General features: G+C 39.9%; 43 protein-coding genes, 4 tRNA genes and 1 other RNA gene (2 of these 48 cut by a window edge). 30 read left to right on the top strand and 18 right to left on the bottom strand.

All coding sequences use genetic code 11. The annotated features are described in order from the left end of the window. From Q4534_RS13365 to Q4534_RS13350, 4 genes are all read left to right on the top strand, one after another. Positions 1-240, top strand: the 3' end of a protein-coding gene (locus tag Q4534_RS13365; protein WP_303613646.1) for an ABC transporter ATP-binding protein. It extends 438 nt beyond the left edge of the window; only the last 240 of its 678 coding nucleotides appear in the window; the start codon falls outside the window, past its left edge; it ends in the stop codon at positions 238-240. After that, complete coding sequence (locus tag Q4534_RS13360; RefSeq protein WP_303613645.1) at positions 233-2,752, top strand: ABC transporter permease; 2,520 nt, start codon at positions 233-235, stop codon at positions 2,750-2,752. The genes Q4534_RS13365 and Q4534_RS13360 overlap by 8 nt, the downstream gene beginning before the upstream one ends. A gap of 83 nt (positions 2,753-2,835) precedes the next feature. Further along, positions 2,836-3,285 carry a MarR family winged helix-turn-helix transcriptional regulator gene (locus Q4534_RS13355; RefSeq protein ID WP_303613644.1) on the top strand — a complete coding sequence of 150 codons (450 nt, stop codon included), beginning with the start codon at positions 2,836-2,838 and terminating at the stop codon, positions 3,283-3,285. A 230-nt stretch (positions 3,286-3,515) separates the two neighbouring features. Further along, positions 3,516-4,226, top strand: a complete 711-nt coding sequence (locus Q4534_RS13350) for an SIMPL domain-containing protein (RefSeq protein WP_303613643.1) — start codon at positions 3,516-3,518, stop codon at positions 4,224-4,226. A gap of 3 nt (positions 4,227-4,229) precedes the next feature. Here Q4534_RS13350 and Q4534_RS13345 read toward each other — a convergent pair whose 3' ends face one another. Further along, on the bottom strand, positions 4,230-4,601 hold the full coding sequence (locus tag Q4534_RS13345; protein WP_303613642.1) for a DUF7009 family protein: 372 nt from the start codon (positions 4,599-4,601) through the stop codon (positions 4,230-4,232). 398 nt (positions 4,602-4,999) lie between these two features. On the opposite strand from Q4534_RS13345, the gene Q4534_RS13340 reads away from it, so the two are divergent. Next, positions 5,000-5,683: a DUF2461 domain-containing protein gene (locus Q4534_RS13340; protein ID WP_303613641.1), complete on the top strand. Its 684-nt coding sequence runs from the start codon at positions 5,000-5,002 to the stop codon at positions 5,681-5,683. Here Q4534_RS13340 and Q4534_RS13335 read toward each other — a convergent pair. The 3 genes from Q4534_RS13335 to ald all read right to left on the bottom strand — a co-directional run bounded on the left by Q4534_RS13335 (position 5,680) and on the right by ald (position 9,108). Then, entirely contained in the window at positions 5,680-6,495 is an 816-nt protein-coding gene (locus Q4534_RS13335; RefSeq protein ID WP_303613640.1) for a Cof-type HAD-IIB family hydrolase, read from the bottom strand. The genes Q4534_RS13340 and Q4534_RS13335 overlap by 4 nt on opposite strands. A gap of 30 nt (positions 6,496-6,525) precedes the next feature. Then, complete coding sequence (hemN, locus tag Q4534_RS13330; protein WP_303613639.1) at positions 6,526-7,863, bottom strand: oxygen-independent coproporphyrinogen III oxidase; 1,338 nt, start codon at positions 7,861-7,863, stop codon at positions 6,526-6,528. Positions 7,864-7,986: 123 nt separating this feature from the next. Continuing rightward, positions 7,987-9,108 (bottom strand): alanine dehydrogenase, encoded by a 1,122-nt coding sequence (ald, locus tag Q4534_RS13325; protein ID WP_303613638.1) that lies wholly within the window; start codon positions 9,106-9,108, stop codon positions 7,987-7,989. 351 nt (positions 9,109-9,459) lie between these two features. On the opposite strand from ald, the gene Q4534_RS13320 reads away from it, so the two are divergent. Beyond that, positions 9,460-11,880, top strand: a complete 2,421-nt coding sequence (locus Q4534_RS13320) for a thiamine pyrophosphate-dependent enzyme (RefSeq protein ID WP_303613637.1) — start codon at positions 9,460-9,462, stop codon at positions 11,878-11,880. Positions 11,881-11,994: 114 nt separating this feature from the next. Here Q4534_RS13320 and Q4534_RS13315 read toward each other — a convergent pair whose 3' ends face one another. Beyond that, a complete protein-coding gene (locus Q4534_RS13315; RefSeq protein ID WP_303613636.1) occupies positions 11,995-12,666 on the bottom strand; it encodes a hypothetical protein in 672 nt (223 codons plus the stop codon). 77 nt (positions 12,667-12,743) lie between these two features. Here Q4534_RS13315 and Q4534_RS13310 point away from each other — a divergent pair, with 77 nt between their 5' ends. Continuing rightward, on the top strand, positions 12,744-13,739 hold the full coding sequence (locus Q4534_RS13310) for an acyl transferase (protein ID WP_303613635.1): 996 nt from the start codon (positions 12,744-12,746) through the stop codon (positions 13,737-13,739). A gap of 187 nt (positions 13,740-13,926) precedes the next feature. Here the strand turns inward: Q4534_RS13310 and Q4534_RS13305 are convergent, their stop codons facing one another. Both Q4534_RS13305 and rnpB read right to left on the bottom strand, forming a co-directional pair. Continuing rightward, positions 13,927-15,084, bottom strand: a complete 1,158-nt coding sequence (locus Q4534_RS13305; protein WP_303613634.1) for a sigma-54 dependent transcriptional regulator — start codon at positions 15,082-15,084, stop codon at positions 13,927-13,929. A 30-nt stretch (positions 15,085-15,114) separates the two neighbouring features. Next, positions 15,115-15,516, bottom strand: an RNA gene (gene rnpB, locus Q4534_RS13300) — RNase P RNA component class A. Positions 15,517-15,894: 378 nt separating this feature from the next. Here rnpB and Q4534_RS13295 point away from each other — a divergent pair. After that, a complete protein-coding gene (locus Q4534_RS13295; RefSeq protein ID WP_303613633.1) occupies positions 15,895-16,464 on the top strand; it encodes a DUF3109 family protein in 570 nt (189 codons plus the stop codon). Between the two features lie 175 nt (positions 16,465-16,639). Here the strand turns inward: Q4534_RS13295 and murA are convergent, their stop codons facing one another. The 4 genes from murA to Q4534_RS13275 form a co-directional block, all read right to left on the bottom strand. Next, positions 16,640-17,947: a UDP-N-acetylglucosamine 1-carboxyvinyltransferase gene (gene murA, locus Q4534_RS13290; RefSeq protein ID WP_303613632.1), complete on the bottom strand. Its 1,308-nt coding sequence runs from the start codon at positions 17,945-17,947 to the stop codon at positions 16,640-16,642. Continuing rightward, the gene (locus Q4534_RS13285; protein ID WP_303613631.1) at positions 17,947-18,624 is read right to left on the bottom strand and encodes a DUF4290 domain-containing protein; all 678 of its coding nucleotides are present in this window, start codon (positions 18,622-18,624) and stop codon (positions 17,947-17,949) included. The genes murA and Q4534_RS13285 overlap by 1 nt, the downstream gene beginning before the upstream one ends. A gap of 95 nt (positions 18,625-18,719) precedes the next feature. Continuing rightward, complete coding sequence (locus tag Q4534_RS13280) at positions 18,720-20,966, bottom strand: ATP-dependent helicase (protein ID WP_303613630.1); 2,247 nt, start codon at positions 20,964-20,966, stop codon at positions 18,720-18,722. Between the two features lie 263 nt (positions 20,967-21,229). Next, positions 21,230-22,075: a lysophospholipid acyltransferase family protein gene (locus Q4534_RS13275; protein ID WP_303613629.1), complete on the bottom strand. Its 846-nt coding sequence runs from the start codon at positions 22,073-22,075 to the stop codon at positions 21,230-21,232. 114 nt (positions 22,076-22,189) lie between these two features. Here Q4534_RS13275 and Q4534_RS13270 point away from each other — a divergent pair, with 114 nt between their 5' ends. From Q4534_RS13270 to nadD, 4 genes are read left to right on the top strand one after another with little or no spacing between them, the layout of a single operon-like run. Next, positions 22,190-22,780: a sigma-70 family RNA polymerase sigma factor gene (locus tag Q4534_RS13270; RefSeq protein ID WP_014020595.1), complete on the top strand. Its 591-nt coding sequence runs from the start codon at positions 22,190-22,192 to the stop codon at positions 22,778-22,780. A 23-nt stretch (positions 22,781-22,803) separates the two neighbouring features. Continuing rightward, positions 22,804-23,076: an anti-sigma factor gene (locus Q4534_RS13265; protein WP_014020596.1), complete on the top strand. Its 273-nt coding sequence runs from the start codon at positions 22,804-22,806 to the stop codon at positions 23,074-23,076. A 5-nt stretch (positions 23,077-23,081) separates the two neighbouring features. After that, the gene (gene gmk / locus Q4534_RS13260; protein ID WP_014020597.1) at positions 23,082-23,654 is read left to right on the top strand and encodes a guanylate kinase; all 573 of its coding nucleotides are present in this window, start codon (positions 23,082-23,084) and stop codon (positions 23,652-23,654) included. A 5-nt stretch (positions 23,655-23,659) separates the two neighbouring features. After that, positions 23,660-24,226: a nicotinate (nicotinamide) nucleotide adenylyltransferase gene (gene nadD / locus Q4534_RS13255; protein WP_303613628.1), complete on the top strand. Its 567-nt coding sequence runs from the start codon at positions 23,660-23,662 to the stop codon at positions 24,224-24,226. A 394-nt stretch (positions 24,227-24,620) separates the two neighbouring features. On the opposite strand, the gene Q4534_RS13250 is transcribed toward nadD, so the two are convergent. From Q4534_RS13250 to pyrH, 7 genes are all read right to left on the bottom strand, one after another. Beyond that, entirely contained in the window at positions 24,621-25,976 is a 1,356-nt protein-coding gene (locus tag Q4534_RS13250) for a vanadium-dependent haloperoxidase (RefSeq protein ID WP_303613627.1), read from the bottom strand. Between the two features lie 35 nt (positions 25,977-26,011). Then, a complete protein-coding gene (locus Q4534_RS13245) occupies positions 26,012-27,370 on the bottom strand; it encodes a vanadium-dependent haloperoxidase (protein ID WP_303613626.1) in 1,359 nt (452 codons plus the stop codon). Between the two features lie 4 nt (positions 27,371-27,374). Continuing rightward, a complete protein-coding gene (locus Q4534_RS13240) occupies positions 27,375-30,707 on the bottom strand; it encodes a VCBS repeat-containing protein (RefSeq protein ID WP_303613625.1) in 3,333 nt (1,110 codons plus the stop codon). Between the two features lie 248 nt (positions 30,708-30,955). Beyond that, positions 30,956-32,815, bottom strand: coding sequence for a RagB/SusD family nutrient uptake outer membrane protein (locus tag Q4534_RS13235; protein WP_303613706.1), 1,860 nt, complete (start codon positions 32,813-32,815; stop codon positions 30,956-30,958). Positions 32,816-32,835: 20 nt separating this feature from the next. Continuing rightward, a complete protein-coding gene (locus tag Q4534_RS13230) occupies positions 32,836-36,012 on the bottom strand; it encodes a TonB-dependent receptor (RefSeq protein ID WP_303613624.1) in 3,177 nt (1,058 codons plus the stop codon). An 857-nt stretch (positions 36,013-36,869) separates the two neighbouring features. Beyond that, complete coding sequence (gene frr, locus Q4534_RS13225) at positions 36,870-37,430, bottom strand: ribosome recycling factor (RefSeq protein ID WP_303613623.1); 561 nt, start codon at positions 37,428-37,430, stop codon at positions 36,870-36,872. A gap of 8 nt (positions 37,431-37,438) precedes the next feature. Beyond that, a complete protein-coding gene (gene pyrH, locus Q4534_RS13220) occupies positions 37,439-38,149 on the bottom strand; it encodes a UMP kinase (RefSeq protein WP_014020605.1) in 711 nt (236 codons plus the stop codon). A 614-nt stretch (positions 38,150-38,763) separates the two neighbouring features. On the opposite strand from pyrH, the gene Q4534_RS13215 reads away from it, so the two are divergent. From Q4534_RS13215 to fusA, 18 genes are all read left to right on the top strand, one after another. Continuing rightward, positions 38,764-41,397, top strand: a complete 2,634-nt coding sequence (locus tag Q4534_RS13215; RefSeq protein ID WP_303613622.1) for a M1 family metallopeptidase — start codon at positions 38,764-38,766, stop codon at positions 41,395-41,397. 158 nt (positions 41,398-41,555) lie between these two features. Continuing rightward, a tRNA-Tyr gene (locus Q4534_RS13210) sits at positions 41,556-41,638 on the top strand. A 150-nt stretch (positions 41,639-41,788) separates the two neighbouring features. Next, positions 41,789-41,861 (top strand) — tRNA-Gly (locus tag Q4534_RS13205). A gap of 33 nt (positions 41,862-41,894) precedes the next feature. Continuing rightward, positions 41,895-41,966, top strand: a tRNA-Thr gene (locus tag Q4534_RS13200). Between the two features lie 59 nt (positions 41,967-42,025). Further along, complete coding sequence (tuf, locus tag Q4534_RS13195) at positions 42,026-43,213, top strand: elongation factor Tu (RefSeq protein ID WP_303613621.1); 1,188 nt, start codon at positions 42,026-42,028, stop codon at positions 43,211-43,213. 116 nt (positions 43,214-43,329) lie between these two features. Then, positions 43,330-43,400, top strand: a tRNA-Trp gene (locus tag Q4534_RS13190). 124 nt (positions 43,401-43,524) lie between these two features. Next, positions 43,525-43,713 carry a preprotein translocase subunit SecE gene (gene secE, locus Q4534_RS13185; protein WP_014020608.1) on the top strand — a complete coding sequence of 63 codons (189 nt, stop codon included), beginning with the start codon at positions 43,525-43,527 and terminating at the stop codon, positions 43,711-43,713. 17 nt (positions 43,714-43,730) lie between these two features. Then, a complete protein-coding gene (gene nusG, locus Q4534_RS13180; RefSeq protein ID WP_014020609.1) occupies positions 43,731-44,288 on the top strand; it encodes a transcription termination/antitermination protein NusG in 558 nt (185 codons plus the stop codon). Between the two features lie 3 nt (positions 44,289-44,291). Then, entirely contained in the window at positions 44,292-44,735 is a 444-nt protein-coding gene (rplK, locus tag Q4534_RS13175; RefSeq protein WP_014020610.1) for a 50S ribosomal protein L11, read from the top strand. A gap of 10 nt (positions 44,736-44,745) precedes the next feature. Next, entirely contained in the window at positions 44,746-45,444 is a 699-nt protein-coding gene (rplA, locus tag Q4534_RS13170; protein WP_303613620.1) for a 50S ribosomal protein L1, read from the top strand. Positions 45,445-45,447: 3 nt separating this feature from the next. After that, positions 45,448-45,990: a 50S ribosomal protein L10 gene (gene rplJ, locus Q4534_RS13165; protein ID WP_303613619.1), complete on the top strand. Its 543-nt coding sequence runs from the start codon at positions 45,448-45,450 to the stop codon at positions 45,988-45,990. Between the two features lie 49 nt (positions 45,991-46,039). Beyond that, positions 46,040-46,420, top strand: a complete 381-nt coding sequence (gene rplL, locus Q4534_RS13160) for a 50S ribosomal protein L7/L12 (protein ID WP_014020613.1) — start codon at positions 46,040-46,042, stop codon at positions 46,418-46,420. Between the two features lie 157 nt (positions 46,421-46,577). Beyond that, a complete protein-coding gene (gene rpoB / locus Q4534_RS13155) occupies positions 46,578-50,453 on the top strand; it encodes a DNA-directed RNA polymerase subunit beta (RefSeq protein WP_303613618.1) in 3,876 nt (1,291 codons plus the stop codon). 48 nt (positions 50,454-50,501) lie between these two features. Next, a complete protein-coding gene (gene rpoC / locus Q4534_RS13150) occupies positions 50,502-54,812 on the top strand; it encodes a DNA-directed RNA polymerase subunit beta' (protein ID WP_303613617.1) in 4,311 nt (1,436 codons plus the stop codon). A 70-nt stretch (positions 54,813-54,882) separates the two neighbouring features. After that, positions 54,883-55,212 carry a DUF3467 domain-containing protein gene (locus tag Q4534_RS13145; RefSeq protein ID WP_303613616.1) on the top strand — a complete coding sequence of 110 codons (330 nt, stop codon included), beginning with the start codon at positions 54,883-54,885 and terminating at the stop codon, positions 55,210-55,212. A gap of 150 nt (positions 55,213-55,362) precedes the next feature. After that, on the top strand, positions 55,363-55,746 hold the full coding sequence (gene rpsL, locus Q4534_RS13140) for a 30S ribosomal protein S12 (RefSeq protein ID WP_014020617.1): 384 nt from the start codon (positions 55,363-55,365) through the stop codon (positions 55,744-55,746). Positions 55,747-55,768: 22 nt separating this feature from the next. Continuing rightward, positions 55,769-56,236, top strand: a complete 468-nt coding sequence (rpsG, locus tag Q4534_RS13135) for a 30S ribosomal protein S7 (RefSeq protein ID WP_014020618.1) — start codon at positions 55,769-55,771, stop codon at positions 56,234-56,236. A 6-nt stretch (positions 56,237-56,242) separates the two neighbouring features. Beyond that, positions 56,243-57,671, top strand: the 5' portion of a protein-coding gene (gene fusA / locus Q4534_RS13130; RefSeq protein WP_014020619.1) for an elongation factor G. Its footprint extends 719 nt past the window's final position; the window shows 1,429 of its 2,148 coding nt (coding positions 1-1,429); its start codon is at positions 56,243-56,245; its stop codon lies beyond the right edge, outside the window.

Genomic DNA, 57,671 nt, shown 5'->3' with positions numbered 1-57,671 from the left:
CAACAAAGGGTTTCAATTGCCAGGGCTTTTGCAAATGAACCCAAAATACTGTTTGCAGATGAACCTACGGGCAACTTAGATACCGAAACCGGAGAAATGGTGGAAAACCTTATTTTTAAGCTAAACGAAGAGCAAGGGACCACTTTGATTTTAGTTACCCACGACCTGGAATTGGCAGCAAAAACACATCAATCTTTACATATCAAAGGGGGAAAAATACAGGAGGCTATACATGGTTGATTGGGCTTGGTCTATTAAAATGGCCAGAAGAGAATTTAGAAAAACAGGGGTCAAATTAATTCTGTTTGTTTCAGCAATTGTAACAGGTATTGCAGCCTTGGTTGCAGTCACTTCTTTTGGAGATAATTTAAGCAAGGACATAGATGAACAAGCCAAGGAATTGTTGGGGGCAGATTTGCTGCTGAAGAAAAATCAACCGATAGAATTTCCGGAAATAGAGGGAATTGCTAGCGAGCATGCCTTGGAAATAAACTTTGCCTCCATGGTCTATTTTCCAAAGGCCGGAGACAGCAGATTGACTCAAGTTAGGGCTTTGGAAGGAGATTATCCTTTTTATGGTACACTAGAAACCATCCCGGTAAACGCTGAAAGCGATTTTAGATCCGGTGGTAAAAAGGCACTTGTTGAAAAAACCTTGATGGCTCAGTTTGATGCCGTGGTTGGAGATTTTATTAAGGTGGGTAATGTTAGTCTTGAAATTATCGGTGCCTTACAAAAGGTTCCGGGGCAAACCGGCATCACTGCAACAGTTGCTCCAGCTGTCTATATTCCCATGGATCAGCTTGAGGCCTCAGGGTTGGTGCAATATGGAAGCCGGGTTAATTACAATCATTATTTCTTGTTTCCCGAACCCTTTGAATTACAGGCTTTAATTGATGAGAATAAAGAGCTATGGGGAGAGGATCGGGTAAATTTTGATACCGTTCAATCACAAAAAGAGTCAACCGGAAGATCTTTTGAAAACCTTTCCAACTTTCTTACTTTGGTTGCATTTATTGCTGTATTGTTGGGTTGCGTGGGCGTAGGGAGTGCAGTCAATGTCTTTGTAAAAGAAAAGCTGCCTTCAGTGGCCGTGCTAAGGTGCTTGGGGGTAAAAGCACTGGATATTATAGTTGTGTATTTGGTCCAAATTTTCTTTATGGGTTTGCTAGGTTCCATTATTGGCGCAACAGCCGGAGCCTTGCTTCAATTCCTTTTACCCATTGTTTTCAGTGATTTCCTTCCGGTAGAAGTGACGGTTCAATTGGCTTGGGGAGCCATCGGTATGGGAATAGTAACCGGGGTGATGATATCCATCCTGTTTGCCTTAATTCCATTGCTTAAGATTCGTAAAGTTTCTCCGATGATGACTTTAAGACCAGATGACCAATCAACCAATATAGGAAAGGATCCTTTAAGGTTATTTGTGTTGGCAGGCATTGTGGTGTTTATACTTTTGTTCAGCTTCTTTTTGTTGGGTAAATGGGATCAAACCTTATGGTTTACCGGTTTTGTGGTATTGTCTTTTGGTGCGCTTTGGCTTTTGGCCATGGGCGTAATGAAAGCCATCCGGACCTTTTTGCCTATTTCCTTAAACTATCCTGTAAGACAGGCTCTGTCAAATTTATACCGACCCAACAACCAAACGGTTTCTCTTTTGGCGACCATTGGCTTAGGGACAGCCATGATTGGTACCTTGTTTTTTATTCAGGATCAACTGCTGGATGAGGTAAGGTTTGCCGATAAGGAAGACCAGCCCAATATGTTGTTTTTTGATATTCAGTCCAATCAGGTAGACAGCATGAAAACTGTGCTAGAAGCCGAAAGCTTACCCATCTTGCAACATGTACCCATCATCACGATGGGAGTATCGGAGGTCAACGGGCTCAACAAAAAGGAAAATGAAGACCTAGAGGAGGAAGAAAGAAGGTCAAGATCCTTTTATAACAGAGAGTTTAGGGTTACTTATAGAGACAGCCTTATAAACACTGAAGAACTGGTGGAAGGAGAACTTATACCCTACACTTCTGCATCAGATAGTATCTTTGTATCCATGGAAGAAGGCTACGCAGAGCGGAATCACATGAAGTTAGGGGATGAGATAGTCTTTAATGTGCAGGGAAGACCTTTGACTACTTATGTCGGAAGCATACGAAAGGTCAACTTTAGAAGAGTGTCCACAAACTTTCTGGTTGTTTTTCCGGATAAGGTGCTGGACAATGCGCCGAAATTCCATGTCTTGATCACAAAAACAAAAGACGATAAAGCTTCCGCTGCCATCCAAAATACCATTGTGAGACAATTTCCCAACGTGTCGGTGGTGAATTTAAGTATGATTGTGGAAACCTTGGAAGACCTTTTGGGGAAAATTGGGTTTGTTATTCAGTTTATGGCTTTCTTCAGTATTTTAACTGGAATTTTAGTGCTGATCAGCTCTTTGCTCATTAGTAAATTTCAGCGGGTTAGAGAAAATATTTTATTAAGAACCATAGGTGCTGATAGGAAAGTATTGATAAAAATCAATATTTTGGAATACCTATTCCTAGGCAGTTTGGCCGCAGGAGGTGGATTAGTATTGTCCATTCTTGCTTCCTTTTTGTTAAGTTTTTTCGTCTTTGAAATTGCTTTCACCTTGGCTTGGCAGCCCTTGTTTTTAGTGTTTGGATTGATAACCGCCCTTACCGTGTTTTTAGGTTATGTGAACAGTTTGAATATTTTGAAAGCTAAGACAATGGATATTTTAAGGACTTAATACGTAGTGTTTTGACTAAGGGAAACGAAAAAGGAACCTTTTGATTAAATTCTGTGTCAGTACATTAGATACGGGTAAAGCAAATGAAAATTGAAGAGGAAATAAAGCAAAGTCCATTCAAAGACGGATATACCAAAGCAGTTGTAAATTTACTATTTACACAGAGTTATTTGGTTAGCCGTCAAAGTAGGATTTTTAAGCCTCACGATATCTCAGCAGAGCAGTACAATGTTCTTAGAATTTTGAGAGGTAGGTCTCCTAAACCAATAACTGTATCATCTATTCAGGAGAGAATGCTCAATAAAATGAGCAATGCATCAAGACTGGTGGAAAAACTCAAGCAGAAAGAAATGGTGATACGTACCGAATGTCCCAAAGACCGGAGGCAGGTAGATATTGTAATCACGAAAAAGGGACTTGAACTTTTAAGGCTGCTTGACAAAGAGGTGAAACAATTTAATATGGATACAATTCATCTTGATGAAAGCGAGGTGGAGCAATTGAATCACCTTTTGGATAAATTAAGAGGCTGATCTAAATGGCTTTTTTATTAAGCTTTGTCCCTGTTTTGATACTTAGTTGAGCAGCTATCTTTGCCTACTTACCACTTTAGAAACCGATCCATTCTCAATTTTATTCTTAGGGTGACTTCACAGCTTATTTATTGAATGATTTAGAGTTGGCTTTTGAATTTTTGGCCTGTGTTTTGTTTAGAGAAGTGAACAGGTAGAGGTTTAAATTATTAACAATAGTACTTAAGGTTATGAAAAATATATTGGTGATTGTGTGCTTAATGATAGGCATCCAAATGATTTCTTTTGCACAGGAAGCTACTAAAATTAGCGTAGAAGGTAACAGCGAGATTAAAATTTTGCCGGACGAAGCCTTGATCAATGTGTCACTTAAAGAGAAGGCTTTAAAAACGGCTTTGGCTACGGAAGGGCTGAACCAAAAAGCTGCTGAAGTGACCAAAGCGTTGAAAAAAAGTGGTGTTAAAAATTACGAGCTAAAAGCAGACAATTATTTTGTCAATGTTAACAGGATTTATACAAAAGGAACTTCTAAAGACAGTGGTTATGTAGCCAGCCAAAACTTGAAAATCTTGGTCAAAGACACAGAACAGGACTTGGTCAAAATCATGGAAGCTTTGCATGACAATATAGATATGGGCTTTCAATTGAGCTTTCAACTTTCAGATAGCAAAAGGAAAGAATACCAGGAAGAATTATTGCGTAGGGCTTTGCTGGATGCCAAAAGTAAAGCCATGTCGATAGCCAATACGCTTGAATTAGGAAATATAGCTGTTCATCAAGTGATCTACGGCCAAGGAGAGAATACTTTTCAACCAAAGGTTTATAGAAATGAGGCCATGATGGTAAGTGCTGACAACCAAAGGACAGCACCAACAATCCAGCCTGACGAACAAACTTTAAGTGATCAGGTGAAAGTGATATTTACGTTTACAAAAGAATAAGCCTTATGCTTGGGGGTTAGGGTAGTTGTCTGTTTCGTTTTCCCCCGGCCTTTTGTGTAAACATTGAAAATCTTTTTCAATCAACAATTGAAGGTGGGTACCGTCCGGCAGTACTTGTGTTTTGGCTATTCCAACCTGCTCCGTATTTGCCCATTCTTTTATTTCCGATGATGGTAAGCTTATACTGATCTGTTCATTCTCAAAAGTAATACTTAGTGGATTTTCATCTGTTGAGGCTTTTAAAATATAAATGAATGAAGAGTAAGGGCTAGGGAATTTCAATTCCTCCTTGATTTCATTTGTCTCAGACAATTGCTCAACTTCAGACACCGAAAGCCGAAGACGAATGGCATTGTTATGGATGCGGATTTTCATAATTCAGTGATTAAAGTATATGCGGAAAATAACAAATAGGTGGTAATTTGGTTTAACTAGCATCAAGAATATTTGGTTTTTCGGTGCTTGAAGATTTCTCTTGTTTGATCTCTTTAGTAACTTCAAACCAGAAATGATTGGATCCTATCTTATACCGGTTTTAATTAGAGGTGAAAGGATAAAAAACCATCTTAAAATTAGCTAATTATTCCTTTGCAAACTAAAAATCGGAGTTAGATCTGATTTGCAGTTTTGAAAACACAGTTCATTAAAGAACGAAACTCTTGAATGCTTAAATTTTGAAATTAATAAATATATTATTTGCTGACTTTTGATTTTGATAAAAGTATAGGCAATTTACAAAAACGAAATCATCTATCAATTTACCTTTAAATTTCATGTCAAATAAAGATCTCCTGACATTTCTTACTGAGTTGTCTGTCAATAATAGCAAAGAGTGGATGGACGAAAACCGAAAATGGTATGAGCAGGAGAGGGCATCTTTTCTTGAAATAGTTGCTGAAATCTTGGCTGAATTAAGCAAGGTTGAATCCGGGTTTTCAGAGTTACGGCCAAAGGATTGTATGTTTAGACAGAATAGAGACATACGATTTAGCGCCAATAAAGCACCTTATAAAACCAATATGGCTGCTTATTTTTCAATCGGAGGTAAAAAAGCAGAAGGTCCCGGATATTATCTGCACATACAGCCCGGAGCTTCTATGGTTGGAGGAGGGGTTTGGATGCCGCAGGCTCCCGTACTTAAGAAAATTAGACAAGAAATAGACTATTCAGGTCAAGAGCTAAAGCAAATACTTTCTGCCCCAGAGATAAAAGGTACATTTGGAGCAATGCAAGGGGAAAAGCTCAAGACCTCTCCCAAAGGTTTTGAAAAAGATCATCCTTATATAGAATATTTGAGGTACAAGAGCTTTGTGCTTTCCCGGTCTATTTCAGATAAGGAGATACACTCAGGTGCTTATGTAGCGTTGGCATTAGAGGCCTATGAAAAGATGAGGCCTCTTCAGGCTTTTCTCGCACGAGCAATTTATACTGCAGATGAGGAGGATTTATTGCTTTAAAGTAGAAGCTTCTCAATGCTTTTGGCCACACCGTCCGTGATATTTGAGCTGGTGATTTCGTTTGCTACTGCTTTTACTTCCTCACGGGCATTGGCAACAGCTACTCCATATCCCACTTCATCCAATAGTGGGATGTCATTGTAATTGTCTCCAAAGGCCAAGACTTCATTCATTGGGATATTGTAATCAGCCAAAATCCGTCGCAGGCCTGAAGCCTTAGAGATAGTCTTGGGTGCAATTTCAATATAAGTGTCTTTGGACCGGTAAAGGTGTAGAGAGGAGCCATGGCTATTGAGCAATTGATCGTATAGCCATTGAATTTCATCTGCCTGTCCCATGCACATTACCTTGTGTGCCCCCATTTTAGCGCTTTCCCAATTTTCTATAACCCCATGATGTTTACCTAAAGTGGCTTTTACTTTGGTAACCATCTCTTCCTTTTCAGTCCATTTATCCATGGCAGGCGCATACCAATCGTCTGCGGCATAAAGGCTGATATGTACCTGTGTTTGCGCTGCCACTTCCATTATCTTGCGGCATGTGTCCGGGTTGATATAAGTAGAATCCACCATCTCTGAGCCCTTGTGCGGGGAGCGTATGACATAGCCTCCATTATAGCAAATCAAAGGGTTGTCCAATCTTTTAAACTCTTGCAGCAAATGAGTCATTGCACCGGGCATTCTAGAGGAGGCCAAGATTACGGGGAAATCTGCAGGCAAAGCTGCAAAAGCCTTTAAAGTTCTCTCTGAAAGTTGTCGGCCCTTATCCAAAAGTGTGCCGTCAATATCGGTGCAAATAGCGCTTATTTTCATTGATTGAATGTTTGATGCGAAGATAAACAATCAAATGGCTTTACTGAAAACAGGGCTGGTTTTTTCTGTATTTTGACTGTAAGGATCCAATGCCATGCAGATATTTCTAACAAATGGTTTTCCTTCTTCGGTGATGTTAATGTTTCCTTTGTCAAAAGAAATTAAGCCTTCATTAAGAAAGGATAGTAAATGATCAGGGATCTTGCTCCCTTGTTTCCAAGATGCGGTATGGTTGCAAATCAAGCTCATAATAAAGGATTTAGAACATAGATCACTTTCTTTTTGCGTATGTCCTTTTATTATTGGGAATTCATTTTCCCATATTTTTTTGGAGTAAGCCTCAATCTTTTTGTCATTTTGACCATAGGCATAATAGACATCAGAGATGGCACTACAGCCCAAGCCTAAAAGTATTTTTGAAGGTGAGGTGGTGTAGCCCATAAAATTCCTGTGCAAGGTTCGGTTTGACTTGGCTTCAAGAAGTGGATCTCCTTTTAAGGCAAAATGGTCCATGCCAATTTCTTCATAGCCCATATCTTTGAGCCACATTTTTCCTTGCTCATATAGCTTTCTTTTTTCTTCTTCATTTGGGAGGTGCTTTTCAAATGATTTTTGGGCAGGAAAAACTGAAGGCAAATGGGCGTAGCTATAAAAAGCAATTCGCTCCGGCATGAGGGCTTTCGTTTTTTGGAAGGTGTCTTTTAAGGTTTCCAAAGTCTGATGCGGTAGGCCATAAATAAGGTCAAAATTTATGGAGTTATAGCCTAATGCTCTGCTTTCCTCGGTTACTTTTTTCACCTTTTTATAGGGTTGAAGCCTGTGAATGGCCATTTGAACTTTACTATCAAAGTCCTGGATGCCATAACTTACCCTGTTGAACCCAAAGCCTGCTAAGGTTTCTAAATGTTCTTTGCTTGTATTGTTGGGATGTCCTTCAAAGCTGAATTCATAGGTATCGGTTTGATTAGAATTTTGGATAATGTGGTTGATTAATACCCAGAGAGAAGAAGGAGAAAAGAATGTAGGTGTTCCGCCTCCCAAATGAATGCCTGCGAGTTTTGGTTTTTCATCCAGTAGGTCAACATACATGTCCCACTCTTTCATCACTGCGGTTATATAAGAGAGTTCGACATTGTGGTTTTTTGTAATTCTTTTGTTGCAGCCACAATAGGTACATAGGCTTTCACAATAGGGGAGGTGGATGTATAAGCTTATACCTTCTTTGGGTCCGAAATCCTTATAGGCCTTGAGAAATAATGCAGCCCAATTTGAAGGTTTAACATCATTTCCCCAATGTGGGACAGTTGGGTAGGAAGTATATCTGGGAGCAGGTACATTGTATTTTTTAATAAGGGAGGGATTTGTCATTGCCACATTAAGTTGATTTGTGGTGCAAAATTCCCTATACTTCAACCAAGATAATATGATGACAAAAAGCAGGGGTACTGATTAAAGTCATGTTTTTCCTAAAAAACTTTTTTCATGAAAATGTTAATGGTGGTTTAGGTAATAACTAACCGGAACATAGGGAAGGTTAAAAGTTTCTGCTACAGCCTCATAGACAATATCGCCTTTTATTATGTTAAAGCCATGGTGGAGTTCGGGGTATTTATCACAGGCTTCTTGCCAACCTTTCTGTGCTAACTCCATGGCATAAGGTAAAGTGGCATTGGTCAGAGCCAAGGTGGAGGTGTAGGGGACAGCTCCCGGCATATTTGCCACGCAGTAATGCAGTACGCCATCAATGGTATAGGTTGGGTCTTCATGGGTGGTGGGTTTACAGGTTTCAATACAGCCGCCTTGGTCCACAGCTACGTCCACGAGAACCGTCCCGGGAAGCATTTCTTTGAGCATGTCTCTTGTGATCAGGTGAGGTGCTTTAGCCCCGGGGATCAACACTGCGCCAATAATTAGGTCAGCATTTTTGATTAGATGTCTAATGTTAAACTCATTGGACATCATTGTTTTTACGTTTTTGGGCATGACCGTAGACAGGTGACGCATTCTGGAAAGGGATACGTCTAAGATAATAACATCTGCTCCAAGCCCTGAAGCCATCCAAGCGGCTTGAGTGCCTACAATCCCACCTCCTAAAATCAGTACTTTGGCAGGTAAGGTTCCAGGAACACCACCCAATAAAATCCCTCTACCTCCCAGCGGTTTTTCCAAATAATTGGCCCCTTTTTGAACCGACATCCTTCCTGCGACCTCTGACATTGGAATAAGTAAGGGGAGTGTTTTATCTTCCTTTTCTACCGTTTCGTAAGCCAGGCAGATGGCTTTACTTTTGATCATTGCTTCTGTGAGTGGTTTATTTGAAGCAAAATGAAAGTAGGTAAAAAGCAACTGATTTTCCTGGATAAGGGAGTATTCGGGTTCAATGGGTTCTTTGACTTTCATGATCATTTCCCCTTTGCTATAAGTTTCTTCAATTGTAGGGATAATCGTTGCACCGGCATTTTTGTAGGCTTGGTCAGGAAACCCACTGCCTAGCCCTGCTGATTCCTGAATAAATACTTGATGCCCATTTTTGGTGAATTCTTGAGCACCTGCGGGGGTTAGTGCCACTCTGTTTTCATTGTTTTTTATCTCTTTTGGAACAGCGATGCGCATAGTAGTAGCTTTAAAGTGAACGAATTAATCAAATATAATCAGGGATTACTTCCAAGGAAAATGATTGATGGAATAAATTAAATATTGTTTTCTTCCTATTTTAATAATTGAAATAGACTTTATTGTCTATGATTGAGGGTTAGGTAATTAAAATTTAGTCGATGAGCTATTAAATGAAGGTATTTTTATTATAAAATCAAAATAATATTCTTTTTTAAGGGTGAATTGTAGTAAAATTCAAAATATTATTGTTTTTAATTCATTTTAGCTCCTCTTATAAATTGGGATAACACCAAAAAATGTGTATTTTTGAAATCCTAGGATTTTCATATGAAGAAAATGGCGTAATTGATGAACACTGAATATCTACCAACTCTTACAAAAGAAATTGCATCTACTTTGGATGTGGAAAGTGTCTTGAATGACTATAGAATGGTCATGATCAGTAGGCATGCCTCATTGACGGTAAGAAAAGAGGTGTTTATGGGTAAAGCCAAATTTGGCGTTTATGGGGATGGGAAGGAGTTGGCTCAGGTAGCTATGGCTAAATTTTTTAAGATGGGAGATTTTAGGTCAGGTTATTACAGAGACCAAACCCTGCTATTTGCCATGGGAGAGCTGAGCATTCAAGAGTATTTTGCTCAATTATACGCCCATACAGATATAAAAGCTGAGCCTGCGAGTGGAGGTCGTTTAATGAATGCTCATTTTGCCACCAGGTCGTTGAATGAAGATGGGTCGTGGAAGAACCTGATGAAAATGAAAAATTCCACAGCTGATATTTCACCTACAGCAGCCCAAATGCCTAAGTTGTTAGGGCTTGCCTATGCTTCTAAGCTATATAGAGAAAATGCAGCTCTTCATGACATGAGCACTTTTTCTGATAAGGGAAATGAAGTGGCCTGGGGTACTATAGGGAATGCGTCTACTGCAGAAGGAATGTTTTTTGAAACCTTTAATGCAGGGGGAGTACTACAAGTGCCCATGGTGATTTCTGTTTGGGACGATGAGTACGGTATTTCTGTAACCAATGATCTGCAGGTGACAAAGGCGAGCATTTCAGCAGTCTTAGCGGGATTTAAAAGAGATAACGAAGAAAAAGGCTATGAGATTCTGGTCGTGAATGGCTGGGATTATATTGGTCTGGTAAATGCTTACGGTAGGGCCAATAAATTGGCTAGAGAAAAACATATTCCTGTACTGGTGCATGTCAAAGGTATGACACAGCCTCAAGGACACTCAACTTCCGGTTCACATGAACGGTACAAAAGCAAAGAGAGGCTTGCTTGGGAAGCAGAACATGACTGCATTGTTAAGTTCAAGGAATATATTTTAGAAAATAAAATTGCTTCCGAAGAGGAGCTGGAACAAATAGAAGGTGAGACGAAACAACTTGTCAAAGAAAGCAAAGACAAGGCATGGAAAGCCTTTACTGCTACCATTCGCACAGAATTAGAGGAAGCTGTTGGTCTGCTAAATGATTTGGCAAAAAAAATAAAAGATAGCAGTGAGCTTATCCAAATGGCAGGGGAACTCAAACGTACTTTAAATCCGGTAAGGATGGATGTTATTAGTACAGTTCGAAAAGCCTTGTTATTGGTGAGGAATGAACCTTTGGAGGTAAAACTTAGGCTTCAGAGTTGGTATAAGACCCAGCACGAATTGAATGAAGACAGGTATTCAAGCCATCAATATAGTGAATCAGCATTCAGGGTGGAGGCGATTGCTCCCGTCGAGGTAAGCTATCCGGACAAACCGGAACTTTTGGATGGTCGTGAGGTATTAAAAGCATGTTTTGATGCAATCCTTAGCAGAGATCCCAGGGTTTTTGTTATTGGGGAGGATGTTGGAAAGATTGGAGATGTGAACCAAGCATTTGCCGGATTGCAAGCCAAACATGGACCGCTTCGGGTGACGGATACCGGTATTCGGGAAGTGACCATTATAGGTCAGGGAATCGGTGCTGCCTTAAGGGGGTTAAGGCCAATCACGGAGGTTCAGTATTTGGATTATCTTGTCTATGCCCTGATGACTTTGTCTGATGATTTGGCATGTTTACATTATAGAACCAAAGGAGGGCAAAAAGCCCCTCTAATAATACGAACCAGAGGACATAGACTTGAAGGAGTATGGCATTCCGGGTCTCCTATAAGCATGATTTTAGGGAGTCTTAGGGGGATATTATTGTGCGTGCCCAGAAACATGACCCAAGCAGCCGGGATGTACAACACCTTGCTAGAGGCAGACCAGCCTGCCATAGTTATTGAATCCCTGAATGGGTACCGGTTAAAAGAAAAGATGCCTTCTAATATTGGGACATTTAAAGTGGCCTTGGGTAAGGCAGAAATACTTCAGGAAGGGAAGGACATTACAGTCGTTACGTATGGTTCGATGTGTAGGATTGTGATGGATGCTGCCAAACAACTTTTTAATATTGGGATATATGTAGAGGTGATCGATGTTCAGACCTTGGTTCCATTTGATTTGGACGAGGTGATTTTGAATTCAATCAAGAAAACCAATCGGGTTATCTTTGCAGATGAAGATGTTCCCGGAGGAGCTTCTGCGTACATGATGCAACAGGTTTTGGAAAAGCAAAATGCGTATTATTATCTTGATTCTCAACCCATCACCCTTTCAGCTAAAGAGCATCGCCCTGCCTACTCATCCGATGGAGATTATTTTTCTAAACCAAGTATTGATGATGTGGTGGAAAAGGTCTATTCGGTCATGAGTGAAGCAGATCCAAAAAGATTCCCGGATATTTACTGATCGATTTTATCAACTTTATGATTAACCCTAAATGAAATGGGGTTTTATCCATAGAAAATAATGTTGCTAAATTAACAACAGCAACCATTCATTACACTATGAGGGGGATGGTAATTAGCGTTCTATCTGTGAAAGGGTAAAGTCAGGTGTGGAGACAACATTACTTTCATTCAATGCCCGGTCTTTTACTTTTATTTCCAGTTTTAAGGTGTCATTTCTAAAAACACTGTTCCAGCCTAAAGATAACATTGAATACCTGATTTCTCCTTCTATGGCACGTTGTTGCTCTTCTTCAAGCATCCTAGGAAACCGCCCGTTGAAAGTGGTGAAATAAGGAGGGTCTGACCAATTGAACTCCGTATAATTGCCTCCTCTTTTTATAAAAAATTTAACTAAAATATTATAATAATCCTCGTTTTCTGCGACCCATAAGGTGTCTTTGATTTCTTGGTTGTTGATTAGAGGAAATATCACCCAATCTCTATTGTTGAAATCCGGTGCATCTTCCGGGCGTTCACTATAAGTAATGAATTGCCCGGCATCATCGGTAATGTAGGTGAGCTCGTTAAATGGAGGATATATATCTGTGGCGTTTAGCCCCAAATCTCCTTCAGCATCTCGGAAATCTAGTGTGATAATTAAAGAATCGGATCCTGAAGTTTGGACAAACTCCAAATTATTGAAATCAATCTGTGGCACCGTAGGGAAATCTTCCGGTGGGGAAATGCATCCAACCCAAACTGAAAGTAGGAGTAGGGTAATGATGGTGTGATTTTTTAACTTCATAGGTAATCCGTAATTTTACACTTCCGCCTCTTTGAATGTAAAAATGATCAAAATTTGGGTTTTACCATAAAATAACGATGAATTCTTTTAAAAGTTTTAGTGAAAAAATTAAAACAGGGAAAATTGATGATTTTGATGCCCTGGCGATGGATTCATTTTTGTTTCAGTCGACCCATAATAAAATTTACCAAAAGTACCTAGAAGCAAGGGGGATTAGGCCTCAAGCCATCACTGAAGTCAATGCCATACCCTTTCTTCCCATAGGAATGTTCAAGACAGCTAAGGTAATCTCAGGGTCTGAAGCCTTGTTTAACGGATGGTATTCGAGCAGTGGAACGACAGGACAGGAAAACAGCCGCCATTATATATATTCTAAAGATTTTTATTTGGAACACTGCGTCAATAATTTTGAATCAGTCTATGGTTCATTAGAAAACTTTCATGTATTGGCCTTGCTTCCTTCTTATCTGGAAAGGGAAGGCAGTTCTTTGGTGGACATGGCGGCGCATTTTATACAAAAAAGCAAATCTGTTCATTCGGGTTTTTACTTGTATGAACATGAGGCTTTATTGGACAAAATGGGTGAGTTACAAAAAGATGGAAGAAAAACCTTATTGCTTGGTGTGACTTTTGCTCTCTTGGATTTGGCTGAAAAGATAAATGGTCATGCGGATTTCGGCGATTTGATCGTTATGGAAACGGGAGGGATGAAAGGCAGGAGAAAGGAAATGATCAGAGAGGAAGTGCACAAGGTTCTTAGTAGTGCATTTAATGTAAAGCATATCCATTCGGAATATGGAATGACTGAGCTTATGTCTCAGGCTTATTCCCCCGGGGGAGGTAAATTTTGGTGCTCTCCATTTATGAGGGTTTTGATCAGGGATGTATACGATCCTTTTGCTTACACCTCCGGAACTTCGGGAGCCATTAATGTAATAGATTTGGCCAATTTTCACTCTTGCTCCTTTATTGAAACAGAAGACTTGGGTGTTAAAAATGAGGACGGTAGCTTCACTGTTTTAGGGAGAATGGACAATAGTGAAACAAGAGGCTGTAATTTAATGATCAATTAATTTTGTATTTATTTAGTATTTGTACATATTTGACTTAAATCTTTTAGAAAAAATTATGAAAACTTTAATGACAATTTTGGTGGCTTGTGCGATTTTGGTATTGTCTTCATGTGCTTCAAGCAAACCCTGTCCGGCTTATGCGAAGACAGGGAATGTAGAAGCAAATGGTTAAGAGCAAAGCGGTTGATTAATAATCTGCATACTTTTTAATGTCATCTGCAGAGATACTCTTGCCGCCAAGAATTACCAGTCTTTCGATTACATTTCTAAGCTCTCGGATATTTCCAGTCCAAGGAAATTCTTGTAGCTTTTGAATGGCTTCCTTATCTATTTCTTTTTTAGTGGTACCATATTCAGCGGCAATGTCTCCCAAGAATTTGTCTACTAGCAATGGTATGTCATCGCTTCTGTCCTTTAATGGGGGAACTTGTATAAGTATGACGCTAATTCTATGGTAGAGGTCTTCTCTGAAATTGCCTTCAGATATTTCATTCTTTAGGTTTTTATTGGTAGCTGCCAGTACCCGGACATTCACCTTAATGTCTTTGTCACCGCCAACACGAGTGATTTTGTGCTCTTGTAACGCCCTGAGTACCTTTGCTTGTGCCGAAAGACTCATGTCACCAATTTCATCGAGAAACAGTGTTCCGCCATTGGCTTGTTCAAATTTCCCCTGCCGCTGTTTGTTTGCTGAGGTAAAGGCTCCTTTCTCATGGCCGAACAGCTCACTTTCAATTAATTCAGCCGGTATTGCGGCACAATTGACAGCAATAAATGGCGCTTTCTCTCTATTGCTTTTTTGATGAATCCAATGAGATACCAACTCTTTTCCCGTGCCATTTGGTCCGGTAATCAAAACTCTGGCATCGGTAGGAGCTACTTTTTCTATGGTTTCTTTCACAATAGCAATAGCTTTGGACTCACCCACCATGTCTAGCTTCTTTGAAAGCTTTTTCTTCAACACTTTGGTTTCTTGTACCAATTCTTTTTTGTCCAAAGCATTCCTCACTGTTAGCAACAGCCGATTTAAATCAGGAGGTTTGGGGATAAAGTCGAAGGCGCCTTTCTTAGTTGCTTCTACGGCAGTTTCTATAGAACCATGGGCTGAAATCATGATAAACTGAGGTTGTTTGCTTAGTTCTGCTGCTTTGGAAAGAACTTCCATGCCATCCATTTTGGGCATTTTGATATCGCAAAGAACCAAATCAAAATCCTCTTTTTTTAGCATTTCGAGACCTTTTGCACCATCCTCTGCTTCATGTATTTCGTACTTTTCGTACTCGAGAATTTCCTTAAGTGTGGACCTGATGACCCTTTCATCATCAATTATCAAGATTTTCGGCATGTTTAAAGCTATCCGTTTTTTTAGTAAAATTAAAAGTGCAGGCTTATAAGCCGGGTTCTGTTACTCCTTTCAAAGTGTTTGCCATTTATCTAGCCTTTTCTTCACAGAAAAGGTCCAACGACCTACCCACTCCGGTTATCTTGGTAGATTTGGACGAGTAGCCCAATGACCGGAGCCTATTTGGTCTTTCAACCCATAAGGTTTACCCTGCAATACCGGTCACCCGGTACCCGGTGGGCTTTTACCCCACCTTTTCACCCTTACCCCTTACGGAAATACCGGCCGGGGCGGTTTTTTTTCTGTGGCACTGTCTGTTATTTTGGCATTCCTACCAAAACACCTTCCCGTTAGGAAGTATGGTACTCTATGTTGCCCGGACTTTCCTCTTTTCCTGATGCGAACATCAAGAACAGCGACAAACCAGCCTGCACATCACAAAAATAAATCAAATAAACCCATAATTCACAATGATATTGGTTTTTAATTGATTGTTTACAAGGATCATATCCATGTATTCTATTTCCCTCTTCAAATTTATTGGTTATCTTTCTAATAGGGATACAATCATTTAACTTACAACGAGGATTATGAGAAGTTTATTTAAAGGATTAATTGCCGGATATGGGGCTTATAAATTGGGCGGGGGCTGTTTTAGTACCGTCTTGATTTTTATTTTGCTTTGGTTTTTATTGGGCCAATGTACCTGAATTAGTGATCCAATGAAAAGGTTTCAGTTTCTTAAAAGCATTGGTTAATATTTATTTTTAACCTATTTAGGAAAACTATACCTTTGTAAAAAAATAGGAGCATATGATATTAGTTGAGAATGCGGTTATCAGCGATGATATAAAAGAACAATTTTTTGTTTGTGACCTGGGAAAATGCAAAGGGGCATGTTGCGTAGAAGGGGATGCCGGAGCACCTCTGCTAGACGATGAAATTGAGGTCCTCGAAAAAGATTACCCATCCATTGCACCTTTTCTTACCGATGAGGGTAGAGAAGCCATTGCCGAAAAGGGTACCTGGGTGATCGATCAGGAAAATGAGAAAGGAACCACCACAATTGGTGAAAATGGAGCCTGTGCTTTTGCCATTACCGATGAGAAAGGAATTTTAAAATGTGGAATAGAAGACGCCTATAATCAAGGGAAAACTACCTTTAAAAAACCTATAAGCTGTCATTTGTATCCGATCAGAATCACCAAATATGATGAGTATGAGGCATTGAACTACGACCGCTGGGAAATATGTGACCCTGCTTGTTCATTGGGGAATACCTTGGGCGTTCCTTTGTATCGCTTTTTGAAAGGGGCTCTTGTAAGGAAGTATGGAGAAGAATGGTATGCGGCCCTCCTTGAAGAAATTGGTGTGGAGGAGTAACTGTTGAGCATTTAATTATTTACCCCAAGGCTTCCAACTTTGTGTTTTTCTGCGATAATAAAATTTTCTTTTTGCTGCCTAAGTATTACTAATCGCTAGAATAATTTAAATATAACAAAAAGCCCTTGTTCAATTCAACAGGATGAATTGAACAAGGGCTTTTCTATTTTTCAGGTTAATTAAACCTTACAATATCTGCTCCCAATGCATTGAGGCGTTGATCAATGTACTGATAACCTCTATCAATTTGTTCTACATTGTCAATAATGGATACACCCTCAGCAGACAGGGCTGCAATTAAGAGAGAGACCCCTGCCCGTATATCGGGAGAAGTCATTCGAATACCCTTCAGCGGGTACTTTCGGTCCAAACCGATAACCGTAGCTCTATGAGGATCACATAAGATGATTTGAGCCCCCATATCGATCAACTTGTCCACAAAAAACAACCTGCTTTCAAACATTTTCTGATGAACCAGTACGGTTCCTTTCGCTTGGGTGGCCACTACCAAGACTATGCTCAGCAAATCCGGGGTAAATCCCGGCCATATGGCATCCGAAACCGTTAAAATGGATCCATCTATAAAGGTTTCAATCTCAAAATGCTTTCTTGCAGGAATGTAAATATCGTCTCCTTTGATTTCTAGCTTTATGCCCAACCTCCTAAAGGTATCGGGAATTATCCCAAGTTTGTCTACTTTTGCATCTTTGATTGTAATCTCTGATTGGGTCATGGCGGCCAAGCCTATAAAAGACCCGATTTCAATCATGTCAGGCAAAAGGGTATGTTCTGTACCTGTAAGGCTTTCTACCCCTGTGATTTCCAATAGATTTGAACCTACCCCGGAGATTTTTCCACCCATGCTGTTTATCATCTGGCATAGCTGCTGGATATAGGGTTCACAGGCTGCATTGTAAATGGTGGTCTTTCCTTCAGCCATGGTTGCTGCCATGATGATATTGGCAGTTCCGGTTACAGAAGCCTCATCAAGCAACATATAGGTGCCTTTCAATTGGCTTCCATCTATCTTATACAGTTCCTTTTTGGCGTCATAATGGAATTTTGCCCCAAGTTTTTGGAAACCCGTAAAATGGGTGTCCATTCGTCTTCTGCCAATTTTGTCTCCTCCCGGTTTAGAAATTCTTCCACTTCCGAATCTGGAAAGCAAGGGACCAAGAAGCATAACAGATCCTCTAAGGCTTGAGGCCTTTTCAAGATATGTTTCTGTTTCCAGGTAATCAAGCTTGATGTTTTTGGCTGTAAAGGAGTAGCTTTCCGGTCCTTGTTTTTTCACGACCACTCCCATGTCTGAGAGCAGTTCTATTAATTTATTTACATCCCTGATGTTAGGGATTTTATTGATGATAACCTCCTCAGATGTAAGCAATACGGCACAGAGGATTTGCAAGGCTTCGTTTTTAGCGCCTTGGGGAGTGATTTCACCTTTAAGTTTCGTCCCTCCATTTACCCGAAATGATGCCATTAATTTCTCCTTTTTTTGCTATTAGAACCGTTATTTCTTCTTTTGCCTCCGGAATAATTCCTTCTTCCACCACTATTTGAGTTATTGCCTGAATTGCTAGGGACATTGCTTTTGAAATCCCTTCTCATGCTGGTTTCAAAAAGCCCGTTTTCTTTGACTTTTTCGAGGTCAATGTGAAGTTTACCTTTGGAGAGGGATTTGATGTCATCAATAATGATGGCATCATCAAAGTTTTCTCGGTTCCAGGTAGAGTGAAAGCTTCGCATCAATTGCCCGATATAAATCAAAGCGGTTTCTTGCTCCTTATCATCTTCTATTTCAATAGCTTTGGCTATTAACTTTTCAATGTTTCTTCCATAATGCTTGTATCGAACTTCTCCTTTGGGATAACCTATCGGCAGCGGTTTTTTACCCAGCAGTTCCTTTTCCGGCATTGGGAAAGGAGAATCCACCTCGAGTGAGAAATCAGACATTATGTACATATCGTCCCAAAGCTTTTGATCACTTTCGGTTTTTAATAATGGATTGAGTTGCTTCATCAACTCCACCAAGGCGTATGCATATTCTGTCCGTTTCTCTTGATCGGGAACAGTTTTCACATAATCCACTAATTTCTGGATGTTTTTTCCGTATTCTTTCAAAATAACTTTGTTTTTAGGCTTTTCATTATTTACCATGACACCTGCTTTTAAGTTTCCTGAACTTTTTTCAATATACTAAAAAAATACGCATTAGTTAAGTCTCAGGTGCTTCCGGTATCTATGATCATTTGCTATTCTACTATGCGAAGCTTTGCAAAGCTAAGTAATAATGTTTTATCTCCAAAATGCTCGAAATGAATATGTGCTTTTCTATTGGTACCTTCGGTTTCAATACCATGCACTTTTCCAAAGCCAAACTTAGGGTGCTCTATCTTCATTCCTTCTTTCAAATTATTGGTGTTGGAAGGTTTAAAGTTAGGTCCGGGGTCATGTAATTTAGTGGTTGTATTCCTAATTGCCGGCTTTTTCTTAAGTCCAACAAAGCCTTGTTTCCCTTCACTTTCCCTAAAGCTACTGGAGAGTTTACTGCTTAGTTTTTTATTGACCTTGATAAATGTTGGGTCAATTTCTTCCAAAAACCTACTGGGCTCACAATTAAGCAATCTTCCATAACGGTACCTCGTCAGGGCATAACTGAAGTACAACTTCTCCATGGCCCTGGTTGTAGCTACATAAAACAATCGCCTTTCTTCTTCCAGGTCTTCTCTGCTTTGCATCATCATCTGCGAAGGGAAAAGATCTTCTTCCATTCCTACCACAAACACATACTTAAATTCAAGCCCCTTGGAAGAGTGAATGGTCATCATGGTAACCGTATCCTGATTGTTTTTATTTTGGTCTTCATCTGTCAGTAGGGCAATTTCCTGAAGAAAAGCACCGAGGGATTTGTCTTCATTTTCCGGGTTGTCTACATACTCCTTGATGGCGTTGAGCAATTCCTGAACGTTCTCATACCTGTTGAGCCCTTCAATGGTTTTGTCTTCATACAAGTCTCGAAGAAGCCCTGATTGCTTGGCAATAGATGTGGCTGCTTCAAACGCATCTTTTCTTTCCACTTCCATCTTAAAGCTATTGATCATGGTGCAAAAATCAGTTACTGCATTTGCCCCTCTGCCCGATAAGAAACTCTGGCTATTGTTGAGTACTTTCCATAATGAAATATCATGCTCATAGGCACCTACCATGAGTTTTTCCACACTGGTGTTTCCTATACCTCTCTTTGGATAATTAATGATTCTTTTAAAGGCTTCTTCATCCTCATGATTGACCACAAACCTAAAGTAGCCCATCAGGTCTTTGATCTCTTTCCTCTGATAAAATGAAAGTCCTCCAATAATCCTATAAGCGATTCCTGACTTTCTCAGGGCTTCCTCCATTGACCTGGACTGGGAGTTTGTCCGGTACAAAATGGCAAAATCACTATTGCTTAATTGCTTGTTGTTTTTTTCTTCAAAAATAGTCGCTGCCACCATTCTGCCTTCTTCATTGTCTGAAGAGGCTTTCATCAATTCAATTAAATCTCCGGAATCATTTTGGGTCCAAACATTTTTTTTGAGTTGGGATTTGTTTTTGGCAATGATAGAATTAGCGGTTTCTACAATGTTCTTGGTTGACCGGTAGTTTTGTTCCAGCTTAACGACCAATAGGTCGGGGTAATCTTTTTCGAAATTCAGAATGTTCTGTATGTCTGCACCCCTAAAGGCATAAATACTTTGCGCATCATCTCCCACCACGCATATGTTCTGATGAACGGCAGCAAGTTTTTTAGTGATCAGGTATTGGGAAAGGTTGGTGTCTTGAAACTCATCCACCATTACATATCGAAACCTTTGCTGGTATTTGTTCAGTACATCCGGATGGTCCCGAAACAAGATGTTGGTATTGAAAAGCAAGTCGTCAAAATCCATGGCAGAAGACCTAAATAGCCTGTTTTGGTAGGCCTTGTAAATTTCTCCCATTTTTGGTTTCATGGCCGCTTCATCATCTGCAATAATATATGGGTCGTTAAGGTATGCCTGCCAGCCGATCAGCCTATTTTTAGCCCCGGAAATTCTGGAAAGTACCGTATTGGCCTTGTAAACCTTATCATCCAATTTCATCTCTTTTACGATGGATCTGATAAGTGATTTGCTGTCGTCACTGTCATAGATCGTGAAATTGCTCGGGTAACCTAATTTCTGAGCTTCCACACGTAGGATTTTAGCAAAGACAGAGTGAAAAGTGCCCATCCAGGTGTTTCTTGCTTCCAAGCCTATCAACTTCTCAATACGCTGCTTCATTTCACTGGCAGCCTTATTGGTAAAAGTTAGGGAGAGGATCTGGAAAGCATCCACCTTTTTTTCGTGAATTAAATGGGCAATCCTATAAGTTAGCACTCTGGTTTTTCCTGAACCTGCGCCGGCAATAATCATTACCGGACCGTCTGTTTTTTTTACAGCTTCAAGTTGAGGAGGATTAAGGGTGGCTAAATATTCCATATTCTATTCAATTTACTTTTTGTCAGCTAAGTGATTAAAGCCTGTTCAAAGTTATCAATTCTTTTTCAGCTTACGTTCTGATCCAATTTAATTGTCCGTGATTATAAAACTGAAAAGGCTGTCTAATTGGTTCTATTTTCTTTATGAATGTCTGCTAAATTAGGTTAATGCTTGTTTAGCAGCCAAGATTAATATAATCACTACCTTACAATAATAAGGCTAGAAAAGATTGTTTGGCAGGGTTTGAGCAAGGTAATTATTAACTACGGTTTTTTTTGTTTCCACCTATTGTGAGACCATAAATAAAGAGATGGTTCGGCCCGTATATTTTTTTCCAATAGACTGATGAATTTATCAGTGATGGAATGCGGCTCATGATCCAGGTAAGGAGGTTGGCTTAATACTTGATATTCAAAAACATAATGCCCTCTTTTGGGTTTGCTTGTATGTGCATAAATTACTTTGGTGTTGAATTTTTTCGCTAACTTTTCCCCTCCTTCAAAAAAAGCAGTTTCTCGATTCATAAATGGAGTCCAATACCTGATGTCAGATAAATTGGGGCGCTGATCAGCAGCCAAAACGATTAGTCTGGGCTTGTTTCGATTTCTCAAAAAAGTGCGTTGGAAGGATTTTCTTTCAGTTAAAATTGCTCCAAAACGACAGCGCATGGACTTCATTAGTTTTTCAAAAAATGGCGCACTTAACTTTGTGTAAACTGTTTCACACTTTTCTCCTACTTTGGATGAAGCGGTTAAGAGATGTCCTTCCCAGTTAAAAAAATGGCCACACATCCCTATCACAATTTCGCCATTGTCTACATTGTCAGTTACCAAGTTTGCGTTTTTGGTAACGAATCTCCGGTGAAGTTCTTTTCTACCCATGGTCAGGAGTTTGATGGTTTCTGCCATGGAGTCAGTGAAGTTTCTATAAAACTTCCTGGCTATGGTTTTAATTTCAGCATCACTTTTTTCGGGGAAAGCATGTTTGATATTACTTAGGACAATTTTTTTTCTATACCCAATGATATAATAGGCTAGAAGGTAAAAGAGGTCCGAAAAAACAAACAAGACTTTCAGTGGTAGTTTGGAAAACAGCCGAAATAAGAGCATATTACTATCTGCGAGGTTTAATGAGAAATCATCCCGGGTCAAAATAATGAAATAATAGTGACTTTCTTGAGGAAAATTAGTTATAAATAAACCCAATTAGTAATTTTATGGTCTATGTCCGAAGCTCAAAGAAAAAAATATTCAGATAAAGATAAAAACAACATTTTTGATCATGAATTCATGCCTCATATAGACTCCATGTACAATTTTGCGTACAGGTTGACTTTCGATGAGGATGATGCCAAAGACTTGGTACAGGATACTTATCTCAAGGCTTACAGATTTATCAATTCATTTGAGAAAGGAACCAATGCCAAAGCTTGGTTATTCAGGATATTAAAAAACAGTTTTATCAATGAATACCGAAAGAAAAGCAAACAACCCGCCAAGGTAGATTATCAAGAGGTTGAAACTTATTATAACTCTGAAAATGTTGATTATAGTATGACCTCAGATTTGAGAGTAGATGCGGTCAAAGATATGTTGGGTGATGAGATTTCAAATGCATTGAATAGCCTTGCTGTGGACTTCAGGACCGTGATTATTCTTTGTGACTTAGAAGGTTTTACTTATGAGGAAATGGCAAAGATTTTGGATATCCCTATAGGTACTGTCAGGTCAAGACTTCATCGCGCAAGGAACCTTTTAAAGGATAAACTTCGTTCCTATGCTGGAAACATGGGGTATGATACTGAAGAAGAATAAAAATAGCATCGAAAATACTTAAAATGGACAAGAATCAAAATACATCCAACAAACGAAAGGAAAACTGTAGTGATGAAAATAAATGCTTTGAACTTTTGGAAAGCATTTTGGATGGAGAAGGCACGGCTGATTCAAAGGAGATCTTAAATGAAAAAATTGCTAAGTGTCAGCCTTGTTTTGAGCATTATCATTTGGAAAAAGTAATCAAAGAGATCTTGCAAAACAAATGTACCAAGCACATGGTGCCATCCGAATTAGCTGCCACCATTAGGCAAAAAATCCAAGATTTAAAGTAAGGATTATGTCTCAAGGAAAAGTAATTATTTTTTCAGCTCCTTCCGGATCTGGTAAAACCACTATAGTTAAACACCTACTAGCACACGAGCCTTTATTAGGCTTTTCTATTTCTGCATGCACCCGAGACAAGAGGGGTAGAGAAGAAGAAAACGGAAAAGATTATTATTTTTTGACTCCTGAGGAGTTTCGGGAAAAAATAAATCAAGATGCTTTTATTGAATGGGAGGAAGTTTATGCCGGCAACTTTTATGGTACCCTTAAGGAAGAAATCAAAAGAATTTGGGATCAAGGAAGGCATGTTATATTTGACGTAGATGTAAAAGGAGGCATTAACCTAAAAGAATATTTTGGTGACAAGGCCCTTTCCATTTTTGTAAAAGTACCTTCAATGGAGGATTTGGCCCAAAGGCTAAGAGATAGAGGTACAGAGACAGAAGAAAGCCTGTCGAGAAGAATCTACAAGGCTAAGTTTGAAATGGGCTTTGAGAAAGAATTTGACGTGGTTTTGGTCAACGAAGATTTAGATCGTTCTTTCAAGGAAGCAGAGAAATTGGTTGCAGACTTTATTAAAAAATAATTGATTTGAAAGTAGGGCTTTATTTTGGGTCATTTAACCCTATTCATGTGGGGCACTTGATTATTGCCGATACTATGCAAGATCAAACGGAGTTGGATGAGGTATGGTTTATCGTTTCCCCACAGAACCCAATGAAGTCGAGTAAGTCCTTGTTACATGAGTTTGACAGACTCAAAATGGTGGAGCTGGCTACAGCAGACCATTTTAAGTTTAAAGTAAAGGATGTAGAGTTTCATATGCCAAGACCCAGTTATACCATAGATACATTAACTTACCTTACAGCGCAATATCCAACCCATGAGTTTTCCTTAATCTTAGGAAGTGATAATCTGAATCATTTTCATAAATGGAAAAATAGTGAGGAATTATTAAAACAATACAAGCTTTACGTATATCCTCGTCCGGGGAGAAATAAAAAAGTGACCCACGAAAATATTCAATTTGTAGATGCCCCGCTTCTTGATATTTCAGCGACGTTTATTCGCAAAATGATTCATAAAGGAGGTTCGGTAAGATACTTATTGCATCCTCATGTGATGGATTATATTCGAGACAAAAAATTCTTCATCTAGTTAAAAGTTGTGGCCTACATTTGCGGATTTATCTCTAATTCCTTGCATGAATTTTCTCTCTTAAAACTTTCGGCAATTGTTGATCGCTTGATTTTACAATTTTTAAGAGGAGAGGCTTGATGATGGTAGCCTTTTTTGAGGGGGGAAAGAACAGTGATTTTCTGCTACAGTTTCTTTAGGCAGTAGAAAATCACCATTCTGTCTTTTTTTTGAACCCGGATTATGTAATAGGATTTCCCGTGTTTACGGGAAGTGTTGCAATCGCAAGAAAATCAGGCTGTTTGGAGATTTTAGCATAGCTCCGCTATGGTAAAATTGAAAACAGCAACGAAGTGGCTGATTTTGAAGCGATTTCAGCACGTAATAGATTGTCTATTGCATATTTCGGGTTGAATTACTCTATCCTGGTTTTTATTTTCTGATTGATAAGGTTTGCAATTCCTTTTCCTTGCTCCACGCCATTATCAATGGCCGGAAGGTAATGGATACCTCCAAAAAAGCGACTAATGGCAGCCTCAGAGGATGCAATACGGAAGGAGTCAAATTCTCTTACTCCTAAGCCAAATTTAACTTCAGTTGAATCAACAAAGTGGAAAGGTTCACCCAATAACTTTGTTAAAGCTTCCGCTGCAGCTGTTGATACTACACTGTGTCCACTGGTGTATTCAGGGAATGGGGGTGTTTGTAACAAGGGCAGCCAGTTTTTATCCATGTATATATTGATATAGGTTTCCGGTCTAATCAATACACTTCGGTATTTTTCATCCCAACATGAAATGAATCCATCGAAAAGATAAATTGCGGTAGTGGCCATGGTCTCTGAAGTCGCTTTCCAATCAAGTTTTTTGGTTTTTGCTGCTATTCCTGCAATACCCATCCAGTGACCTCCGGGGGTGATTTTCTTTTCAGCATACATGACATGACCTTTTACATTCATTTTATATGGATTACAATCCCAGAAAAAGGCAATTTCTTCTTGTTCACCCTCAATATTAACCCGGGCATCCATCACCGCTTTGGCATCTTGGTAGAAGGTGCTTTCCGGAATAGTGTCAAACGCAGGCGGAGGCTCGGGTGCAAATTGACTGGCAGAGTCTAAGAAGAACGGTCTGATTTTATTCCAATGGGGTTCTATGGCTTCTATATAAGCCGGTGGAGTTGGCTTCCAAGAACCCAAATCTTCTGTTGGTGTATATTTACCAAAAGACCTGCTCTGATGGTAATTGTCCTCTGATGCGTATGCCAGTATCTCCTCAGCTACAGCATCTCCCAAGGCAATTGACGCCTCAAATTCCTCATCCGGCATACCCGCACTTTGGATTTTTTCAAATAAATTATCCCGGTTTTCAATTAGAAATTGCTCGGTAAAAATCAATTGAAGCGCAACTTTATAATAAGCAGCAAGGCTGGCCAACTGGTAATTTGCTTTTGGGTAGGCTGATGGATCTACCGATAGTGGTTTGGACTTATTCAATTGCCCCATTAGTGAGGCATAATTATCTGGAGCAGATAGTGCAACTATTTCATAGGAGGCAATGGAAGGATAGGCATAAATCCTACTTGCAACGGGAGGGGAAAAGATGTCATGGACAAGAGTTTCTGTGAGGCTCTCGTTGGCTTCTATTAGGTAATAGTTGTCGGCTAAAAGTTGCTTGTATTGATTATTTTCACCGCAAGAACCTAGGGATAAAAGCAGTCCTATGCCTAGTAAATAGGGGTTGAAAAGGAGTTTTAATTTTTTTGATAACATGATTTGAAAAGATAAAAGGTGATTAATAGTAGTTATTAGTGAAGTTTGGTTTTGTTGAGGTGGTCTTGGTAGGATTTAAGTATCCAATTTCCTACCTCTTCGCCTTGGTCTTGTCCTCTGGTTATGGCATCCATATAATGAATGCCTCCATATAATCTTGAGATGCTTGCTTCTTCCGATGCCTGCATGAAAGAAGTGAATTCCCTGCTTCCTAAGCCATATTGTTCTTCTACAGTGTCTGTATATTGGTAATCTTCTCCAAAAAAGTGGGTGAGGATTACCGCTGCAGTGGTAGATATGGTGGAATGTCCACTAAGATATTCCGGAAAAGGTGGCGTTTGTAACATGGGCTGATAAGTGGGGTCAATGATTTTGCGAATGGCCGTTTCAGGTCGAATTCTGTCACTTCTGTATTTTTCATCCCAGCAGCTTATAAATCCATCCATAAGCCCAATACTTACCAAACTGTTAATTTTTATTGTTTCTTCGAAATTCAAATTGGATTGCTCACAAGCGATTGCGGTGATTCCCATCCAATGCCCGCCCGGTGAAATTTGCTTGATCCCTACCATCAGATGGCCTGTCTCTTCTAAGGCAAATGGATTACAGTCCCAAAATGCAGCAATTTCACGTTGTTCTTTATTCATTTCAAGGCTGTAAACTTCTTCCATTAAAGCATAAAACTCCGATTGGGGGTCGGTAGAAAATGCTACCGGAGGAAGTGGTTTGAATTGATCAGCAGCCTTCAAAGTAAAGGGGCGGATGGTATTAAAATAAGGTTCTACCGGTGGAAAATAACCGGGTGGAGTAGGGTACCACTTTCCGGCACCTTCAGAGGGTTGATACCTTGGATAATTGCTAATTTCCCTGTAATGGTCATTTTGGGCGTAACTTAATATCTGTTCGCTTATCTCTTCTGCATACCTGCTCGCTTCCGCAATTTCCTGTTCAGTATATCCCCAGGATTTACATGAATCGGCTAAAGTTAACTTGAATGCATCTAATTCTGCACCGGATGGCTGCATGGCAGAGGCAGTATGTAGCATGGCAAAAAGGGCACTTATTTCATGTGAAGGACTCTCCAAACTAGGTTCTGTAATAGAGGGGAAATTGTTTAAGAAGCCGGTAAAAGACGGATATTTCTCATTGGAGATGGCAATGGTTTCATAAGCAGAAAGGCATGCATAGGCATAAAATCTGGCAGCTAAAGGTGGGTTGGTAATGTCGTGAACCATCAAATCTGTCATTTTCTCAGTTGCCCGGCCAATGCTGGCAGCTGGGACAGCGCGCTTTCCCACTGGGGCTTCGCAGGCCATAGTAAGTAGCGCCAGTATAAAGGGGATTGAAATCGCTAATCTATAACTAGCCAAGCTATTTGCTTTTAAAATTGTCATTTTATTAATTTTCACTCTTTGGCAACTTATATGTTTTTAGAGTACCTTGATTGATGCCAAATAAAAGTTGGTCCCCAATTTGCAAAATACTTCTCACATCTCCTTTCACATCTAGACCGGATTTTATTTGAGGCAAATAATTAAAATTACCCTGCCCGTCACCCAATAATACAAGGCCGTGATTGGCATCATATTTACCAAAACGAAGTCTTGCTTGGTTAATGTTCCCTGTTACTATTAAATCTTGGTGGCCATCTCGGTTGATATCTAAACTTTCAATAGCAAAAACAGGCGATACTTGAGCTTCTAGTGGTAATGCAGTGTGTTTCATCCCCTCTTTTCCATTGATAAATAGGCTTGTCTCCAAGTGGTTGGCCTTCAAATGACCGGCACTGGCGATATCCTCTTTAGAAAATATATTATCCAAGCCTGCTTCGGAAAAAGTTTCATAGTCAGTAAATCTGGTACGCATACTTGACATTTGGTGCAATAGCTCGTCACGAGTAAGGTAAGGATGACTTTTGCCTTGAATATAGAAACTTAATATAGGATCCACCGCCCCATTGTTGTCAAAGTCCTTGTAGTGCATCTCTGCAGGTTGTTCAGGGCTAACTTTTACCTGACTGTTTAATCCGTGATTGCCAACAACCAGATCCGGTCTTCCATCAGCATTTAGATCAGCAATATGAAGGGTGTTCCACCAACCACTCAATTCTTCAGCGAAAAACGCTTGACTCACATTTTGTAATTTTTGTCCCTCAATTTTAAAAACATTAATGGGTAACCATTCTCCAATGACGATCAATTCAGCTATACCATCCAAGTCAAGGTCTGCCCATTGGGCATCAGTGATTAGACCTAATTTAGAAAGCTCAGCGAACCATTCTGCGGTTTTATCCAGAAACCCACCCTTTCCATCATTGATAAGGAGCAGGCTTCCAGGTGTTTCGGGATATCTGCCGGGTATTACGCTAGCTCCAATAAAAATATCGGGAAAGCCATCCTTATTGACATCATGAATGGCTATGGCCCCAGTACTGATAAGCATTTCAGGTAAGGAATGGATGGATCGGGTTAAATTCCCCTTGCCATCATTGAAGTAAACCCTGTCTTGTAATCTTTTATCCTGGGGCATGAATTCACCATAACCGCCGCTCGCCACATAGAGATCCAATGAACCGTCTCCATTTAAGTCAGCCCAAGTGGCATCTGAGTCTTGATAGTCTTTGTCCACTTCAAAGGCCGGAATGTGTTTTTTAGAAAAAGCACCGGCTTTGTTTTGTAGCCATAATGCCGCAGCTTGCCCTGCTTCTCCACCTATAAAAACATCTTCCAGTCCATCTCCATTGACATCCGCTTTTGTTAGGACAGGCCCGGAAAAGGACAGTGGATTGACCAAAAGTGGCTGTCTTTTGAAGTCATTGATTGATTTTTTCAAAGCCTTGTGGGCAATAGGGGAAGGGGTTTCCCTAAATAGAGGGCTTGTTTGTTCCTGGTCATTGATGGTATCCTCTGCATCAATCTGAGTAAATACAATGGTTTGATTGCTTTTGATCTTGTAACGGCGTTCTACTTTACCACCCGGCCATAACACCTCCAAGGAATCAATGATGGTATGCTTGCCCAGCCCAAAATGTAAAACAGGAGATACACTGGACTGATAACCTCTGACATGCATTTGCTCGATTTGCTGCAATTCCCCACCTGCATAGCTTTTTATTTTGGCACCTATACCAAAATGGTTTAGCCCACTGCCTTGTAGCTGGATTTTTAAGAAATTATTGTTTCGTGAAAGACTGTCAGTATTGTTTCTGTATATAGAAGCGACATGGTTTACATTATTGGTAACCAAATCTAAGTCCCCATCATTGTCTAAATCTGCATAGGCCGCACCGTTTGAGTTGACCTTTTGGTCCAAACCCCAGTCCTTTATTTTTTCTTCAAAAATCCACCCATTGGTGTTTTTATAGATATAATTGTTCAAGTCTGAAGAGGGCATTTGGTGAACCAAATCCAAAATATTATCTCTTCTGAGGCCGTTTTTATTGTTTTTAAGATAATCAGCCATGTATTTTAAAAAATCCTGATTGGTATAGTCCCTGGCATAACCGTTGGTAATAAATAGGTCTTTTAACCCATCATTGTCAAAATCGGCTAATAAAGCTGCCCAGCTCCAGTCAGTATTGGAAACTCCGGACATTTGACCTGTTTCACTAAAGCTTCCATTGCCATGGTTGAGGTGAAGCATGTTCCGCATGTATTGATGGTGGAACCCCATTTTTAGCCCAAACTCAAACTTTTCATAATTGTCTGGAGCCATAAGTAATTTCTGCCTTTTATTGTCTTCCGGCAACATGTCTAAGGTAAAAATGTCCATCAGGCCATCATTGTTGACGTCTGCAATATCATTTCCCATGGAGAAATGGGAGGTATGATCCAACATTTCGTTGATGCGATTTGTAAAAGTCCCATCTCCATTGTTCAAGTAAAGGTAATCAGGAGCAGTGTAGTCATTGCTTATGTAGATGTCTTGCCACCCGTCATTGTTAATGTCTGCAATGCCTGCACCCAAACCATAGGATAAGGCTACTTTTAAAATTCCGGCTTCTTGGGTGATTTCGGTAAAAGTTTCCCCATCATTTCTATAAAGCTGTGGACCTGCAGGGTCTGACTCATTTAATAGGGCTAGTGTACTGGGTTCATCCAATACCGGAATGGATTTTGGATTATGGTTGAGTAGAAAGAGGTCCAAGTCACCATCATTGTCAAAGTCAAAAAAACTTCCCTGGGTACTGGTTGCCTCACTGTCAATACCGTATTGCTCAGCCATCTCCTTAAATTGAGGGATGTTTTTTTCGTTATTCCCTTGGTTGATGAAGAGTTGGTTTTTCCTTTTATCCGGAGGGAGGCTTCCTGAATAGCAAACATAAATATCCAACAGTCCGTCTCCATTGACATCAGCCATGGCTGTACCCGTTTTCCAAGGAGCCGCTCTGGTTCCTACCCCTGCTTCTTGGGTGATGTCATCAAATTTAAAATTACCTTTGTTGAGATACAGCTGGTTTTCGACCATGTTTCCGGTAAAATAAAGGTCTTCCAAACCATCTCCATTGAGGTCACCGATGGCTACTCCACCCCCATTGTAAAAATATTCATACATCAGTATGTTTGTGTTCAATCCTTCTGTAAGTGTGTTTTCAAAGGTTATCCCTGTTTCTTCAGGGGTAAGAAGGGTAAATTGCTTTAATTCGTCCTTTTTCACAGACTCTTTCTGACAACCAAGCAAGACCAATAGGGGGAGAATGAACTGGATTTTATTGAGTAAATTATTGGACATAGAGAGGAAAATATGAAAGGGTAAATATAGTGAGTTTTAACAGTTTCTCCTTGTATTCCTTGGGCTTATCTTAGAATTGGGCTGATGGTCAGATAGCTTACCTTTTATTTTATCAGGCTGAGTATGTTTTTATTACTGTTTGCTTACTTCTAAATAGTATTTACCAGAAGGAGTTTTTAATGCTCGGTAGTAACAAAAAAAGAGCGACCATTTGATCGCTCTTTTTTTATTGTTAGTATGGATATTAATTAATCTTCATATCCCGGGTTCTGAATAAGCTCTCGGTTTCGTTGCATTTCATCAAAGTTAATTGGCATGAAATACATTTTATCTAACCAGAGTCGGTTTTCTTTACCGGGATCTATGTCGATCACCTCATAGGAATAGTCGTAGTTTTCAGTATTATAACTGTATATGGTCACGTCTTTTCCTGCTTTAAGGGTCCCCACGATATTGATCCCATTAGGTTGTCTTCCCAAGGTTTCTGGGGCAATCATCCAGCGTCTGGCATCATAGAAGCGCTGTTCTTCGTGAACCATCTCCTTGCGTTTTTCATTGATCAAGGCTTCCATTAGCTCTTCTCCGGAAGCAGTAAGCGCTGGCAATCCGGCTCTATATCTGATTTTATTTAACCAGGTTCTTGCTTCTTCATCATTACCCAAGGCAATATTTGCTTCCGCATAATTAAAGACGGCTTCAGTAAACCTTAAATGTGGCCAAGGAATTTCTTGCCAGGTGTTTTGATCCACAAAATTTGGATCCGGTTCAATGAATTTTCGAATATAATATCCCGTATAACTTCCATTCCAGTCCTCAATAGGGCTATTTCTTGTATCCAATCCAAAATGGGTTACTTTTTGACCTTCACTATTGATTACTTCATAAGTACCTGTTTGAATTTGACCAAGTGGGTCTCTGGCCTGATTGGCAGAGGACCTTGGTTTCCATGGTGCTCCTTCATATAGGAAAGTTGCATAAAATCTAGGTTCACGATCTTCGTAAGGAGCGCTTGCATGTTCTTCATCCTCCCAATCAAAATCAGAACCATCCATCATTTGATAATCATCAATTAGAAGCTGTACAGGCGTGTTTCCTGCCCAGTTGTTGTATCCATTGGGTCCATTGTGAAGTCCATGACGTCCACCTGTTTCAGGCTTTTGAGACAAGAAATACCTTCCGAAAATCATTTCACTCTCTCCACCATTTCTTGAAAGGGAGTTGTTCATATAGGTCTGAATCGCTTCTTCCTGTGAAAGAGGCTCAGATAGATCCAGCATATTTCCACTGGCTTTGTCAAGAACAGCCTTGGCAGCAGCCGCGGCTTGTTGGTAACGGTCAGCTTGGCTGCCACTGGTATAGCCGATCAGTTCTTTATTTTGGTAACCTGAAATTACAGAAGATTTTGCAGAAGCCGTTGGCATGTCATGCAAATCAGATGCTGCATAGATCAATACTCTTGACTTCAAGGCCAAAGCGGCAAGCTCAGTAGCCCTGCCACCGGTAAGGTCTTTTCCTGCCAATAAGGTAGCTGCTTTGTCTAGGTCTGCGATGATAAAATCTACTACTTCTTCATAAGTATTCCTTGGAAGTTCATAGGTTTCTTCATCTAAAGTAAAGGTTTTATCTGCAATTGGTATCCCTCCAAAATTCCTTAACAATTGGTGGTGAAAGTAAGCTCTCATAAAAGTAGCTTCACCAAGCAATCTGTCTGCTATTCCTCCTTCATTTGCAAAAGAAGGATCTGTCAGGTTATCAATGGCGATATTGGTTGCCCTTAAATTACTATAAAGGTCAGGCCAGTTTCTTGTGTAATCCATCCATCCCGGTTCCTGAGGGTTGGATCTTGCTTCTGTTACGGTAGTAATATTTCTACCGGGGTGAGTGAAAATGGTTTCATCAGTCAAAGATGCCAAAGCCTGCTCACTAAAACCGCCTTGTCCCAAACCTTTGTATAAGTCAGTCACAAAAGCTTCTGCAAGTCCCGGATCTGTCCATACTGCAGATTCCGATACTTCTCCTTGGGGTGGTGCATTTAAAAACTCTTCATCACAAGAAAAATTGAGAAAAGAGATCGTCAATGCCAACCCTAGATATTTTATATTTTTCATCATATTCAATGTTTTAGGATTTAGAATGTTACGGATAGACCAGCATTGATTACCCTAGCTTGTGGATAGTATTGTCCTGTTGCATTGTCTGATTCAGGATCATATACTTTTAATTTATCCCAGGTAATAAGATTCAGCCCATTGGCATAAAACCTCAAGTTGCTAATGCCAAACCTTTCGCCAAACTGCTGTGGCACGGTATAACCGACCTCAAAGTTTTTTAATCGAATGTAATCTGAACTTCTGAACCAGAAGTCATTTCCATTGGAATAATATTGGTCACTTCTGTTGGCAATCCTAGGATAAACTGAGCTTTCGTTGTCTACAGTCCATCTGTTTTCGTAAAACTCTAAAAGGTAATTACCGATGTTACCGGACTCTCCAAGACTAACCTGAGCGATGGCGCCGGCAGCTCCTTGGAATAAGATGGCTAAATCCCAGTTTCTGAAAGAAGCATTTAGATTGACACCCCCTTGAAATCTTGGAATATTATTTCTGTCCAGTCTCACCCTGTCAAGTGGTGTAATTGCTCCATCGCCATCATAATCTTTAAACTTCATGTCACCGGGACGTAAGTTATTGGTGATGTCAGAATAATCCAGGGTCTCCGCATCAATTGCTGCCTGATTCGGGAAAACACCATCGTATAAATATACAGGATTAGGAGTATTCATGGGGCTGCCGGTTGACAGTTGCCAAGAAGGGGCTCCCGGGGGCTCATCCCAAAAAAGAATCTTGTTTTTGGCATAACCGCCATTGGCACTTACACTATAAGAGATGTCTCCTGTTTGTCCCCTGTAGCCAATATTGATATCAAAACCCTTGTTTTCCACTTCTCCGATATTCTCTGCCGGAAGCAAGGAAGCCAAGCCGCTTGATTGTGGTACAGAAGCATTTTTCCTCCAAAGGATATTGGTTCGTTTGTTATAGAAGTAATCAAATTCAAAAAAGATTTTTCCTTGAAGCAGTTGTCCTTCTATACCAATATTGGAATTGTTTGCTACTTCCCAAGTAATGGCATTGTTCGGTACCCTTGTTTCATACAAGGTTTTGGCTTCAGTGTTTTGCAAGATTTGGCTACTGAAACCATAGGTTGCTAAGAATTGATATTCTTGTAAAGAACCATCATAATAAATCTGATCATTCCCCATTTGTCCCCAAGACCCCCTGATTTTGAAGAAGTCCATGGCGGTAATGTTGTTTTTCCAGAAGTTCTCTTCCGAAATCACCCAACCGGCCATTACGCCCGGGAAGAAACCAAACCTAGATGCTTCAGGAAAAATATAGGATCCATCATATCTCCATAGGAATTCGAATAAATATTTTTCCTGATAGTTATAAGCAACCCTTCCGAAATAGTTAAGCCTTCCTCTGGTGAAAGCTCCACCGCCATTGTTTTTTTCTGCATCTCCACCGGCAAACATTTGATCAATGGCAGGAGAAATGAAATACCTTCGGTAGGCAAAGAAGTCATTGCCTTCTACCGTTTCCTTATTGACACCGGCCAAGGCATTGAAACCATGGTCACCAATTTGCCTTTCATAAGTAAATACACCACCCAATAAGATATTTAGTTGGTTGATATTTGTTTGTGTTAACCTAGGCTCGGCTGGTCCTCTTTGACTTGCTACCAAGATAGGGGTAACACCATCTGCCTCAAATCCACTACCTTTTTGGTATAGGGTCCATGGGGTTTCCCATCTTTTTTGTAACCTGTTTAGGTTATCAATTGCGGCAGTACCTTGAAATTTCAAACCTTCCACTCCGGGTATTTTGATGTTTAGAGCACCATTGGTTTGGAAATAATTTCTAGTATCTCTGTCATAGCCGGTTGCATTCGTGGTGATCACCACTGGGTTTTCTCCATTTTCAATATCCGGACCGGGTCTGCCGTCAGGCCAATAGGCCGGCTCGTGTGGCTTTCCTCTCATCTGCATCCTGAAAATTGCTCCGGCACCTCTGGTTGGAAAAAAACGGTACTCCTGACGGGCCAATACACCCAGCTGAAGGTCAATGTATTCATTGATCTTAGCATCAAGGTTGATTCGCATATCGTATTGTTTGAATCCGGTAGCAGAGTTTTTATAATAGGCATCTTGGTTTTGGTATCCCAATGATGCCATGTACCTTAAACTTTCAGAACCTCCATTCAGTTGTAGATTATGTCTAGACTGAGGAGACCAGGTTTTTAAAGTTTCCCCATACCAATCGGTATTTGGGTAATTCCAAGGGTCTGTTCCTGCACGGTGCAAAGCCAAGGCTTCCGGACTAAATGGAGCTGTTCGCTCTTGACCTGCCTGGGTGATGTAGGTACCTGTAGATCGATAAGCATCTGTAGCAGCTCTCCACTCATTGGTAGGTAGCTCATAGACATTTAAGTCATTCAACATTTCACCGTATTGGGCTGCATCAGCCAGCTTGGGAATGGTTGTTGGTTGGGCAAAGCCTTGGTTAAATTGATAGGTAAGCTCAGGCTTTCCTTCTTTCCCTCTTTTTGTGGTAACCAAAATCACACCGTTGGCAGCTCTTGCTCCATAAATGGCTGCAGATGCATCCTTTAGTACGGATATGTTTTCAATGTCGTTAGGGTTTAATCGGTCAATTCCTCCTGCTCTGGCAGGGATACCATCAATTACAATCAGGGCATCATTGTTTCCAAGTGTGTTGGAACCACGAATCCTAATGCCTGCACCGTCATAACCGGGCTCACCGCTTCTGTTAACAGCGATCACACCTGACATCCTACCTGCGATGGAATTGGATAAATTCATCGCCGGAGATTTCACCAAATCGCCACCTTTTACTGTAGATACGGAACCTGTGATGGTTTCCTTCTTTTGCTCACCATATCCCACGACTACAACCTCTCCTAAGGATTGCATGTCAGGGTTTAAGGTGATGTCGATGGTGCTTTGGTTGTCCACTGTAACCTCCTGACTTACAAAACCTACGAAGGAGAAAACGATGGTTTCATCGGATTCCTGTAGGTTGATGGAATAGTTACCATCGATGTCAGTGACTGCACCTCTAGTGGTGCCCTTCACCAATACCGAAACACCCGGTAAAGGCAAATCATCCTCCCCGGATATGACTGTCCCGGTTACTTCCCTGGACTGGGCATGTAATGTTAGGCTGCTTGACAAAAGCAAGGCCAGGCCCAACAAAAACAATTTTGTTCTGGGTAAATAGTTTTGCATTCTTTATTGAATTAGGTTAATAAATGTTTAGGCGTTATTGTTAAAATAACACTTAAAGTTGCTGGTAATTTTTATAATAAACAATAAGGTAATTGTAGCATAAAAATGCCTTATTATATCACCGTTTAAATTTGTTTAGCTATTCAATAAAAGTGTTAAAAAAACATTTATAATTTTAATATTTATATAAAAAAACAGTTATTTTTTACTAAAACGAAAAATCTAAAAAAAATGAAATTTAAAGAAAAAATAGAATCTATTAAGGATGTTTCAGCCAAAGGCTTTTTCTATTTGAGTATTAATGTTGAAATTTGATTTTTGTAATTAAACTATTGGGAAAAATAGTAAATTTTAGATTGATTCTGGGGAGCTAATATTTGAAGCGTTGATTTGGTATTTTGTCTTGCAGGCAAAGAGTCTTCGAAGAGGCAAGAAATTTTTTATCTATTTGTATTTACCTATATTTGTAGGATAAGGTTTAATACAGAAAAGAATGGTCAGCTTATGGCTGTCTGTTCTTTATTTTTTTATGTAGAGAAAGGAAAGTGTTTGCCTTTCAGGGGGGGGGATTGTATTTGTAAATAAGCTTATAAATTCATCTCACCAAATTTCTTTAAACCCGAAATAATCAATCTATTACCTGCTGAAATCACTTCAAAACCTGTCAATCGTTGCAATTTTGGGTTTCACCCTAGTGATACTATTTTTAAATCCCTCAAAAGTCTGATTTTCTTACGGTTAAAACATTTGAATCTTATTGTATGGCTCGGGGTATATCAGCCTCCTTAATCTTCAGGATAAAAAAAAGCCCTAACATTAAAAATGCAGGGCTTGGTATCGTATGGGATAATATTGACTTATATCGTCATTATTTCAGCTTCTTTCTTAGCGTATAGCTCGTCTATTTTAGCAGAATGCTGATCAGTCATTTTCTGAACAGTATCTTCGGCTCTTTTAACATCGTCTTCGGCTACACCTTCTTTTTGAAGCTTTCGCAGGCCATCGTTGGTGTCTTTTCTAACGTTTCGTATACTTATTTTTCCGTTCTCACACTCATTTTTCACCTGCTTTACCAAGTTTTTTCTACGCTCCTCAGTTAATGGTGGTACGCTCAATAATACCATTTCTCCATTGTTCTGAGGATTTAAACCTAGGTCGGAGTTGATGATTGCTTTTTCTACTTCCGGAATTAACTTTTGTTCCCAAGGTTTGATGGCCAAGGTCCTGGCATCTGGAGTAGTGATAGAGGCTACCTGTTGTAATGGAGTTGGGTTGCCATAATAGACCACCATTATACCATCCAAGAAATTAGGCATGGCTTTGCCTGCTCTTATTTTTATTAATTCGGCAATTGTATGCTGAACTGCTTTGTCCATCAAAGACTTTGCCTCTTCTAAGTAAAGCTGAATCTCTTCCATGAGTTAAATTATTTAGATGTGATCAACGTACCAACTTCCTTGCCATTGATAAGGTCCAAAAGGTTATCCGTTTTGTTCATATCAAAAACAATGATTGGGAGATTGTTTTCTTGACATAATGTAAAAGCTGTCATGTCCATTACATTAAGGTTTTTCTCATAAACCTCTTGAAATGTGATGTTAGAATACCTCGTGGCAGTAGGGTTTTTTTCAGGGTCTGCTGTATAGACCCCATCCACTCTTGTACCTTTAAGTACCACCTCAGCTTCAATTTCTATGGCTCTTAAGCTGGCTGTAGAGTCGGTAGTGAAATATGGATTGCCAATTCCGGCACCAAAAATTACAATTCTCCCTTTTTCTAAATGACGAATGGCTCTCCTTCTTATAAAAGGTTCGCAAACACTTTCCACTTTAATACCGGACATAAGGCGTGTATACATGCCGTTTTGCTCAAGTGAACTCTGAAGTGCCATCGCATTAATTAAGGTAGCTAACATTCCCATGTAATCTCCTTGAACCCGATCTATTCCAACTTTGCCTGCTTGTACACCTCTAAAGATATTACCTCCCCCTATGACAATGGCAATTTCCACGCCAAGATCATGAACATTTTTAATCTGAGTGGCATATTCTTGAAGTCTTTTGGAATCAATGCCATAGCTATTGTCTCCCATCAGGGCTTCTCCGCTAAGCTTAAGGAGTATTCGTTTGTATTTCATCTTCCGAATTGTTTTCAGTTTTACTAGTGAAAGGCCTTGATTAGGACTATTAAAAATTTCTTGATCTCAATAAGCCCGACAAATATAAATCCTTGTTTTTAGAATACTAAATCTTAAAGCTAAAAATGGCAGAATACTTGTGAATTTTATGCTTAAATTTTGGTAGCCCACCAGATCTTATGACCTGTTTATTGTTAACTCAAATTTTATAAAAGTGCCTTATTAAAGGTAAAACATGGATTATCAAGATATTGTCAAGCTTAAACTTTGACAAGGTAAGGTATTGTTTGGAATTATTCCAAAAAGCTAGTTGCTAGTTTGTAGGCTTATTGGCTTGTGTTTTCAATTCTTACCGTTGAGGATTGAAGGAGGGATAGGCGGTTTCGACTTGAAACGTTTATTCAGTTAGGTACCGGTAGGCTTTTGGTTGGCCTGAAAACAATCTTAAACTACTTGGCCTGGGCAAACGTTTGCCATAAATAAATGTTTAATAGAATAGATAATAAAACGAATTGTTTGGTTTAGCTTTAGTGGTTTACTTATTTTTGAAAACCAGATGGCTAATTCCATGTTTCACACTGTTTGCATCTGTTTAAATAGATATTGTTTAAAAATTGAATAAAATCCCTATGCTTAATATGCGGCCTACCTATAGCACTTCAATTTACTGTTTTATTGCACTACTTTTAGCTTTTTCCTGCAAGAGTGCATCTACTATTAACCCGGTGCCTAATATTACAGAGGGGGTGCCAAATGATTCATTGGCAGCACAAAAGCAAGTAGATAATCGTGAGCGTATCCTCGCCCATGAGCTAGCAATGAAGGAATATAGGGCTAGTCGACCCAGGGCTTTTGACTTATTGCATACCAACTTAGAGCTTGCCTTCGATTATGTAAATCGGACGGTAAAAGGGAAGGCAATTTTAACCTTAAAACCTTATGCCTATCCGCAAAAGGAATTGGTTTTGGATGCCAAAGATTTTGACGTGCACAGGGCATACTTATTAGAAGATGGAAAAGATCACCCGTTAAGCTTTGACTATGACCAAGAGAAATTAATCTTGTCATTACCGGAGAGGCAGGGTAAAGAAGATACCTTGCATATAGCCATAGCCTATACGGCTTTTCCGGAGAAAGGAGACAAGGAAGGGAGCACAGCAATCACGGATACCAAAGGGCTGTATTATATTAACCCTGATAGGCATGACAAGGATAAGCCCGTTCAAATTTGGACCCAAGGAGAGACTGTATTTAGTTCAAAGTGGTTTCCCACCATTGATAGTCCCAATGAAAGGCAAACCCACGATTTTTATTTAACTGTACCTGCCCAATACATAAGTCTTAGCAATGGAGAAATGCTTGGAAGTAAGGAGAATGCTGATGGTACCAGAACAGACCATTGGCAGATGGCCATTCCTCATGCGCCTTATTTGTCAGCCATTGTTGTTGGAGAATTTTCCACCATTGAAGAAAATGTCAATGGATTAAGATTGCGATATTTTGTGGAACCAAAGTACGAAGCAGGGGCAAGAGGAGTGTTTGGAAATACACCTGAGATGGTAACATTTTTCTCGGATTTGCTTGACATGCCCTTTCCATGGCCAAAGTATGACCAAGTGGTTGTAAGAGACTTTGTCTCCGGGGCTATGGAAAACACCACCCTTTCAATTTTTATGGAGGCATTAAATTTAAATGAAAGGGAGGCATTAGATAGTGAATGGGATTATATCATTGCCCATGAACTCTTCCATCAGTGGTTTGGGAATTATGTGACCACTGAATCCTGGGCCAATTTAGCCTTGAATGAAGCTTTTGCCGATTACTCAGAATATTTGTGGTTTGAATACAAGGAGGGAAGAGACCAGGCAGATATGCATCATTTTAACGCCATAGAACAATACCTGGCAGAGTCAGAAGAGAAGCAATTGGACCTGATCCGCTTTTATTATGAGGACAGTGAGGACATGTTTGATAACCACACCTATGCCAAAGGAGGGAGGATTTTGCATATGCTCAGGAAGCTGTTGGGAGATGAGGTGTTTTTTGATGGGTTAAGGTCATATCTCAAGCAAAATGCTTTAAGCAGTGTAGAAGTGCATGATTTAAGGCTGGCCTTAGAAAAAGCCTCAGGCTTGGATTTAAATTGGTTTTTCAATCAATGGTTTCTTTCTTCCGGGCATCCTCAGTTAAAAATAAGTTGGGATGATACAGACCATGAAAATATACTGCTAAAGCTGGAACAACAGCAGGACTTATCTCATTCGCCGCTTTTTAAGCTCCCATTTAAGGTAAGTATTTACAAGGAAGGTCAGCGGATAGAGAAATCTTTTGTTTTGGATCAGGCGGTGCAGGAATTTCCACTACAAAATGGTGCAGGCACTCAACTTGCCCTATTCGATGAATACAGTGAGCAATTGAGCTTTCGCTTCGAATCCAGGGGATTTGAGAATTTAGAAAAGCAGTTCCTATTATCTACTTCAGGTTTGGCAAGGGTAGAGGCCTTAGATAGTTTGACGAGTAATTACAGCGACCAATTGAATTATTTGTCTACCATAGAGCGGGCTTTGGAGGATCCATTCCATGTAGTGCGTGAGTTGGCTTTGCACCGCATGAATCGATTGGATGCTACTGAAGCTGACAAAAGCAGTTTGGAGAATAAGGTTCTGAAATTGGTAGAAGAAGACCCTGACAATGCAGTAAGGGCAGCAGCCTTGGAAGCATTGGCCGGAATAGGGGGTAGCAAGTATCAGCAATTGTTCTATAGGCTTATCAATGCACCTTCTTATCAGGTATCAGGGGCTGCTTTGACTGCCTATTTAGATATAGAAGGGAATCTAGCCAATAAAGAGGAATTGTTTGAACGGTTAAAAGAAGCCGAGAATATCCGTATCATCGCTCCCCTTGCAGATTATTTGACACGAGAGAAAAAAGTAGCAGGGGCAGAGTGGATGCATGAGAAGTTAGTGTCCTTAAGCGGAGAATCCTTGTATTATTTCCTAGGGTACTACGGAGACTTTTTTGCCAGTGCAGAGGGAGTGTCTACAGAGGGAGCTGTTTCCAGTTTAGGAGAGATTGCATCTACACACAAGTTAAATTACGTCAGGTTGGCGGCTTACCAATCTCTTTTTGGATTCATAGATGATCCTGGGGTGCTTGACTTAGCCAAGGCCATTCAGGAAAAAGAAACGGATGAAATGGTTCGAGAGTATGAAGCGTATTATCTTTCTCCCTATTTAGAAGGGAATTAAAATGCTGATGATTAGTGAGATACTTTTTATTATAAAAAAAACTCAAGATTTTTTTTTATAATATTTTGAATCTTTGACAAAAGGGTATAATTTTGCCATCCGTTACGACAACAAAGAAACTTAAAAGAGGGTTTCGGGAGTAACAAATGTAGAGTTTTGGGGGAATACCAAAGCGGCCAACTGGGACGGACTGTAAATCCGTTGACTTATGTCTTCACAGGTTCGAATCCTGTTTCCCCCACAAAATCTTTAGTTGAGTAATTAACGTTAATTAGAGACTAAGATATTCTAGTATTGAACAATTTTTTTGTTATAAAGCTGGAATTTTTTGGATTCTAAAAATTAATTAAAGAATTTGGGGGCCAATTAGAAAATTGGCAAATATTTATAAGCGGGAGTAGCTCAGTTGGTAGAGCGGCAGCCTTCCAAGCTGCAGGTCGCGGGTTCGAGCCTCGTCTCCCGCTCTATGCTTTTAGGAGCATAACTGGATGTAAAAAGCCGACGTAGCTCAGGGGTAGAGTGCTTCCTTGGTAAGGAAGAGGTCACGGGTTCAAATCCCGTCGTTGGCTCTGAACATTTAACAATTTTAACGAAATTTAATCTTTAACTAAACAGAGGATTTTCACGCATGGCAAAAGCAACCTTTGACCGTTCCAAACCACACGTAAACATAGGTACGATTGGTCACGTCGATCATGGTAAGACTACTTTGACTGCTGCCATTACTACTGTGTTGGCCAGAAAGGGTCTTTCTGAATTAAGAGACTTTGCTTCCATCGATAACGCACCGGAAGAAAAGGAGAGGGGTATCACAATTAATACCTCACACGTAGAGTATCAAACGGAGGCTAGACACTACGCCCACGTTGATTGCCCAGGTCACGCTGACTACGTAAAAAACATGGTAACTGGTGCTGCTCAGATGGACGGTGCAATTCTTGTAGTTGCGGCCACTGATGGTCCAATGCCACAAACTAGAGAGCACATCCTTCTTGCACGTCAGGTAGGTGTACCAGCTTTGGTAGTATTCATGAACAAAGTAGATTTGGTGGATGACCCCGAATTACTTGAGTTGGTAGAAATGGAAGTAAGAGAACTTCTTTCATTCTATGAGTTTGATGGAGATAATATTCCTGTAATTTCAGGTTCTGCTCTTGGTGCACTTAACGGTGAAGCCAAATGGGAAGACACTGTAATGGAACTTATGGCAGCTGTGGATTCTTATATCCCACTTCCAGAAAGAGCTATCGACAAGGATTTCTTGATGCCAGTTGAAGACGTATTCTCTATTACTGGTAGAGGTACAGTAGCAACAGGTAGAATTGAAAGAGGAGTTGTAAACTCTGGAGAAGCAGTAGACATCATCGGTATGGGAGCTGAAGGACTTAAATCTACCGTTACTGGTGTAGAGATGTTCCGTAAGATTCTAGACAGAGGTGAAGCTGGTGACAACGTAGGTTTGTTGCTAAGAGGTATTGAAAAGGCTCAGATCAAACGTGGAATGATCATTTGTAAGCCTGGATCTGTAACTCCTCATGCTCACTTCAAAGCTGAAGTTTACGTACTAAGCAAAGAAGAAGGTGGAAGACACACTCCATTCTTTAACAGATACAGACCTCAGTTCTACTTAAGAACAACTGATGTAACTGGAGAAATCACTCTTCCTGAAAATGTTGAGATGGTAATGCCAGGTGATAACATCACTATTGAGGTGAATTTGATCAACCCTGTCGCTTTGGAAAAAGGACTTAGATTTGCCATCAGAGAAGGTGGTAGAACTGTGGGTGCTGGTCAGGTTACTGAAATCTTGGACTAATAATCTATATAATAGACTATATTACAAATGCGATCTTGAATTTTTCGGGATCGCATTTGTTTCTTAGGCATAGATTTACTAATTTTGCGTTCCCTAATCGGGAGCACAAATAATCTACGGGCGTAGTTCAATGGCAGAATAGCGGTCTCCAAAACCGTTGATGGGAGTTCGAATCTCTCCGCCCGTGCAATCTAAGGAAGATAAAACCATGAAGAGTAAGGCGTAAATGCCCAATCTTTCCATGTTATAGTCAGGGGTTTTGGGAAGCCTTTAAAGGCAAAAGAAACTTTTGAAAAACTAATTGTACAAGGATGAATGTTAAAAATTTTGTAATTGAGTCCATTGATGAAATGAAGAATAAGGTCACATGGCCTAAATATTCTACACTTCAAAATAGTGCCGTATTGGTGCTAGTGGCTTCATTAATTTTCGCTTTGGTTATCGGTTTCATCGATTTAACCTTCGAAAATATCATGACATGGTTTTATGATTTATTCTAAGAATATTAAATAACGGGATGGCAGATCACAATTGGTACGTACTCAGAGTAGTAGCAGGTCAGGAAAAGAAAGCAAAGACTTATTTGGACAATGAAATTGCCCGACAAAAGCTTGAAGACTATATTCCTGAAGTTTTGATACCTTCTGAGAAAGTATATGAAATGCGTAATGGCAAAAAGCGTGTTAGGGAGAGAAATTTCTTTCCTGGATATGTATTGGTCAATGCGGATCTCAGTCATGGAGAAGCCAATCACGTCATTACAAGTATACCGGGAGTAATCGGTTTTTTAGGGTCAAACCAAGGGGGGGCTTCCAAAACCCCCGAGCCATTACGTCAGTCAGAAATCAATAGGATTTTAGGTCGTGTTGAAGAGATTGATGAGTTTGCAGAAAAACTGGATACACCATTTATAGTTGGAGAGACCGTGAAGGTAATGGACGGTCCCTTTAGTGGATTCTCGGGTATGATTGAAGAGGTATTTGATGACAAGAAGAAGCTTAATGTTATGGTTAAGATATTCGGTCGGAATACCCCTGTTGAATTAAACTTTATTCAAGTAGAAAAACTAGATTAGGAAATGGCTAAAGAAATCTCTGGTTATCTGAAACTACAGGTAAAGGGTGGCCAGGCTAACCCATCTCCTCCAGTTGGTCCGGCTCTTGGTTCAAAAGGGCTGAACATTATGGAGTTCTGTAAGCAGTTTAATGCCAGAACTCAGGACAAAATGGGCCAAGTTCTTCCCGTTCTTGTTACGATTTATTCGGACAAGTCTTTTGATTTTGTAGTAAAAACGCCTCCGGCAGCAGTAATGCTTTTGGAAGCAGCAAAATTGAAAAGTGGTTCTTCAGAACCAAACAGGAAAAAGGTAGGCTCTGTATCTTGGGATCAGGTAAAAGAAATTGCAGAAGTGAAAATGCCCGATTTAAATGCTTTTGAAGTTCCATCTGCTATGAGAATGGTAGCCGGAACTGCAAGAAGTATGGGAATCACTGTTTCAGGAAAAGCTCCTTGGGAGGAATAATACGTAAAAAATGGCTAAGTTAACAAAAAAGAAAAAAGAAGCTCTTTCTAAATACGACCCTAGCCAACAATATTCCTTGGCGGAGGCTTCTAGCATTGTTAAGGACATAACAACAACTAAGTTTGACGCTTCTATAGACCTAGACATCCGTTTAGGTGTTGATCCACGAAAAGCTGACCAAATGGTTAGAGGAGTGGTGGCCTTGCCTCACGGTATAGGTAAAGAAGTTAAAGTATTAGTACTTTGTAGTCCTGATAAGGAAGAAGAAGCCAAAGAAGCGGGAGCTGATTTTGTTGGTTTGGATGAGTACATTGCAAAAATTGAGGGTGGTTGGACAGATATTGATGTCATAATCACCACTCCTAATGTGATGGCAAAAGTAGGTAGACTAGGTAGAGTATTGGGTCCTCGTGGACTAATGCCTAACCCTAAGTCTGGTACTGTAACCCTTGATGTTGGGAAAGCAGTAAATGAAGTAAAGGCTGGTAAAATTGATTTTAAAGTAGACAAGTTTGGAATTATCCATGCAAGTGTAGGTAAAGCCTCATTCTCTGCTGAAAAAATCATGGAAAATGCGGAAGAATTAATTCAAACCATTTCCAAATTGAAGCCAACCGCTGCTAAAGGTACTTATTTTAAAAGTATTCATATGTCTAGCACTATGTCTTCGGGTATCGTAATTGATAAGAGTAGTATTCAAGGTTTATAAATTATGACTAGAGAAAATAAAAAAAGCATAATTGACGAACTTACCGAAAAGCTAAAATCTACTCCGCATTTTTATATTTCCGATGCATCAGGATTTAGTGTAGCTCAGGTAAATGGTTTCAGAAAATTATGCTTCGATAAAGGTTTGGAGTATAAGGTGTATAAAAATACCCTTATCAAAAAAGCCTTGGAAAATCTCGACGCAGATTATTCTGAATTCGCAGACAGTGCATTGAAAGGTTTTTCAGGAATCCTTTTCTCACCAGAAGTTGGAAGCCTTCCTGCTAAAGTAATTTTAGATTACAGGAAAAAGGTAGCTACCAAAGATAAAAAGCCTTTGTTTAAAGGGGCCTCAATCGAAGGAGCTCAATTTCTAGGAGAAAGTCATCTCGAAACACTTTCTAAACTGAAATCCAAAGAGGAATTGTTGGGAGAAGTTATTTCTCTACTACAATCTCCAGCTACAAACGTGGTTTCAGCGCTTCAAAGCGGAAAAAATATTCTTGCCGGCTTGGTAAAAACCCTTGCCGAAAAAGAAGAAGCATAAAAAATACATTCAAATTAGTAAATAACAATCAATTTAAATATTTAATACAATGGCAGATCTTAAAGCATTCGCTGAGCAGTTAGTTAACTTAACTGTAAAAGAGGTAAATGAGTTAGCCGAAATTTTGAAAGATGAATATGGTATCGAACCTGCTGCTGCTGCTGCTACTGTAGTAGCTGCTGGTGGAGCCGCTGGCGATGGTGCTGCTGAAGAAGAGCAAACTTCTTTTGATGTTGTCTTGAAAGCTGCAGGTGGACAAAAATTGGCAGTAGTTAAACTTGTTAAGGAATTGACAGGTCTTGGACTAAAAGATGCCAAAGAAGTAGTAGACAGTGCTCCTAAAGCTGTTAAAGAAGGTGTAAGCAAAGAAGAAGCTGAAGCCCTTAAGAAACAACTTGAAGAAGCTGGAGCTGAAGTTGAGCTTAAATAGAATTGAATAGCCAACTCCTTTTAGGATTGGTTAAGCAGAATTAGACCTGACTATACAGTCAGGTCTTTTCCTGTTTATGGACATCAAAACAATTGCACTTTTTTAAGTGACAATTGAATAATAACAATATTAATTTTCACTAAAACTATATACTGCCTTGGCTATCCAGAATCAAACCGGAAGGAAAAGTTTCTCATCCATTAAGGTAGTCAAAGACTATCCGGATTTCTTAGATATTCAACTGCAATCTTTCAAAGATTTCTTTCAGTTGGATACTCCTGCAGAGAAAAGAAGGCAGGATGGTCTTTTCAAGGTTTTTTCCGAAAATTTTCCCATCAGTGACTCCAGGGAAAATTTCACCCTTGAATTTATCGACTATACCGTAGATCCTCCAAAATACAATGTCTCACAAAGTATTGACCGTGGTCTTACTTATTCTGTCCCACTGAAAGCAAAACTAAGATTGCTTTGCTCTGATGAGGACAATGAAGACTTTGAAACCATTGAACAGGAAGTATTCTTAGGAAATCTTCCTTATATGACGGAAAAAGGTTCCTTTGTAATCAATGGAGCCGAAAGGGTAATTGTTTCTCAATTGCACCGTTCACCAGGTGTATTCTTTGCACAAAGTAAGCATACGAATGGTACTAAATTATATTCTGCCAGAATTATACCTTTTAAAGGTTCTTGGATAGAATTTGCTACCGATATTAATAATGTGATGTATGCTTATATCGACAGGAAAAAGAAGTTTCCTGTAACTACCCTATTGAGGGCGATAGGCTATGGATCTGATAAGCAAATACTCGATCTTTTCGGACTTTCAGAAGAAGTAGAATCCAATAAATCCAATTTAAAAAAGATCATCGGAAGAAAGCTGGCTGCCAGGGTGCTTCGTACCTGGGTAGAGGACTTTGTAGATGAAGATACAGGTGAGGTAGTTTCTATTGATAGAAACGAAGTTTTATTGGAAAGAGATAGCATTTTAACTGATGAGGACATTGAGTTAATCCAAGAGTCAGGTGCAAAAAGTGTTATCCTTCATAGGGAAGATGTCAATATAGCTGACTATTCCATTATTTATAATACCCTTCAAAAAGATAATTCAAACTCTGAAAAAGAAGCAGTCGAGGTAATCTACAGACAGCTTAGAAATACAGAGGCCCCTGATGAGGCAACAGCCCGAGAAGTTATTCACGGTTTGTTCTTCTCTGATAAGCGTTATGACCTAGGAGAAGTTGGAAGGTATAGGATCAACAAAAAATTAGGATTAGAAATTGATGCTGAAAAAATTGTTCTTACCACCCAAGATATCATTTCTATTGTAAAATACCTTATTGGTTTAATTAACTCTAAGGCAGTAGTTGATGATATAGATCACTTGAGTAATAGAAGGGTTAGAACAGTAGGAGAGCAACTTTACAGCCAGTTTGGGGTTGGTTTGGCAAGAATGGCCAGAACCATCCGTGAGCGTATGAACGTAAGGGACAATGAAGATTTCAAACCGGTTGATCTTATCAACGCCAGGACACTTTCTTCGGTCATCAATTCCTTCTTTGGTACCAACCAACTTAGTCAATTTATGGATCAAACCAACCCATTGGCAGAGTTGACACATAAAAGAAGACTTTCTGCTTTAGGCCCAGGTGGATTATCTAGGGAACGTGCAGGATTTGAGGTTCGTGATGTTCATTATACACACTACGGACGTCTTTGTACCATTGAAACGCCTGAGGGACCAAATATTGGTTTGATCTCCTCTCTTTGTGTGCATGCCAAAGTCAATGGCATGGGATTTTTGGAGACGCCATACCGAAAAGTTAACGAAGGTAGGGTAAGTATGAAATCCGAAGATGTCGTATTCCTTACGGCCGAAGAGGAGGATGACAATAATATAGCACAAGCAAATGCGCCACTTGATGACAATGGTGTGTTTATTAACGATAAAGTAAAAGCCCGTTTTGAAGGTGATTTCCCGGTTTTAGAACCAAAGGAAATATCCTATATGGATGTAGCACCTAATCAAATTGTGTCAGTTGCCGCTTCTTTGATTCCATTCTTGGAACATGATGATGCAAACCGTGCACTAATGGGATCTAACATGCAGCGTCAAGCCGTTCCTTTATTAAAGGCTGAAGCCCCAATTGTGGGTACCGGTCTAGAGGGAAAAGCAGCCATTGATTCGAGATCACTAATTTTGGCAGAGGCCGATGGTGTGATTGACTATGTTGACGCAGAGAAAATCACTGTAAAGTATGAATTATCCGATGATGAATTGTTGGTTAACTTCAGTGATGAGTACAAAAGCTATGATCTGATTAAATTCAGAAGAACCAACCAAGATACCACCATTAACCTTACCCCAATTGTCTTGCAAGGACAAAAAGTGGTTAAAGGACAAGTATTGGTAGAAGGTTATTCTACCAATGATGGTGAACTTGCGCTTGGTAAAAACTTACTTGTGGCTTATATGCCATGGCAGGGTTATAACTTTGAGGATGCCATTGTAATATCCGAAAGGGTAGTGAGAGAAGATGTATTTACATCTATTCACATTGAGGAATTCCAACTTGAAGTTAGAGATACCAAACGAGGAGAGGAAGAACTTACCTCTGAGATACCAAACGTATCTGAAGATGCTGTAAAAAATCTTGATGAAAATGGTATCATTAGGGTAGGTTCAGAACTTAAAGAAGGAGATATCATTATTGGTAAGATTACACCAAAAGGTGAAACCGATCCAACTCCGGAAGAAAAATTACTTCGTGCCATTTTTGGAGACAAAGCCGGAGATGTTAAAGATGCATCTTTGAAAGCTTCTCCTTCCTTAAATGGAGTGGTTATCAATACCAAATTGTTTTCAAGGCCTAAGAAAGACAAAGACCTTCGTGCAAAAGCTAAAGCTGATGTTGAAAAACTGAAGCAGCAGTACACCAAAGACTTGTTAGCCGTAAGGTCAAGAATGATCCAAAAATTGGTTACCATCCTTGAAGACAAAGTGTCTAAAGGTGTTAAGCATAAATTTGGTGATGAGATCATTAGTAAAGGTGTTAAATTCAATTATCAAAACATTGAAAATAACCTTTTCCCTGCTAAAAATCCATATAGAGACGAAAGTAACTATAATGTACCTGAGGAAGTAAATCTGATTTCAGACATTATTTTGGATGATTGGACAGATGATGAGCACGCCAATTATTTGGTTCAACAATTGGTTAAAAACTATACCAATACCAGAAATGAAATTTCCGGTGTATTCAAAAGAGATAAGTTCACTTTAGAAGTAGGTGACGAATTGCCTGCAGGTATTGTTCAAATGGCCAAAGTTTATGTTGCCAAGAAGCGAAAGCTTAAAGTTGGTGATAAGATGGCAGGTAGACACGGTAACAAGGGTATTGTTGCTAGGATAGTAAGGGATGAAGACATGCCTTTCCTAGAGGACGGATCTCCTATGGACATCGTACTAAACCCTCTTGGTGTACCATCTAGGATGAATATTGGTCAAATCTATGAAACTGTTCTAGCATGGGCAGGTAGAATCTTAGGTAAGAAATACGCAACGCCTATATTTGATGGTGCTTCTACCGAACAAGTAGCTGAAGAACTTGGAAAAGCAGGCCTTCCTTCTTTTGGTAGAACGTATTTGTATGATGGACTAACCGGTCAGAAATTTGACCAACCTGTTACGGTAGGTATTTCTTATATGCTTAAACTGGGTCACCTAGTAGATGATAAGATGCACGCCAGGTCAATCGGGCCATACTCACTAATTACACAACAACCTTTGGGTGGTAAAGCTCAGTTTGGTGGACAGCGTTTTGGAGAGATGGAAGTTTGGGCATTGGAAGCATTTGGTGCTTCTCATGTACTTAGAGAAATTTTGACAGTTAAGTCTGATGATGTTATAGGAAGAGCCAAGGCGTACGAATCCATTGTAAAAGGTGAGAACTTGCCAAAAGCTAACATTCCGGAGTCCTTTAACGTACTTGTACATGAGCTTAGAGGCCTTGCATTGGAAATTACGCTTGACTAACTTAGAAACCATTAGGCCTTAAAAGGCCTTCAATTACACATAAAAACTATGGCGTTCAGAAAAAATAAAAAACTAAACAACGACTTTTCCAGAGTCACCATTAGTTTGGCTTCACCTGAGTCCATCTTGGACAGTTCGCATGGTGAGGTTACACAACCTGAAACGATCAATTACAGAACCTATAAGCCTGAAATGGGTGGATTGTTTTGTGAGCGAATTTTCGGGCCCGTAAAAGACTGGGAATGTCATTGTGGGAAATACAAGCGCATTAGGTATAAAGGAATTATCTGCGACCGATGTGGAGTAGAAGTTACCGAAAAGAAGGTACGTAGGGAGCGCATGGGCCATATAGAATTGGTTGTTCCTGTTGCCCACATATGGTACTTCAAGTCCCTTCCCAATAAGATTGGTTACCTATTGGGATTGCCTACAAAAAAACTGGATCAAATCGTTTATTATGAAAGGTATGTAGTAATCAACGCCGGTATTAAAGCCGATGATGGATTACAATACTTGGATTTCCTTACTGAGGATGAATACCTCGACATCATGGACAAGCTTCCTAAGGAAAACCAAATGATGGATGATGAGGATCCAAATAAATTTATTGCCAAAATGGGGGCTGAAGCCCTAGAGATGTTGTTGGCAAGACTAGATTTGGATGACCTATCTTACAGCCTAAGACACCAAGCCGCTACAGATACTTCTCAGCAAAGAAAAGCTGAAGCATTGAAGCGATTGAAGGTAGTTGAAGCATTTAGAGATGCCAGGACAAGAATAGAGAACAGGCCAGAATGGATGATTGTGCGCATGGTGCCGGTTATTCCACCTGAACTACGTCCTTTGGTACCACTTGATGGAGGTAGGTTTGCTACATCTGATTTGAATGACCTTTACAGAAGGGTTATTATTAGAAATAACAGGCTTAAGCGACTGATTGATATCAAAGCTCCGGAAGTAATTCTTAGGAATGAAAAAAGAATGCTTCAAGAAGCTGTAGACTCCTTGTTTGATAATTCAAGGAAAGTCAATGCCGTAAGGTCTGACGGGAACAGAGCTTTGAAATCCCTTTCAGATATGTTGAAAGGTAAACAAGGTAGGTTCCGTCAAAACCTTTTAGGAAAAAGGGTTGATTATTCCGGACGTTCTGTGATTGTGGTTGGGCCTGAGCTTAAACTGCATGAATGTGGATTGCCGAAAAATATGGCTGCCGAACTTTTCAAGCCTTTTATTATCAGAAAACTGATTGAAAGAGGTATTGTAAAAACGGTAAAATCGGCTAAGAAAATAGTAGACAGGAAGGATCCTGTCGTTTGGGATATTTTGGAAAATGTGCTTAAAGGCCATCCAGTATTGCTAAACCGTGCCCCAACTTTGCACAGGTTAGGTATTCAGGCTTTCCAACCTAAATTGATTGAAGGTAAAGCGATTCAACTGCATCCACTGGTATGTACTGCCTTTAATGCGGATTTTGATGGTGATCAAATGGCTGTTCACGTGCCTTTGGGGCATGAAGCCATTCTGGAAGCCTCTACTTTAATGCTTTCCTCGCATAACATCCTTAACCCGGCCAATGGTGCACCAATTACCGTACCTTCTCAGGATATGGTATTGGGGCTATACTACGTGACCAAAGGAATGAGGTCAACTGAGGAAAACAAAGTAGAAGGAGAAGGCATGACCTTTTATGGTCTTGAGGAAGTTTTGATTGCCCTAAATGAGCAAGCCATTTCTAAACATGCTTACATTAAATGTAAAGTTAAGGTAAGAAAAGATGACGGTTCGCTTGTTGAAGAGTTAATCGAAACGGTAGCCGGTCGACTTATTTTCAACCAATTTGTTCCGGAGGAAGTAGGTTTCGTTAATGAATTATTGACCAAGAAAAAACTTCAACAAATCATTGCTGAAGTGGTTAAAATTTGTGGAATTGCTCGTTCAGCGCAATTCTTGGATGATATCAAACACCTAGGTTTCCAGACGGCCTTCAAAGGAGGACTTTCAATGGGACTTGATGATGTGATTATTCCTGATGAAAAAGATCCATTGATATCTAAAGCTACTACAGAGGTAGATCAGGTTTGGAACAACTACTTGATGGGATTGATCACTGATAATGAGCGATACAATCAGGTAATTGATATTTGGACAAGAACGAACTCTAATCTGACAAATATTCTAATGCGTCAGATGGAAGAGGATAACCAAGGTTTCAACGCCATTTACATGATGATGCACTCAGGAGCTCGTGGTTCCAGAGAGCAAATCAGGCAGCTTGGTGGGATGCGTGGGCTAATGGCCAAACCGCAGAAAAACCTTCAAGGCTCAGTTGGTGAGATTATTGAAAACCCGATTCTTTCTAACTTTAAGGAAGGATTGGATGTATTGGAATACTTTATCTCTACCCACGGTGCTCGTAAAGGTCTTGCTGATACAGCTCTTAAAACTGCAGATGCCGGTTACCTAACAAGGAGGCTGGTAGATGTAGCTCAGGATATGATCGTATCTGAAGAAGATTGTGGTACTTTGAGGGGACTTGTAGTACAAGCCTTGAAAGACAACGATGAGATTGTTGAGCCATTATCTGAGCGTATTGTTGGTAGGATAGCCGTTCACGATGTAATTGATCCTTTGACAGATGAGATGATCATTGAGTCAGGTGAAGAAATTACAGATGATATAGCCAAGAAAGTTGATGAGTCTGCAGTAGAGGAAGTAGAAATACGCTCTGTATTGACTTGTGAGACCAGAAGAGGGGTATGCTGTAAATGTTATGGCCGTAACCTTACCACAGGAAATATTGTTCAAGTAGGTGAATCAGTTGGTGTGATTGCCGCTCAGTCTATCGGTGAGCCGGGTACCCAGTTGACCCTAAGAACCTTCCACGTTGGTGGTACGGCTTCCAATATTTCAGTAGAAGCCAACATCAATTCTAAGTTTGATGGTATTGTAGAGTTCGAAGAAGAGCTACGATGGATCAAAACTACCAACAAAGATGGAGATGATGTATCCATTGTAATGGGTAGATCCGGAGAAATCAAGATCAATGATGTGAAATCCGGAAAAACTTTGGTTTCAAATCACGTTCCTTATGGAGCCATCCTGAATGTTAAAGATGGTCAGAAGATTGCTAAAGGAGATTCATTATGTACTTGGGATCCATACAATGCTGTGATTCTTTCTGAGTTTGACGGTAAGGTAGATTTTGAGGCGATCCTTGAAGGCATTACTTATAAAGAGGTAGCTGATGATCAAACAGGCTATAGAGAAAAAGTAATTATCGATACGAAGGACAAAACGAAAAACCCTGCTGTAGTTGTAGAGCATGGTGATGAGTCCAAGTCTTATAACATTCCGGTGGGAGCTCACCTTTCAGTAGAAAAAGGCGAAGATGTGAAAGCAGGACAAATTCTTGTGAAGATTCCTAGATCTGTTGGTAAAACAAGAGATATTACCGGTGGTCTACCTAGAGTTACCGAGCTTTTTGAAGCTAGAAACCCATCCAATCCGGCTGTAGTGTCTGAGATTGATGGTGTTGTACAATACGGAGGTATCAAAAGAGGTAACCGTGAAATCTTTATTGAGTCCAAAGATGGAGTTAAGAAAAGATACATGGTATCCCTTTCTAAGCATATCTTGGTTCAAGAGAATGACTTTATCAGAGCAGGTGAGCCACTTTCAGATGGAGCCATCACTCCAAATGATATATTGTCAATCAAAGGACCAACTGCGGTGCAGGAATATTTGGTAAATGAGATCCAAGAGGTATATCGTTTACAAGGTGTGAAGATCAATGACAAGCACATTGAAGTGATTGTAAGCCAAATGATGCAAAAAGTAGAAATACTGGATGCCGGTGATACAGGATTCCTTCAAAATCAGATTGTAGACAAATGGGCTTTCCGTGAGGAAAACGACATGATTCTTGACAAGAAGGTTGTGGTTGAAATTGGAGATTCCAATACTTTAAAGCCGGGAATGATTATCAATGCAAGAAGATTGCGAGATGAGAATTCAAGTCTGAAGAGAAAGGACCTTAAATTGGTACAAGTTAGGGATGCACAAACAGCAGTTTCCCGACCAACCTTGCAAGGTATTACTGCATCATCTTTGGGAACAGAAAGCTTTATTTCTGCTGCCTCATTCCAGGAGACCACTAAAGTACTTAGTGAGGCTGCTATCAGAGGTAAGCGAGATGAGTTGCTTGGACTTAAAGAGAATGTAATTGTTGGTCACCTAATTCCGGCAGGAACAGGACAACGAAAATTCAATAATTTGATTGTAGGATCGAAGGAGGAATATGAGGTGTTGACTGCAGAGAAAGAGGCGGGTAGCAAGAAAGTTCGCGAGGCAATTAAGTAAAAAATAATTCCTAAATACAAAAGGTCTGCTTTGTGGAGCAGACCTTTTTTTATCTTATTTGACATTCGATATGGAAGATGATAAAAAAACAGAGCAACAGCAAAAGCAGCAAATCAATATAGAGCTTACTGATGAGATAGCTGAAGGTATTTATTCCAATTTGGCGATGATTGCCCATTCAAACTCTGAGTTTGTCGTGGATTTTATTCGTTTGATGCCTGGAATACCTAAGGCAAAGGTGAAATCAAGGATTATTATGACTCCTGACCATGCTTTACGTCTTTTGCAAGCGCTAAAAGACAATATTGAAAAGTATGAAAAAGCATTTGGAAAAATTGAAGGAGGCAAAGACGCCCCTCAATTTCCGATGAACTTTGGAGGAACTTTGGGAGAAGCATAAGAAAAAGTTTTCATAAATCAATAAATCTAGGAGATAGTTGATTTGAGTCATAGAAATTATAACTCCTTAATTTTGTTTGTTTTATTGATTTGGTTACCTTTGCAATCCAAATTTTATAAGTTTAAAGCAGATTAATTAATTTATCTATTAATGCCTACTATACAACAGTTAGTTAGAAAAGGTAGAACCACTCTTGAGAGCACATCCAAGTCAAGGGCTTTGGATGCATGTCCTCAAAGGAGAGGTGTGTGTACCCGTGTGTACACTACTACACCAAAGAAGCCTAATTCTGCCATGAGAAAAGTGGCTAGGGTTAGATTGACCAATGGTAAAGAAGTCAACGCTTACATCCCAGGAGAAGGTCACAACCTTCAAGAGCACTCGATTGTGTTGATCCGTGGTGGAAGGGTGAAAGATTTACCTGGCGTTCGATACCACATTATTCGAGGAGCATTGGATACTGCAGGTGTAAAAGACCGTAAGCAGGGCCGCTCTAAATATGGGGCTAAGCGACCAAAGGCCGCTAAAAAATAACATAATTTAATAACAGAATAAAATGAGAAAAGCGAAACCAAAAAAGAGGTATATTCTTCCTGACCCCAAATTCAATGACACTTTGGTCACCAGGTTTGTCAATTGTCTAATGGTGGATGGTAAGAAAAGTATTGCTTACAGAATTTTTTACGATGCCATAGGCAAAGTAGAAGAGAAGGTAGGTGAGAATGGTCTTGAGGTTTGGAAAAAAGCGCTTAACAATATTACTCCTGCTGTAGAGGTAAAGAGTCGTAGGGTTGGGGGTGCAACTTTCCAGGTACCTTTGGAAGTAAGGCCTGATCGGAAAATTTCCTTAGGTATAAAGTGGATGATCACTTTTGCTAGAAAAAGAGGTGAAAAAACCATGATGGATCGATTGGCTGGAGAGATCATCTCGGCTTCTAAGGGAGAAGGAGCAGCTGTAAAGAAAAAAGACGATACGCATAGAATGGCGGAAGCCAATAAAGCATTCTCGCATTTTAGATTTTAATAGGCAATGGCTAAGAAAGACTTAAAATATTTAAGAAATATAGGTATAATGGCTCACATTGACGCCGGAAAAACAACTACTTCCGAGCGTATTTTGTATTATACTGGTTTGTCTCACAAAATTGGTGAAGTACACGATGGAGCCGCTACTATGGACTGGATGGAGCAAGAGCAGGAAAGGGGTATTACCATTACTTCTGCTGCCACTACCACTACGTGGAAATATCCAACCCTTCAGGGCCAGGCTTTACCTAACACCAAGGACTATCAGGTCAATTTGATCGATACTCCCGGTCACGTGGATTTTACCGTAGAGGTAGAAAGATCCCTTCGTGTTTTGGATGGTGCTGTAGCTTTGTTCTGTGCAGTGTCAGGTGTAGAACCTCAGTCCGAAACAGTTTGGAGACAAGCTGACAAATACCACGTTCCAAGAATCTGCTTTGTAAACAAAATGGATCGTGCGGGAGCTGATTTTTTTAATGCCGTAATTGAAATTAAAGATAAATTGGGTGCTAAACCTGTTCCTCTTCAAATTCCTATTGGAGCTGAAGATTCGTTCAAGGGTGTAGTTGATCTTATTACCAATCAGGCCATCGTATGGAATGAAGAAGATCAAGGAATGACTTACAAGGTCATTGATATTCCTGAAGATCTTAAAGAGACTGTTTCTGAATACAGACAAAGTCTGATCGAGCAGGTAGCTTCTTATGATGATGAATTGATGGAGAAATTCTTTGAGGATGAAGATTCCATCACCAAAGAAGAAATGATGGAGGCCATTAGAAAGGCCGTTATCAATATGGATTTCTCTCCTGTTCTTTGTGGTTCTGCCTTTAAAAATAAAGGAGTTCAGGCCCTATTGGACGCTGTGATGGCTTATTTGCCTTCACCATTGGATTTACCTCCTGTAAAAGGAACAAATCCTGATACTGAAGAGGCTGTTTTAAGACACCCGGACAGTGATGAACCTTTTGCTGCTTTAGCATTTAAAATTGCTACTGATCCATTTGTGGGTCGTTTGGCTTTTATGCGAGTATATTCAGGTAAATTGGATTCAGGTTCTTACGTTTACAACTCAAGAACAGGTAAAAAAGAAAGAATATCAAGATTGCTACAAATGCACTCTAACAAGCAAAACCCTATTGATAAGGTTGAAGCTGGAGACATTTGTGCCGGTGTTGGTTTTAAAGATATTAAAACAGGAGATACACTTTGCGATGAGAAGAGCAAAGTTATTCTAGAGGAAATGACTTTCCCTGAGCCTGTTATTGGTTATGCAATTGAGCCTAAAACACAAGCAGATGTTGATAAATTAGGTATGGCGATAGCCAAGCTTGTTGAGGAAGATCCTACTCTACATGTAAATACTGACCATGAAACAGGTCAGGTTATTCTGAGAGGTATGGGAGAACTTCACCTTGAAATTATCATTGACA

Origin of the sequence: Cyclobacterium sp. 1_MG-2023 (genome assembly GCF_030546805.1) — a bacterium.
Taxonomy (GTDB): Bacteria; Bacteroidota; Bacteroidia; order Cytophagales; family Cyclobacteriaceae; genus Cyclobacterium.
This window is presented reverse-complemented; position numbering and strand designations above follow the sequence as displayed.

Excerpts from the sequence above, each read along its gene's own strand:
- Q4534_RS13360 (WP_303613645.1), top strand. The coding sequence starts at position 233 with ATGGTTGATTGGGCTTGGTCTATTAAAATGGCCAGAAGAGAATTTAGA.
- Q4534_RS13355 (WP_303613644.1), top strand. The coding sequence starts at position 2,836 with ATGAAAATTGAAGAGGAAATAAAGCAAAGTCCATTCAAAGACGGATAT.
- Q4534_RS13350 (WP_303613643.1), top strand. The coding sequence starts at position 3,516 with ATGAAAAATATATTGGTGATTGTGTGCTTAATGATAGGCATCCAAATG.
- Q4534_RS13345 (WP_303613642.1), bottom strand. The coding sequence starts at position 4,601 with ATGAAAATCCGCATCCATAACAATGCCATTCGTCTTCGGCTTTCGGTG.
- Q4534_RS13340 (WP_303613641.1), top strand. The coding sequence starts at position 5,000 with ATGTCAAATAAAGATCTCCTGACATTTCTTACTGAGTTGTCTGTCAAT.
- Q4534_RS13335 (WP_303613640.1), bottom strand. The coding sequence starts at position 6,495 with ATGAAAATAAGCGCTATTTGCACCGATATTGACGGCACACTTTTGGAT.
- hemN (WP_303613639.1), bottom strand. The coding sequence starts at position 7,863 with ATGACAAATCCCTCCCTTATTAAAAAATACAATGTACCTGCTCCCAGA.
- ald (WP_303613638.1), bottom strand. The coding sequence starts at position 9,108 with ATGCGCATCGCTGTTCCAAAAGAGATAAAAAACAATGAAAACAGAGTG.
- Q4534_RS13320 (WP_303613637.1), top strand. The coding sequence starts at position 9,460 with ATGAACACTGAATATCTACCAACTCTTACAAAAGAAATTGCATCTACT.
- Q4534_RS13315 (WP_303613636.1), bottom strand. The coding sequence starts at position 12,666 with ATGAAGTTAAAAAATCACACCATCATTACCCTACTCCTACTTTCAGTT.
- Q4534_RS13310 (WP_303613635.1), top strand. The coding sequence starts at position 12,744 with ATGAATTCTTTTAAAAGTTTTAGTGAAAAAATTAAAACAGGGAAAATT.
- Q4534_RS13305 (WP_303613634.1), bottom strand. The coding sequence starts at position 15,084 with ATGCCGAAAATCTTGATAATTGATGATGAAAGGGTCATCAGGTCCACA.
- Q4534_RS13295 (WP_303613633.1), top strand. The coding sequence starts at position 15,895 with ATGATATTAGTTGAGAATGCGGTTATCAGCGATGATATAAAAGAACAA.
- murA (WP_303613632.1), bottom strand. The coding sequence starts at position 17,947 with ATGGCATCATTTCGGGTAAATGGAGGGACGAAACTTAAAGGTGAAATC.
- Q4534_RS13285 (WP_303613631.1), bottom strand. The coding sequence starts at position 18,624 with ATGGTAAATAATGAAAAGCCTAAAAACAAAGTTATTTTGAAAGAATAC.
- Q4534_RS13280 (WP_303613630.1), bottom strand. The coding sequence starts at position 20,966 with ATGGAATATTTAGCCACCCTTAATCCTCCTCAACTTGAAGCTGTAAAA.
- Q4534_RS13275 (WP_303613629.1), bottom strand. The coding sequence starts at position 22,075 with ATGCTCTTATTTCGGCTGTTTTCCAAACTACCACTGAAAGTCTTGTTT.
- Q4534_RS13270 (WP_014020595.1), top strand. The coding sequence starts at position 22,190 with ATGTCCGAAGCTCAAAGAAAAAAATATTCAGATAAAGATAAAAACAAC.
- Q4534_RS13265 (WP_014020596.1), top strand. The coding sequence starts at position 22,804 with ATGGACAAGAATCAAAATACATCCAACAAACGAAAGGAAAACTGTAGT.
- gmk (WP_014020597.1), top strand. The coding sequence starts at position 23,082 with ATGTCTCAAGGAAAAGTAATTATTTTTTCAGCTCCTTCCGGATCTGGT.
- Q4534_RS13250 (WP_303613627.1), bottom strand. The coding sequence starts at position 25,976 with ATGTTATCAAAAAAATTAAAACTCCTTTTCAACCCCTATTTACTAGGC.
- Q4534_RS13245 (WP_303613626.1), bottom strand. The coding sequence starts at position 27,370 with ATGACAATTTTAAAAGCAAATAGCTTGGCTAGTTATAGATTAGCGATT.
- Q4534_RS13240 (WP_303613625.1), bottom strand. The coding sequence starts at position 30,707 with ATGTCCAATAATTTACTCAATAAAATCCAGTTCATTCTCCCCCTATTG.
- Q4534_RS13235 (WP_303613706.1), bottom strand. The coding sequence starts at position 32,815 with ATGAAAAATATAAAATATCTAGGGTTGGCATTGACGATCTCTTTTCTC.
- Q4534_RS13230 (WP_303613624.1), bottom strand. The coding sequence starts at position 36,012 with ATGCAAAACTATTTACCCAGAACAAAATTGTTTTTGTTGGGCCTGGCC.
- frr (WP_303613623.1), bottom strand. The coding sequence starts at position 37,430 with ATGGAAGAGATTCAGCTTTACTTAGAAGAGGCAAAGTCTTTGATGGAC.
- pyrH (WP_014020605.1), bottom strand. The coding sequence starts at position 38,149 with ATGAAATACAAACGAATACTCCTTAAGCTTAGCGGAGAAGCCCTGATG.
- tuf (WP_303613621.1), top strand. The coding sequence starts at position 42,026 with ATGGCAAAAGCAACCTTTGACCGTTCCAAACCACACGTAAACATAGGT.
- secE (WP_014020608.1), top strand. The coding sequence starts at position 43,525 with ATGAATGTTAAAAATTTTGTAATTGAGTCCATTGATGAAATGAAGAAT.
- nusG (WP_014020609.1), top strand. The coding sequence starts at position 43,731 with ATGGCAGATCACAATTGGTACGTACTCAGAGTAGTAGCAGGTCAGGAA.
- rplK (WP_014020610.1), top strand. The coding sequence starts at position 44,292 with ATGGCTAAAGAAATCTCTGGTTATCTGAAACTACAGGTAAAGGGTGGC.
- rplA (WP_303613620.1), top strand. The coding sequence starts at position 44,746 with ATGGCTAAGTTAACAAAAAAGAAAAAAGAAGCTCTTTCTAAATACGAC.
- rplJ (WP_303613619.1), top strand. The coding sequence starts at position 45,448 with ATGACTAGAGAAAATAAAAAAAGCATAATTGACGAACTTACCGAAAAG.
- rplL (WP_014020613.1), top strand. The coding sequence starts at position 46,040 with ATGGCAGATCTTAAAGCATTCGCTGAGCAGTTAGTTAACTTAACTGTA.
- rpoC (WP_303613617.1), top strand. The coding sequence starts at position 50,502 with ATGGCGTTCAGAAAAAATAAAAAACTAAACAACGACTTTTCCAGAGTC.
- Q4534_RS13145 (WP_303613616.1), top strand. The coding sequence starts at position 54,883 with ATGGAAGATGATAAAAAAACAGAGCAACAGCAAAAGCAGCAAATCAAT.
- rpsL (WP_014020617.1), top strand. The coding sequence starts at position 55,363 with ATGCCTACTATACAACAGTTAGTTAGAAAAGGTAGAACCACTCTTGAG.
- rpsG (WP_014020618.1), top strand. The coding sequence starts at position 55,769 with ATGAGAAAAGCGAAACCAAAAAAGAGGTATATTCTTCCTGACCCCAAA.